General features: G+C 71.6%; 45 protein-coding genes and 1 riboswitch (2 of these 46 cut by a window edge). Of the genes, 27 read left to right on the top strand and 18 right to left on the bottom strand.

Translation table 11 applies throughout. The features are described 5' to 3' along the window. The 3 genes from H295_RS0112790 to groL all read left to right on the top strand — a co-directional run. On the top strand, nt 1-246 hold the final stretch of the coding sequence (locus H295_RS0112790) for a polysaccharide deacetylase family protein (RefSeq protein WP_020135756.1). It extends 549 nt beyond the left edge of the window; 246 of the gene's 795 nt are visible here — the last part of the coding sequence; the start codon falls outside the window, past its left edge; its stop codon occupies nt 244-246. A gap of 302 nt (nt 247-548) precedes the next feature. Then, a complete protein-coding gene (gene groES, locus H295_RS0112785) occupies nt 549-857 on the top strand; it encodes a co-chaperone GroES (protein ID WP_013001368.1) in 309 nt (102 codons plus the stop codon). A gap of 118 nt (nt 858-975) precedes the next feature. After that, nucleotides 976-2,601, top strand: a complete 1,626-nt coding sequence (gene groL, locus H295_RS0112780) for a chaperonin GroEL (protein WP_020135755.1) — start codon at nt 976-978, stop codon at nt 2,599-2,601. A gap of 86 nt (nt 2,602-2,687) precedes the next feature. Here the strand turns inward: groL and H295_RS0112775 are convergent, their stop codons facing one another. After that, a complete protein-coding gene (locus tag H295_RS0112775) occupies nt 2,688-3,377 on the bottom strand; it encodes an ester cyclase (protein WP_020135754.1) in 690 nt (229 codons plus the stop codon). Nucleotides 3,378-3,481: 104 nt separating this feature from the next. Then, nucleotides 3,482-4,255 (bottom strand): SDR family NAD(P)-dependent oxidoreductase, encoded by a 774-nt coding sequence (locus H295_RS0112770; protein ID WP_028809307.1) that lies wholly within the window; start codon nt 4,253-4,255, stop codon nt 3,482-3,484. A gap of 91 nt (nt 4,256-4,346) precedes the next feature. On the opposite strand from H295_RS0112770, the gene H295_RS0112765 reads away from it, so the two are divergent. Continuing rightward, nucleotides 4,347-5,246 carry a LysR family transcriptional regulator gene (locus tag H295_RS0112765; protein ID WP_020135752.1) on the top strand — a complete coding sequence of 300 codons (900 nt, stop codon included), beginning with the start codon at nt 4,347-4,349 and terminating at the stop codon, nt 5,244-5,246. Nucleotides 5,247-5,289: 43 nt separating this feature from the next. Here the strand turns inward: H295_RS0112765 and H295_RS0112760 are convergent, their stop codons facing one another. Beyond that, the gene (locus H295_RS0112760; RefSeq protein ID WP_007384136.1) at nt 5,290-5,616 is read right to left on the bottom strand and encodes a WhiB family transcriptional regulator; all 327 of its coding nucleotides are present in this window, start codon (nt 5,614-5,616) and stop codon (nt 5,290-5,292) included. Nucleotides 5,617-5,997: 381 nt separating this feature from the next. Between H295_RS0112760 and H295_RS0112755 the strand changes: the two genes are divergently transcribed. From H295_RS0112755 to H295_RS0112740, 4 genes are all read left to right on the top strand, one after another. Then, nucleotides 5,998-6,609 carry a response regulator transcription factor gene (locus tag H295_RS0112755; RefSeq protein WP_003948568.1) on the top strand — a complete coding sequence of 204 codons (612 nt, stop codon included), beginning with the start codon at nt 5,998-6,000 and terminating at the stop codon, nt 6,607-6,609. Between the two features lie 285 nt (nt 6,610-6,894). Further along, nucleotides 6,895-7,482: a sigma-70 family RNA polymerase sigma factor gene (locus H295_RS0112750; protein ID WP_007384137.1), complete on the top strand. Its 588-nt coding sequence runs from the start codon at nt 6,895-6,897 to the stop codon at nt 7,480-7,482. Between the two features lie 163 nt (nt 7,483-7,645). Further along, nucleotides 7,646-9,148 (top strand): IMP dehydrogenase, encoded by a 1,503-nt coding sequence (guaB, locus tag H295_RS0112745; RefSeq protein WP_028809306.1) that lies wholly within the window; start codon nt 7,646-7,648, stop codon nt 9,146-9,148. Between the two features lie 118 nt (nt 9,149-9,266). Then, complete coding sequence (locus H295_RS0112740; protein WP_020135750.1) at nt 9,267-10,391, top strand: GuaB3 family IMP dehydrogenase-related protein; 1,125 nt, start codon at nt 9,267-9,269, stop codon at nt 10,389-10,391. Between the two features lie 709 nt (nt 10,392-11,100). On the opposite strand, the gene H295_RS0112735 is transcribed toward H295_RS0112740, so the two are convergent. Next, nucleotides 11,101-11,703 carry a hypothetical protein gene (locus tag H295_RS0112735; RefSeq protein ID WP_028809305.1) on the bottom strand — a complete coding sequence of 201 codons (603 nt, stop codon included), beginning with the start codon at nt 11,701-11,703 and terminating at the stop codon, nt 11,101-11,103. Nucleotides 11,704-11,826: 123 nt separating this feature from the next. Further along, nucleotides 11,827-13,032 carry a nucleotide sugar dehydrogenase gene (locus H295_RS0112730; protein ID WP_020135748.1) on the bottom strand — a complete coding sequence of 402 codons (1,206 nt, stop codon included), beginning with the start codon at nt 13,030-13,032 and terminating at the stop codon, nt 11,827-11,829. A gap of 284 nt (nt 13,033-13,316) precedes the next feature. Between H295_RS0112730 and H295_RS0112725 the strand changes: the two genes are divergently transcribed. Then, nucleotides 13,317-15,023: a glycerol-3-phosphate dehydrogenase/oxidase gene (locus tag H295_RS0112725; RefSeq protein WP_028809304.1), complete on the top strand. Its 1,707-nt coding sequence runs from the start codon at nt 13,317-13,319 to the stop codon at nt 15,021-15,023. 160 nt (nt 15,024-15,183) lie between these two features. Here the strand turns inward: H295_RS0112725 and H295_RS0112720 are convergent, their stop codons facing one another. Further along, nucleotides 15,184-16,230 carry a serine hydrolase domain-containing protein gene (locus H295_RS0112720; protein WP_020135746.1) on the bottom strand — a complete coding sequence of 349 codons (1,047 nt, stop codon included), beginning with the start codon at nt 16,228-16,230 and terminating at the stop codon, nt 15,184-15,186. A 308-nt stretch (nt 16,231-16,538) separates the two neighbouring features. On the opposite strand from H295_RS0112720, the gene H295_RS0112715 reads away from it, so the two are divergent. The 8 genes from H295_RS0112715 (at nt 16,539) to H295_RS0112680 (ending at nt 31,962) form a co-directional block, all read left to right on the top strand. Then, a complete protein-coding gene (locus H295_RS0112715; protein WP_020135745.1) occupies nt 16,539-18,761 on the top strand; it encodes a serine/threonine-protein kinase in 2,223 nt (740 codons plus the stop codon). A gap of 174 nt (nt 18,762-18,935) precedes the next feature. Further along, nucleotides 18,936-21,866 carry a protein kinase gene (locus H295_RS0112710; RefSeq protein WP_028809303.1) on the top strand — a complete coding sequence of 977 codons (2,931 nt, stop codon included), beginning with the start codon at nt 18,936-18,938 and terminating at the stop codon, nt 21,864-21,866. A 183-nt stretch (nt 21,867-22,049) separates the two neighbouring features. Next, on the top strand, nt 22,050-23,795 hold the full coding sequence (locus H295_RS0112705) for a serine/threonine-protein kinase (RefSeq protein WP_020135743.1): 1,746 nt from the start codon (nt 22,050-22,052) through the stop codon (nt 23,793-23,795). A gap of 71 nt (nt 23,796-23,866) precedes the next feature. Beyond that, nucleotides 23,867-25,552 carry a serine/threonine-protein kinase gene (locus H295_RS0112700; protein WP_020135742.1) on the top strand — a complete coding sequence of 562 codons (1,686 nt, stop codon included), beginning with the start codon at nt 23,867-23,869 and terminating at the stop codon, nt 25,550-25,552. Nucleotides 25,553-25,643: 91 nt separating this feature from the next. Beyond that, complete coding sequence (locus H295_RS0112695; RefSeq protein WP_020135741.1) at nt 25,644-27,212, top strand: serine/threonine-protein kinase; 1,569 nt, start codon at nt 25,644-25,646, stop codon at nt 27,210-27,212. 46 nt (nt 27,213-27,258) lie between these two features. After that, nucleotides 27,259-28,389 (top strand): serine/threonine-protein kinase, encoded by a 1,131-nt coding sequence (locus H295_RS43190; RefSeq protein ID WP_020135740.1) that lies wholly within the window; start codon nt 27,259-27,261, stop codon nt 28,387-28,389. A 137-nt stretch (nt 28,390-28,526) separates the two neighbouring features. Then, nucleotides 28,527-30,140: a succinic semialdehyde dehydrogenase gene (locus tag H295_RS0112685; protein WP_020135739.1), complete on the top strand. Its 1,614-nt coding sequence runs from the start codon at nt 28,527-28,529 to the stop codon at nt 30,138-30,140. A gap of 40 nt (nt 30,141-30,180) precedes the next feature. Continuing rightward, nucleotides 30,181-31,962 (top strand): GMC family oxidoreductase N-terminal domain-containing protein, encoded by a 1,782-nt coding sequence (locus H295_RS0112680; protein ID WP_020135738.1) that lies wholly within the window; start codon nt 30,181-30,183, stop codon nt 31,960-31,962. A 123-nt stretch (nt 31,963-32,085) separates the two neighbouring features. Here the strand turns inward: H295_RS0112680 and H295_RS0112675 are convergent, their stop codons facing one another. Then, on the bottom strand, nt 32,086-33,117 hold the full coding sequence (locus tag H295_RS0112675; protein ID WP_020135737.1) for an LPXTG cell wall anchor domain-containing protein: 1,032 nt from the start codon (nt 33,115-33,117) through the stop codon (nt 32,086-32,088). Between the two features lie 211 nt (nt 33,118-33,328). Here H295_RS0112675 and H295_RS0112670 point away from each other — a divergent pair, with 211 nt between their 5' ends. Then, complete coding sequence (locus H295_RS0112670; RefSeq protein ID WP_020135736.1) at nt 33,329-34,432, top strand: hypothetical protein; 1,104 nt, start codon at nt 33,329-33,331, stop codon at nt 34,430-34,432. Nucleotides 34,433-35,028: 596 nt separating this feature from the next. Here the strand turns inward: H295_RS0112670 and H295_RS0112665 are convergent. Next, complete coding sequence (locus H295_RS0112665) at nt 35,029-35,298, bottom strand: chorismate mutase (RefSeq protein WP_020135735.1); 270 nt, start codon at nt 35,296-35,298, stop codon at nt 35,029-35,031. A 329-nt stretch (nt 35,299-35,627) separates the two neighbouring features. On the opposite strand from H295_RS0112665, the gene guaA reads away from it, so the two are divergent. Then, on the top strand, nt 35,628-37,202 hold the full coding sequence (gene guaA, locus H295_RS0112660; RefSeq protein WP_020135734.1) for a glutamine-hydrolyzing GMP synthase: 1,575 nt from the start codon (nt 35,628-35,630) through the stop codon (nt 37,200-37,202). 3 nt (nt 37,203-37,205) lie between these two features. On the opposite strand, the gene H295_RS0112655 is transcribed toward guaA, so the two are convergent. After that, nucleotides 37,206-37,673 (bottom strand): pyridoxamine 5'-phosphate oxidase family protein, encoded by a 468-nt coding sequence (locus H295_RS0112655; protein ID WP_020135733.1) that lies wholly within the window; start codon nt 37,671-37,673, stop codon nt 37,206-37,208. 139 nt (nt 37,674-37,812) lie between these two features. On the opposite strand from H295_RS0112655, the gene H295_RS0112650 reads away from it, so the two are divergent. After that, nucleotides 37,813-38,619: a class II aldolase/adducin family protein gene (locus H295_RS0112650; protein ID WP_020135732.1), complete on the top strand. Its 807-nt coding sequence runs from the start codon at nt 37,813-37,815 to the stop codon at nt 38,617-38,619. A 23-nt stretch (nt 38,620-38,642) separates the two neighbouring features. Here H295_RS0112650 and H295_RS0112645 read toward each other — a convergent pair whose 3' ends face one another. Beyond that, nucleotides 38,643-39,542 carry a DUF4429 domain-containing protein gene (locus H295_RS0112645; protein WP_020135731.1) on the bottom strand — a complete coding sequence of 300 codons (900 nt, stop codon included), beginning with the start codon at nt 39,540-39,542 and terminating at the stop codon, nt 38,643-38,645. A gap of 170 nt (nt 39,543-39,712) precedes the next feature. On the opposite strand from H295_RS0112645, the gene H295_RS0112640 reads away from it, so the two are divergent. Both H295_RS0112640 and H295_RS0112635 read left to right on the top strand, forming a co-directional pair. Beyond that, a complete protein-coding gene (locus H295_RS0112640; RefSeq protein ID WP_028809301.1) occupies nt 39,713-41,020 on the top strand; it encodes a hypothetical protein in 1,308 nt (435 codons plus the stop codon). 159 nt (nt 41,021-41,179) lie between these two features. Further along, nucleotides 41,180-41,710: a DoxX family protein gene (locus tag H295_RS0112635; RefSeq protein ID WP_020135729.1), complete on the top strand. Its 531-nt coding sequence runs from the start codon at nt 41,180-41,182 to the stop codon at nt 41,708-41,710. Between the two features lie 65 nt (nt 41,711-41,775). Here H295_RS0112635 and H295_RS0112630 read toward each other — a convergent pair whose 3' ends face one another. Then, nucleotides 41,776-42,033, bottom strand: coding sequence for a hypothetical protein (locus H295_RS0112630; protein ID WP_020135728.1), 258 nt, complete (start codon nt 42,031-42,033; stop codon nt 41,776-41,778). After that, nucleotides 42,020-43,495 carry a PspC domain-containing protein gene (locus H295_RS0112625; protein ID WP_020135727.1) on the bottom strand — a complete coding sequence of 492 codons (1,476 nt, stop codon included), beginning with the start codon at nt 43,493-43,495 and terminating at the stop codon, nt 42,020-42,022. The genes H295_RS0112630 and H295_RS0112625 overlap by 14 nt, the downstream gene beginning before the upstream one ends. Before the next feature lie 142 nt (nt 43,496-43,637). On the opposite strand from H295_RS0112625, the gene H295_RS0112620 reads away from it, so the two are divergent. Next, a complete protein-coding gene (locus H295_RS0112620; RefSeq protein ID WP_020135726.1) occupies nt 43,638-44,966 on the top strand; it encodes a PspC domain-containing protein in 1,329 nt (442 codons plus the stop codon). Beyond that, nucleotides 44,963-45,673, top strand: a complete 711-nt coding sequence (locus tag H295_RS0112615; protein ID WP_020135725.1) for a LuxR C-terminal-related transcriptional regulator — start codon at nt 44,963-44,965, stop codon at nt 45,671-45,673. The genes H295_RS0112620 and H295_RS0112615 overlap by 4 nt, the downstream gene beginning before the upstream one ends. A 64-nt stretch (nt 45,674-45,737) precedes the next feature. Here the strand turns inward: H295_RS0112615 and H295_RS0112610 are convergent, their stop codons facing one another. Further along, nucleotides 45,738-46,799, bottom strand: a complete 1,062-nt coding sequence (locus H295_RS0112610; protein ID WP_020135724.1) for an NlpC/P60 family protein — start codon at nt 46,797-46,799, stop codon at nt 45,738-45,740. Nucleotides 46,800-47,254: 455 nt separating this feature from the next. Between H295_RS0112610 and H295_RS0112605 the strand changes: the two genes are divergently transcribed. Beyond that, nucleotides 47,255-47,608 (top strand): hypothetical protein, encoded by a 354-nt coding sequence (locus tag H295_RS0112605; protein ID WP_020135723.1) that lies wholly within the window; start codon nt 47,255-47,257, stop codon nt 47,606-47,608. On the opposite strand, the gene H295_RS0112600 is transcribed toward H295_RS0112605, so the two are convergent. Both H295_RS0112600 and H295_RS0112595 read right to left on the bottom strand, forming a co-directional pair. Further along, nucleotides 47,586-48,569: a tellurite resistance/C4-dicarboxylate transporter family protein gene (locus H295_RS0112600; RefSeq protein WP_020135722.1), complete on the bottom strand. Its 984-nt coding sequence runs from the start codon at nt 48,567-48,569 to the stop codon at nt 47,586-47,588. The two genes, H295_RS0112605 and H295_RS0112600, sit on opposite strands and share 23 nt — an antisense overlap. 138 nt (nt 48,570-48,707) lie before the next feature. After that, complete coding sequence (locus H295_RS0112595) at nt 48,708-49,853, bottom strand: C40 family peptidase (protein WP_020135721.1); 1,146 nt, start codon at nt 49,851-49,853, stop codon at nt 48,708-48,710. An 8-nt stretch (nt 49,854-49,861) separates the two neighbouring features. Then, nucleotides 49,862-50,008: riboswitch (cyclic di-AMP (ydaO/yuaA leader) on the bottom strand. Nucleotides 50,009-50,447: 439 nt separating this feature from the next. Between H295_RS0112595 and pcrA the strand changes: the two genes are divergently transcribed. Further along, complete coding sequence (gene pcrA / locus H295_RS0112590; protein WP_020135720.1) at nt 50,448-52,931, top strand: DNA helicase PcrA; 2,484 nt, start codon at nt 50,448-50,450, stop codon at nt 52,929-52,931. Between the two features lie 75 nt (nt 52,932-53,006). Here pcrA and H295_RS0112585 read toward each other — a convergent pair whose 3' ends face one another. Next, the gene (locus H295_RS0112585) at nt 53,007-54,557 is read right to left on the bottom strand and encodes a M23 family metallopeptidase (RefSeq protein ID WP_020135719.1); all 1,551 of its coding nucleotides are present in this window, start codon (nt 54,555-54,557) and stop codon (nt 53,007-53,009) included. Nucleotides 54,558-54,882: 325 nt separating this feature from the next. Next, nucleotides 54,883-55,752: a lipase family alpha/beta hydrolase gene (locus tag H295_RS0112580; RefSeq protein WP_020135718.1), complete on the bottom strand. Its 870-nt coding sequence runs from the start codon at nt 55,750-55,752 to the stop codon at nt 54,883-54,885. 502 nt (nt 55,753-56,254) lie between these two features. Here H295_RS0112580 and H295_RS0112575 point away from each other — a divergent pair. Next, nucleotides 56,255-56,671, top strand: coding sequence for a cobalamin B12-binding domain-containing protein (locus H295_RS0112575; protein WP_020135717.1), 417 nt, complete (start codon nt 56,255-56,257; stop codon nt 56,669-56,671). A gap of 224 nt (nt 56,672-56,895) precedes the next feature. Here the strand turns inward: H295_RS0112575 and H295_RS0112570 are convergent, their stop codons facing one another. Continuing rightward, nucleotides 56,896-57,671 carry the end of a DUF5691 domain-containing protein gene (locus tag H295_RS0112570; protein ID WP_020135716.1) on the bottom strand. 838 nt of this gene lie beyond the right edge of the window, so 776 of the gene's 1,614 nt are visible here — the last part of the coding sequence; the start codon falls outside the window, past its right edge; the stop codon is at nt 56,896-56,898.

The following is a 57,671-nucleotide window of genomic DNA, read 5'->3' as shown; positions in this document are numbered from 1 at the left end:
CCGCCCTACGGCACGTACGACACCACGACCCGCCGTGCGGCGACCGACTGCGGCCTGTCGGCCCTCGTCCTGTGGAGCGTCTCGGTACAGGGCCATGCCCTGGAGTATCCGCTGCGCCCGGGGGACGTCATCGCGGTGGCCTCGGGCGAGGAACAGGGCCCGAGCCTGACGGAACGCACGACGACGGTGCTGAGGGAGATCGAGAGGCGGGGCCTGACGGTCGCCAAGCTGGAGGACTACCTGTAGCGAATCCAGCCCGTCCGGCGTTTGAGGACGAGGCCCTTCGGGGCCGAAGCGGGGGTCTGGGGGCGGCAGCCCCCAGGGACGCCCACCCCCACGCACCCGCACCCGACACGGCACAGCCGGCGCAGCGAATTGGCACTCCGCTTGACCGAGTGCTAATCGCAGTCATAGTCTCGGCTCTGGCACTCCGCAGGTGAGAGTGCCAACACAGCGACGGGCAGGTCCGGCACCCGCGACGACGGATCCACCTGGTCGCCACCTCAGACAGTTAACCCCGTGAGATCTCCGAAGGGGGAGGTCGGATCGTGACGACCACCAGCTCCAAGGTTGCCATCAAGCCGCTCGAGGACCGCATCGTGGTCCAGCCGCTCGACGCCGAGCAGACCACCGCCTCTGGCCTGGTCATTCCGGACACCGCGAAGGAGAAGCCCCAGGAGGGCGTCATCCTCGCCGTGGGTCCGGGCCGCTTCGAGAACGGCGAGCGCCTGCCGCTCGACGTGAAGGTCGGCGACATCGTGCTGTACAGCAAGTACGGCGGCACCGAGGTGAAGTACAACGGCGAGGAGTACCTCGTCCTCTCGTCCCGCGACGTGCTCGCGGTCATCGAGAAGTAAGACACCTCAAGCACATTTGCTTGTGAGCTGCGCCCCGGGCCCCCGCCACCATATGAAGCCGGGCGTCTGGGGCGCAGTTCGTTTCACCCACATTTTCCGAGAGGGCTGAACCGCTCCCATGGCGAAGATCCTGAAGTTCGACGAGGACGCCCGTCGCGCCCTCGAGCGCGGCGTCAACAAGCTTGCCGACACGGTCAAGGTGACGATCGGCCCCAAGGGCCGCAACGTCGTCATCGACAAGAAGTTCGGCGCTCCCACCATCACCAACGACGGTGTCACGATCGCCCGCGAGGTCGAGATCGAGGACCCGTACGAGAACCTCGGCGCCCAGCTGGTGAAGGAGGTGGCGACCAAGACCAACGACATCGCGGGTGACGGCACCACCACCGCCACCGTGCTCGCCCAGGCGCTGGTGCGCGAGGGCCTGAAGAACGTCGCCGCGGGTGCCTCCCCGGCCGCCCTGAAGAAGGGCATCGACGCCGCCGTCGCCGCCATCTCCGAGGACCTCCTCGCGACGGCCCGCCCGATCGACGAGAAGTCAGACATCGCCGCCGTGGCCGCGCTGTCCGCCCAGGACTCGCAGGTCGGCGAGCTCATCGCCGAGGCGATGGACAAGGTCGGCAAGGACGGTGTCATCACCGTCGAGGAGTCCAACACCTTCGGTCTGGAGCTGGACTTCACCGAGGGCATGGCCTTCGACAAGGGCTACCTGTCCCCGTACATGGTCTCCGACCAGGAGCGTATGGAGGCCGTCCTCGACGACCCGTACATCCTGATCAACCAGGGCAAGATCTCCTCCATCCAGGACCTGCTGCCGCTGCTCGAGAAGGTCATCCAGTCGGGTGCCTCCAAGCCGCTGCTGATCATCGCCGAGGACGTCGAGGGCGAGGCCCTGTCGACCCTGGTCGTGAACAAGATCCGCGGCACCTTCAACGCGGTCGCGGTCAAGGCCCCCGGCTTCGGTGACCGCCGCAAGGCGATGCTCCAGGACCTGGCGACCCTCACCGGCGCCGAGGTCATCTCCGAGGAGGTCGGCCTCAAGCTCGACCAGGTCGGCCTGGACGTGCTGGGCACCGCCCGCCGTGTCACGGTCACCAAGGACGACACCACGGTCGTCGACGGCGCCGGCGACTCCGCCGCCGTCGCGGGCCGCGTCGCCCAGATCAAGGCCGAGATCGAGAACACCGACTCCGACTGGGACCGCGAGAAGCTCCAGGAGCGCCTCGCGAAGCTGGCCGGCGGCGTGTGCGTGATCAAGGTCGGCGCCGCCACCGAGGTGGAGCTGAAGGAGAAGAAGCACCGTCTGGAGGACGCCATCTCCGCGACCCGCGCCGCGGTCGAGGAGGGCATCGTCTCCGGTGGTGGCTCCGCTCTGGTCCACGCCGCCAAGGTGCTCGAGGGCGGCCTCGGCAAGACCGGCGACGAGGCCACCGGTGTCGCCGTCGTCCGCAAGGCCGTCGTCGAGCCGCTGCGCTGGATCGCCGAGAACGCGGGCCTCGAGGGCTACGTCATCACCTCCAAGGTCGCCGAGCTCGACAAGGGCCAGGGCTTCAACGCCGCGACCGGCGAGTACGGCGACCTGGTCAAGGCCGGCGTCATCGACCCGGTCAAGGTCACCCGCTCCGCCCTGGAGAACGCCGCCTCCATCGCCTCCCTCCTCCTGACGACCGAGACCCTGGTCGTCGAGAAGAAGGAAGAGGAGGAGCCGGCCGCCGCCGGGCACGGCCACGGCCACTCCCACTGAGCGCACCGCTCGTAAGGAGGCCCCCGTTCCCCGCGTCGTGCGGAGAACGGGGGCTTTCCCCTTCGCGGGTCACCGGCTCCCCGTGCTCAGTCCCCGAGTACCCCCAGCTGCTCCATCAGGCCGGCCCGGTCGTACTCCCACCAGCCCTCGCAGATCCTGCCGTCCCGGAACCGGTGCCAGGTGGTCCCGGTCATGGTCACGTTCTGCCCGGTCGCCGGGATCCCCACGAAGTCGCCGGTGTGCTTCCCGGCCCACGCCCAACGGGTGCACACCCGGTCGTCCTGGGCGATCTGGTCGTCCACCCGGAAACTGAAGACGAAGGCCCGCCGCCACCCTTCGTACTCCTCCCGGGCGCCCGCCAGCCGCAGATCCTCCGCGTTGGCGGGGTCGTGGTCGAGGTAGTCCTCGTCGAACCGCTGGAACAGTTCCGCGGTCCCACTGCGCCCGGCCCGCTCGAAGAACTCCCGTGCGACGACCGCGTTCAGCCGCTCGTCCCGCACCACGTCGAGGTCCATGAAGGTGGGCGGCGCGTCGCACAGCGCGACCATCTCCCGGGCGATCCGTTCGGTCTCCGGCAGCCCGGAGTTGCGCATCGCCTCCTCGTACGACGGGAACTCCACGATCTCCACGAAGTGCGACGCGTCGGCCCGGTCCTTCCCGATGGTGGCGTGCGTCGCCGTCCGCTTTCCGTTGGTCTGCTCGACCCAGCTGTCCAAGAGCCGGTTCATCTCGTCGAACCGGCTGGTCCTGCAGTCGATGAGCTGTACGAAGGTCATGCCACACCACCTCCGGCCCCCCTGGGTCCGGTTGGGACATCACCATTGTCCGCCCGTCGGCCCCGGCGCGCCCGGCCCACCGGGGGCAGCTCTGCCGCAGGGCCCTACTGCGGCCCGTACTTCCGCCCGGTCCTCGACGAGACCCCGCCCAGCAACCCCCGGGGCGTCACCTTCACCAACCCCATGAGGGCCTTGTAGCGGGGGTCGGGGATCGACAGGGTCCTGCCGCGGGCCAGGTCGCCCAGGGCCGTCGCGACCAGTTTGTCCGCGTCGAGCCACATCCAGTTCGGGATGTTGTCCGTGCCCATCCCCGCCCGCTGGTGGAACTCGGTGCGGACGAAGCCGGGGCACAGGGCCATCAGGCGCACGCCGGTGCCCGCCAGGTCCTTCGCCGCGCCCTGGGTGAACTGCACGACCCACGCCTTCGAGGCGCCGTAGGTCCCACGAGGGACGAACGCGGCCACCGAGGCGACGTTCACGACACCCCCGCGCCCCCGCTCCCGCATCGCCTCCGACGCCGCCGACGTCAGTCGCAGCACCGCCTCGCAGTGCACCTTGAGCATCTTCAGCTCGTCGGCCATGGAGACGTCGAGATAGCGGCCCTTGTTGCCGAAGCCGGCGTTGTTGATCAGCAGGTCGACGGGGGACTTGCGGTCGGAGAGGCGGGCGGCGACCGTCTCGATGCCGTCGTCCGTGGCCAGGTCGGCGGTGCGGACCTCCACCTCGACGCCGTGCCGGTCGTGGAGTTCGGTCGCCTGTTCCTGGAGCCGCTTGGTGTCGCGGGCCACCAGCACCAGGTTGTGCCCGTCGGACGCGAGCCGTCGTGCGAACGCGGCACCGATGCCCGCGGTCGATCCCGTAATCAATGCCGTTGTCATGGCGCAAGGTTAATGACGGAAACCACTGGGCGAATCATTAGGACGGCCACCGCTTTCGGCGTCGCGTCAAAGAGCCGCTTATCCTCGGACCGTGATCGAGGCCCGCCATCTCCGAGTCCTGCGCGCCGTCGCCGCCACCGGCTCCTTCTCCGCCGCCGGACGGGAACTGGGGTGCACCCAGCCCGCCGTCAGCCAGCAGATGAAGGCCCTGGAGGCGTCGGTGGGCACGCCCCTGGTCGTCCGCAGCGGGCGCGAGATGCGGCTGACGCAGGCGGGCGAGGCCCTGGTGCGGCACGCCGCCGGGATCCTCGCCGGGCTCACGGCGGCCGAGGAGGAGGTCGCCGCGATCGCCGGGCTGCGGGCCGGACGGGTCCGGCTCGTGTCCTTCCCCAGCGGCAGCTCCACCCTGGTCCCCACCGCCCTCGCCGCTTTGCGCGCCGCCCACCCCGGCACCCGGGTCTCCCTGGAGGAGGCCGAACCCCCGCAGTCCGTCCGCCTGTTGCGGGAGGGCGACTGCGACCTCGCGCTCGCCTTCCGCTACCAGGGGGCGGCCCAGGAAGGAGAGTGGGAGGACCTCGTCGTACGGCCCCTGCTCACCGACCGGCTCGTCGCCCTCGTACCGGAGCGGCACCGGCTCGCGCGCGCGGGGTCCGTGGCCATCGGGGAGCTCGCCGGGGAGTCGTGGATCGCCGGATGCCCGCGCTGCCGGGGCCAGTTGGTCGAGGTCTGCGAGAGCGCCGGCTTCACGCCCCGCATCGACTTCGCGACCGACGACTACCCGGCCGTCGTCGGCCTGGTGGGCGCCGGCCTCGGGGTCGCCGTGCTGCCGCAGCTCGCGATCGAGTCCGTACGGCCACGGGGTGCGCGCACGGTGACGCTGGAACCGGCGGTCCGGCGCGAGATCGTCGCGCTCACCCTGCCCGACCTGGCCAGGGTCCCGGCCGTGGCGGCGACGCTGGAGCAGCTCGCGGTCGCGGCGGGACAGAAGTAAAGAAGGGCACGCGTGCGCGTGCCCTTCTAGAAGAAACGTTCCTTCAATTGTTCGATGCGCCGCTCCCGACGGACGACGCCGACACCAGCCGGTGCCTCGCCCGTCCCATGAGCTCCTCGCGCTCGTCCTCGGTCAGCCCGCCCCACACGCCGTACGGCTCTCTTACCGCCAACGCGTGCGCCGCGCACTGCGCGCGCACCGGGCACCTCATGCAGACCTCCTTGGCCGAGTTCTCGCGAGCGCTCCGAGCCGCACCGCGCTCGCCCTCCGGATGGAAGAAGAGCGAGCTGTCCACCCCGCGGCAGGCAGCCAGGAGCTGCCAGTCCCACAGGTCCGCGTTCGGTCCTGGAAGGCGGGAGAAATCTGCCATTGCGTGACCCCTTGTAGCCGTTCTGGGCGGATACGGTGTCCACGACCGTACATCTACGATCTAAGGAGATGAAAATATGACTCATTGCGAATCTAGCCTCAGACACCAGGAAATGGGAAGAAAAGGGTCTGAATGGGGCATGGGTTGTGATGAAACGTTGTGGGTCCGCCGTGCATGTCTGCACCGTGTCCGCACCCTCACGTAGAGTGCCGAAGACAGTGCACAGCCCCGTAACTCTTTCGGGTGACCGTCGTTGAGAGTGCGGAGGCGGTTGAAGCAAGAAGTGCTCGGGCAGGCGTCCGAGACGGTCGACCGCTCAGGTGACGATTTCGTACCAGCCTGGAGGCTCAAGGTGACGTGCATCAGCTGCGGAGGGCGGCCATGACATCCGTCCTCGTCTGCGACGACTCCCCGCTTGCCCGAGAGGCGCTGCGCCGCGCGGTCGCGACCGTGCCCGGTGTCGAGCGCGTGACGACCGCGGCCAACGGCGAGGAAGTCCTCCGCCGCTGGGGCGCGGACCGTTCGGACCTGATTCTGATGGACGTACGCATGCCCGGTCTGGGCGGCGTCGAGACCGTGCGCCGGCTGCTGTCCGCGGACCCCGGCGCGCGCATCATCATGCTGACCGTCGCGGAGGACCTCGACGGGGTCGCCCTCGCGGTGGCCGCGGGAGCCCGGGGCTACCTCCACAAGGACGCCTCGCGCGCGGAGTTGCGCGCCACGGTCACCCAGGCGCTCGCCGACCCGACCTGGCGGCTCGCCCCGCGCCGGCTGCGGTCCGCCGAGATGGGTGCGGCGCCCACGCTCACGGCGCGTGAGATCCAGGTGCTCGAAGGTATGAGCCACGGTCGGTCCAATGCCGAGATCGGCCGGGAGCTGTTCCTGTCCGAGGACACCGTGAAGACGCATGCGCGGCGGCTGTTCAAGAAGCTCGGTGCGTCGGACCGGGCGCACGCCGTGGCACTCGGGTTCCGGTGGGGTCTGGTTCGCTAAGAGCTCGATCGGATCGGTCGTTCGTATTGGTGCGGGCCCGTCGTGGCTGGTCGCGCAGTTCCCCGCGCCCCTGAAGGGGCGCGGTCGAGCGGCCTCTTCGATGCCCCAGTGCTTGTTTCGCGGCGGATGCCGCATCCTTGAGATGTGGAGTCTCTCGGGGACGAGTCGGTCGAGCGGAAGGGGAGGGCGCAGGGTATGGGTTCCGGCGCACCTGCTCATAACGCTTCGGTGCACAACAACCAGCGCGATGCCACGGATCCAACGACGCCAGGGCACCATGGACCGATGCGCGACGACGAGGCGGCTCATCCCCATGGGGCGATCGGTGCGCTCGTCCACAGCGCCGTCGAAGGGGACGAGCAGGCCACGCACGACCTGCTCGCCCATGTCCACCCCCTGGCCCTGCGGTACTGCCGCACCCGTCTGTCCCGTCTCCCGGGCGACGCCCGGCACTTCGTGGAGGACCTCGCGCAGGAGGTCTGCGTAGCCGTCCTCCTCGCCCTGCCGCGCTACCGGGACACCGGGCGCCCCTTCGAGGCGTTCGTCTTCGCCATCGCCGCCCACAAGGTCGCCGACCTCCAGCGGGCCGCCATGCGGCACCCGGGGTCCACGGCGGTCCCGTCCGACGAGATGCCGGAACGCCCCGACGACTCCCTCGGCCCCGAGGAGCGCGCACTGCTCAGCAGTGACGCCGAGTGGGCCAAGAAGCTCCTGGCCAACCTCCCCGAGAACCAGCGCGAGCTGTTGCTGCTGCGCATCGCGGTGGGGTTGACGGCGGAGGAGACGGGTCAGATGTTGGGAATGTCACCCGGTGCGGTCCGAGTGGCCCAGCACCGGGCACTGAGCAGGCTGCGGGCCCTGGCCGAGCAGTAGGACGCGCTGGACAAGGGCGCGCTCCTGAACGGGCGGCGCGCCGTCTCCGTACGAACATACGAAGCCCGGAGCGGGTCCGAACTGTGGAAACGGTGGAATTTGCCACCCTTGCTTCCCGTTAGCATGGACATCCGCACCGATCAAGGCCATTGGGGAAGGTGTCATGACTGCAAACGTCGACGGAGTGCCTGACAAATTCGCGACGCTCGGGCTGACCTACGACGACGTGCTGCTGCTGCCGGGAGCGTCCGAGGTGCTCCCCAACGCGGTCGACACCTCGTCCCGCATCTCCCGCAATGTCCGGGTGAACATCCCCCTGCTGTCCGCCGCCATGGACAAGGTCACCGAGTCCCGCATGGCGATCGCGATGGCCCGCCTCGGCGGCGTCGGCGTGCTGCACCGCAACCTCTCCGTCGAGGACCAGGTCAACCAGGTCGACCTCGTGAAGCGGTCCGAGTCCGGCATGGTCACCGACCCCATCACCGTGCACCCCGAGGCCACCCTCGCCGAGGCCGACGCGCTGTGCGCCAAGTTCCGCATCAGCGGTGTCCCGGTCACCGACCCCGCCGGCAAGCTCCTCGGCATCGTCACGAACCGCGACATGGCCTTCGAGTCGGACCGCAGCCGCCAGGTGCGCGAGGTCATGACGCCGATGCCGCTGGTCACCGGCCAGGTCGGCATCTCCGGCACCGACGCCATGGACCTGCTGCGCCGCCACAAGATCGAGAAGCTGCCGCTGGTCGACGACGCCGGTGTCCTCAAGGGCCTGATCACCGTCAAGGACTTCGTCAAGGCGGAGAAGTACCCCAACGCCGCCAAGGACGCCGAGGGCCGCCTGCTCGTCGGTGCGGCCGTCGGCGCCAGCCCCGAGGCCCTGGAGCGCGCCCAGGCGCTCGCCGAGGCCGGGGTGGACTTCCTGGTCGTCGACACCTCGCACGGCCACAACAGCAACGCGCTGAGCTGGATGGCGAAGATCAAGTCGAGCGTCGGCGTCGACGTCATCGGCGGCAATGTCGCCACCCGCGACGGCGCCCAGGCGCTCATCGACGCCGGTGTCGACGGCATCAAGGTCGGCGTCGGACCGGGCTCCATCTGTACGACCCGAGTCGTCGCCGGTATCGGCGTCCCGCAGGTCACCGCGATCTACGAGGCATCCCTCGCCGCCCGCCCGGCCGGCATCCCGCTGATCGGCGACGGCGGCCTCCAGTACTCCGGCGACATCGGCAAGGCGCTCGCCGCCGGTGCCGACACCGTGATGCTGGGCTCGCTGCTGGCCGGCTGCGAGGAGTCGCCCGGCGAGCTCCAGTTCATCAACGGCAAGCAGTTCAAGTCGTACCGCGGCATGGGCTCGCTCGGTGCCATGCAGTCGCGCGGCCAGGCGAAGTCGTACTCCAAGGACCGCTACTTCCAGGCCGAGGTCGGCTCCGACGACAAGCTCGTGCCCGAGGGCATCGAGGGCCAGGTGCCCTACCGCGGTCCGCTCTCCAGCGTCCTGCACCAGCTCGTCGGCGGTCTGCGCCAGACCATGGGCTACGTGGGCGCGGCCACCATCGACGAGATGGAGTCCAAGGGCCGCTTCGTGCGGATCACCTCGGCGGGCCTCAAGGAGTCGCACCCGCACGACATCCAGATGACGGTCGAGGCGCCGAACTACAGCCGTAAGTAAGTCCTTCCTGAAGGCCACGCGCGCGTGAGGGCGGTTCCGGGAGCATCCGGGGCCGCCCTTGTCGTACCCGTCGGGGATACTGGAAGGCGCTGCAACGCATCAGGGAAAGGCCACACACGTGACTGAGATCGAGATCGGGCGCGGCAAGCGCGGCCGCCGGGCGTACGCCTTCGACGACATCGCCGTCGTCCCCAGCCGTCGTACGCGCGACCCGAAGGAGGTCTCGATCGCCTGGCAGATCGACGCCTACCGCTTCGAGCTGCCCTTCCTGGCGGCCCCGATGGACTCGGTCGTCTCCCCGGCCACCGCGATCCGCATCGGCGAGCTCGGCGGCCTCGGCGTGCTGAACCTCGAAGGCCTGTGGACGCGGCACGAGGACCCGCAGCCGCTGCTCGACGAGATCGTCGGCCTCGACTCCGAGACGGCGACCCGGCGCCTTCAGGAGATCTACTCCGCCCCCATCAAGGAGGAGCTGATCGGCGCGCGCATCAAGGAGGTGCGCGACTCCGGCGTGGTCACCGCCGCCGCGCTCTCCCCGCAGCGCACGGCGCAGTTCTCCAAGGCCGTCGTGGACGCGGGCGTGGACATCTTCGTCATCCGCGGTACGACGGTCTCGGCGGAGCACGTCTCCGGTTCGCACGAGCCGCTGAACCTGAAGCAGTTCATCTACGAGCTCGACGTCCCGGTGATCGTCGGCGGCTGCGCGACCTACACGGCCGCCCTGCACCTGATGCGCACCGGCGCGGCGGGTGTCCTGGTCGGCTTCGGCGGCGGTGCGGCCCACACGACCCGCAACGTGCTGGGCATCCAGGTGCCCATGGCGACCGCCGTGGCCGATGTCGCCGCGGCCCGCCGCGACTACATGGACGAGTCCGGCGGCCGGTACGTGCACGTGATCGCCGACGGCGGTGTCGGCTGGTCCGGCGACCTCCCCAAGGCGATCGCCTGCGGCGCGGACGCCGTGATGATGGGCTCCCCGCTGGCCCGCGCCACCGACGGTCCCGGCCGCGGCCACCACTGGGGCATGGAGGCCGTCAACGAGGAGCTGCCGCGCGGCAAGAAGGTCGACCTCGGCACGGTCGGCACCATCGAGGAGGTCCTCACCGGCCCGTCGCACATCCCGGACGGCTCGATGAACTTCTTCGGTGCGCTGAAGCGGGCGATGGCGACCACCGGGTACAGCGAGCTGAAGGAGTTCCAGCGCGTCGAGGTGACGGTGGCGGACTCGCAGCACAAGCGGTAGGCAGGGCTTACGCAGGCAGGGCTTACGGCGGCTTGAGGGCCGGTCGTCCCGGGTGGGGCGGCCGGCCTTTTGCGTGCCCGAAAGGGCTGGTGGGGGCGCGTTCGGCGGGGTGGGGGCGTGCGGTTGCGTTCGGGGCGAATGTGGGCCGAACGGGCGTAAGCGGGCGGTAGTGTCCTTGATCGGCGACCCAAGCTCTTCGGGCCGCCCCCTTCCAAGGACACCTGTTCCGGACCCCGCCGTCGGGGCCCGGCCCGAGTTCCGACGTGCTGCCTACCGGGTCAATGGGTGGCGTCGTGGAAGGGGGCGTGCCGATGGGCCGTCACCGCAAGCCCACCCGCTGGGATCGCATTCGGCTTCGGCTGGTGAAGTTCCGGAGGAGGTGTGTCTTGTGGATCCACAGCTGGTGAGCGGCCGCCCCCATGAAGGCTAGGGGCGGACACCCGTGAACCAGCTCGGAGCCCGCTGCAGTACCCCCTGCGGTGGGCTCCACCTTGTTGGCGTGATGGTGAGCGGCTGTCCCCAGAGAGCCTAGGGGCAGACACTCCCTGATCCATCCATGGGCCCGCCGTAGTGACCGCTACGACCGACCCCACCTGTCTCCGTAAGGTACCTGCGCCGCGCCCCGCATGCCACCAGCCCCGGAGCCCGCCGCATCCGCGCGCCCCCCTTCACTACCGATGCGCCGCCCCTTTGCCGGGCGCCGGCAGCGTCAGTGCGCCGCCTTCTTGGCGCCGGTGAAGGCGACGTACGCGGCGATCGCGAAGAACACGAACGTCAGCGGGTCGGCGTCCGCCTTCCAGGCCTCCTGGAGGACGTCGAAGTGCTGGAAGAAGAGTTCGCTGAAGCTCAGCGGGGTCTCCTTGGCGCCGATCATGGCCTCGCCCACCAGCTGGCCGATGTAGACGGAGCCCAGCGACAGGACCGCGCTCGCGACCGGCAGCACGGGGTTGCGGCCACCGAGACGCCCTGCGGCAAGGCCGACCAGGAAGCCGACGCCGACCGCCGCCCAGCCGATCTCGTGCTTGGTCAGGCCGATGATCGCGCCGTAGACGCCGGCGGCGACCACGGCGGCGACGAACGCGGCCACCAGGCCGAGGCCGAGGTTGTTCCGCACCGGAGCGGGGGCGGGGGCAGCCCCGTACGGGGCCCCCGGTGCCGGAGGCGGAGGTACGGCGCCCGGGTGCGGGGCGTACGGGGCGGCGTCGACCTTCTGAGGCTGCGGCTGAGGTTGCTGCTCGGCGGGCTGCTGGGCAGACGGCTGGGCAGGCGGCTGGGCTGGCGGCTGGGCTGGCGGTGGAGCTGACTGGCTCATGACAGAAATCCCCCCACGGGACAGAACGAACGGAATGGTGAAGCAGAGATGTGTGCGCACAACTGTGCGACGAGTGAGGGGAGGTTAACAGGTGGGTCCGACAGCGCCACCGGGGTTTTGACGTCAGAGCCGGTGCGCCGCCCCCGTGGGCGTGGCCCCGCGCGTGTCCAGCAGGAGCTGGGCCTTCACCGACAGGCCCTGGAGGTCGTACGTCCGGTGCTGCTGGAGCAGGATCGTCAGGTCCGCGTCGGCCGCCGCCTCGTAGAGGGAGTCCGCGCGCGGGACCGGGCGGTCCAGGACGCTCCAGGACGGGACATGGGGGTCGTGGTAGCTGACGGACGCGCCGAGCTCCATCAGGCGCACGGCGACCTCCTGGGCCGGGGTGGCCTGCTGGTCGGCGAGGTCGGGCTTGTAGGTGACGCCCAGGAGGAGGATGCGGGCGGCCCGGGCCGACTTGCCGTGCTCGTTGAGGAGGGCCGCGGCGCGCTGGACGACGTACCGCGGCATCTGGTCGTTGACCTGCCGGGCGAGTTCGACCATGCGCAGGGAGCGGCCCGCCCTGCTCAGGTCGCGGGGGATCGCGTGGCCGCCGACGCCGGGGCCCGGGCGGAACGCCTGGAAGCCGAACGGCTTGGTCTCGGCGCAGCGGATGACGTCCCAGAGGTCGACGCCGAGGTCGTGGCAGAGGACGGCCATCTCGTTGACGAGGGCGATGTTGACGTGGCGGTAGTTGGTCTCCAGGAGCTGGACCGTCTCCGCCTCGCGCGGGCCACGCGCGCGTACCACCTTGTCGGTGAGGCGCGAGTAGAAGGCGGCCGCCGACTCGGTGCACGCCGGGGTGAGGCCGCCGATCACCTTGGGGGTGTTGGCGGGCGTGAAGTCGCGGTTGCCGGGGTCCACGCGGGTGGGCGAGTAGGCCAGGTGGAAATCGCGGCCCGCGCGCAGGCGTGAGCCCTCTTCGAGGATCGGGCGCAGGAAGTCCTCCGTGGTGCCGGGGGGCGCCGGGGACTCCAGGATCACCGTGGTGTGCGGGCGCAGGTGCGCGGCCAGGGTGCGGGCGGCCGTCTCGACCTGGCTCAGGTCCAGGCCGCCGTCCGGCCCCGCAGGGGTGGGCGCGCAGATGACCGCCGTACGGACGCGGCCGAGTTCGGCGGGGCCCGCGGCCGTCCGGAAGCCCCCCGAGAGCATCCGGCGCAGTTCGGCGGGGCTGAGGGAGCCGGGTTCGGGGCCCGTGCGGTAGCCGACCGTGGCGATGCCGGCGGCGACGGCGGCCTGGGCCAGGGGCAGTCCGTAGGGGCCGAGGCCGATCACGGCGAGATCTGCGGGCATGGCGGGGGCCGTCCTTCCCAGTAACCGAAGCGGGACAGGTGCGCAAGCCCGGTGGACTGGATGAGCAAGCGCAATGTCAGACTAGGAGTAAATATGACCGAAATACGGGATTGGTTCCGTGTGTCTTCCCGGTCGGCGGTGAGTGCGGGTGGCCTTCGGGGTACGCGCCAGTGAAAGTTGTCCACAGGCTGGGGGCGACTGGTGGCTGAAGTCCGGCGGGCCGGTCAGACTCGACAGGGGTGGGACACGTGTGAGACCGGCGTGACCGACAGCGGGAGGCAGTGGTGAGGACAGCGACACTGGGACCGGCGCAGCGCGCCGAGTCACTCGCATCGATGGCCGAGCGCGAACTGGACGTGCTGGTGGTGGGTGGTGGGGTGGTCGGAGCGGGCACCGCGCTCGACGCGGTGACCCGGGGCCTGTCCGTGGGCCTGGTCGAGGCGCGTGACTGGGCGTCCGGCACCTCCAGCCGCTCCAGCAAGCTGATCCACGGCGGCCTGCGCTACCTGGAGATGCTCGACTTCGCCCTCGTGCGCGAGGCGCTGAAGGAGCGCGGACTGCTCCTGGAGCGGCTCGCCCCGCATCTCGTGAAACCGGTGCCCTTCCTGTACCCCTTGCAGCACAAGGGCTGGGAGCGGTGGTACGCCGGGTCCGGCGTCGCGCTCTACGACGCGATGTCGATGGCCCGCGGACACGGACGGGGCCTGCCCGCGCACCGGCACCTGAGCCACCGTCACGCCCTGCGCGTGGCACCCGCCTTGCGGAAGGACGCACTGGTCGGGGCGCTTCAGTACTACGACGCCCAGATGGACGACGCCCGCTTCGTGGCCACCCTCGTGCGCACCGCGACCGCCTACGGCGCCAAGACCGCCAACCGCGCGCGCGTGACCGGGTTCCTGCGCGAGGGCGAGCGGGTGGTCGGGGCCCGGGTGCAGGACGTCGAGGCGGGCGGGGAGTACGAGATCCGCGCCAAGCAGGTCGTCAACGCGACCGGGGTGTGGACCGACGACACCCAGGCGATGGTCGGCGAGCGCGGGCAGTTCCACGTGCGAGCCTCCAAGGGCATCCACCTCGTCGTGCCCAAGGACCGCATCCACTCCTCGACCGGCCTGATCCTGCGCACCGAGAAGTCCGTGCTGTTCGTCATCCCCTGGGGACGGCACTGGATCGTCGGCACCACCGACACCGACTGGGACCTCGACAAGGCCCACCCGGCGGCCTCCAGCGCGGACATCGACTACCTGCTGGAGCATGTGAACTCGGTGCTCGCGGTGCCGCTGACCCGGGACGACGTCCAGGGCGTCTACGCGGGTCTGCGCCCGCTGCTCGCCGGGGAGTCGGACGCCACCAGCAAGCTCTCCCGCGAGCACACCGTGGCCCATCCGGTGCCGGGGCTCGTCGTGGTGGCGGGCGGCAAGTACACGACCTACCGGGTGATGGCCAAGGACGCCGTCGACGAGGCCGTGCACGGGCTGGACGCGCGGGTCGCCGAGTGCGTCACGGAGGACGTGCCGCTGCTGGGCGCGGAGGGGTACCGGGCGCTGTGGAACGCGCGGGCACGGATCGCGGCCCGGACCGGACTCCATGTGGTCCGCGTGGAGCATCTGCTGAATCGGTACGGCTCCCTCGCGGAGGAACTTCTCGAACTCATTGCCGCGGACGCCTCGCTGGGCGAGCCGCTGCACGCGGCCGACGACTACCTGCGTGCCGAGATCGTGTACGCCGCCTCCCACGAGGGCGCGCGGCACCTGGACGACGTGCTGACCCGGCGCACCCGCATCTCCATCGAGACCTTCGACCGGGGTGTGCGCTCCGCCCGTGAGGCCGCCGAGCTGATGGCGCCGGTGCTGGGCTGGGACAAGGACCAGATCGAGCGCGAGGTCGAGCACTACGAGAAGCGGGTGGAGGCCGAGCGGGAGTCGCAGCGGCAGCCGGACGACCTGACCGCGGACGCGGCGCGGTTGGGGGCGCCGGACATTGTGCCGTTGTAGTCCGGCGGATGTGCCTTAGCCGTCGGGCGGACGTGCCGTAGCCGTTCGGCGGATGTGCCGTAGCCGGTCGGCAGAGGAGGGTCGGCCCGGCAGAAGGGGTCGGCTTTCTTCACTCGAACGAGTGTCGTGAGCCGGGATCTTCGTTCGGAACCCGGTCGTTCTACGAGGTGCGGGGGCAGAACTCGGCGGCGAGCAGGGCCGGTTCGAGGTCGGGGTCTGCCATCGACGTCGTGTTCACGCGGAAGGTGAGGACGCGACGGCCGCCGACCGTGGCTGCGGTGCGCACGTAGCTGCCGGTGATGCGGCCGTTGTGCCCCCACACCGTCGTGCCGCACGGCAGCTTCACCGGGAACAGCCCCATGCCGTACAGGCCGTGTGCGGCGCGGGTGTCGGTCATCTCGTGCAGCCAGTACGGGGACAGCAGCCGGCCGCCGAGCAGGGCCGCGTAGAAGCGGTCCAGGTCGGCGAGCGTGGTCACCAGCTCGCCCGCGGCCCCGGCCACCCGCGGGTCGAGCGAGGTGACGTCGGTTCCGTCGGTGGCGTAGGCGCGGCCGTGCGGGGAGGGGAGGGAGGTGCGTGAGCCAGGGAAGGAGGTGCCCGCCAGACGCAGCGGAGCGAGGATGCGCCGCTCGGCCTCGGCGGCGTAGGAGCGGCCGGTGACCTGCTCGATCACCAGGCCCAGGACGACGTAGTTGGTGTTGGAGTAGGAATAGTGGCCCGGTCCGGGCGAGGGGTGGGTGAGGGCGAGGCGGACGGCCTGACGAGGGGTGAGGGGCACCAGGCCCCCGGTGTCCGAGGTGAAGTCGTGCAGACCGCTGGTGTGGGTGAGCAGGTGGCGCAGGGTCAGGGTGCGGCCCTCGTTGCCCTGCGCTCCGCGCAGCAGCCCCGGCAGGTGCTGCTCCACGGTGTCGGACAGCTTCAGCCGGTGTTCGGCGGCGAGTTGGAGGACGAGCACCGCGAGGAAGGTCTTGGTGATGCTGCCGGCGCGGAAGTGGTCGGCGCGGTTGATGCCGGTACCGGCGGACGCGTAGCGGGTACGGGTGCCCTCCTCGGCGAGCAGGGCAGCGGCCGGGGCGCGGCCCTGGGTGACCAGCAGCGGGAGCACGGTCTCCGCGGAGGGGCCCAATGGTGCCGACAGAGCGGTCGGCGCGAGGAGGAACAGCACCAGGCACACCAGGGTGGCCGTCGTCGCCCGCAGCGGTGCCATCGGTGATCCCTCCTTGTCGCGGCCCATCATGCAGGCCGCCGAGGGAGGACTCGCGGAGGGAAAAGGGGGGACCTGGGAAGAGCGGGCGGGTTCGGGTGGTGGGCTGTGTTCGTCTCCGTCGGGCGGGGCGCCGGGCCACCTGAACAGAGCGCGTGCGCCCGGCATATGCGCCGAGGTGGGGAATGGTGTCGGTGGGACGCCGGTCGACGGGGGGCCGCCCCGCGTGGCCCAGTCACCCCCACGGCATCGGGCACTTGTCGGGTGAGGGACAATGGAGGCTCTGTCAGGGCGGGTTCATGAGGGGACGCATGTCGGACGCGGAGCGGGCGGGAACATCCCGGCAGAACGAGAGCGAGCGTCTCCTCGCCGGGCGGTACCGGCTGGGGGGAGTGCTCGGCCGCGGAGGCATGGGCACGGTGTGGCGTGCCGAGGACGAGACCCTGGGCAGGACGGTGGCCGTCAAGGAACTGCGGTTCCCGGCCAGCATCGACGAGGACGAGAAGCGCCGGCTGATCACCCGCACCCTGCGGGAGGCCAAGGCGATCGCGCGGATCCGCAACACCAGCGCGGTGACCGTCTACGACGTGGTCGACGAGGACGACCGGCCCTGGATCGTGATGGAGCTCGTCGAGGGCAAGTCGCTCGCCGAGGTCATCCGGGAGGACGGCCTCCTGGAGCCGAAGCGCGCGGCGGAGGTGGGCCTCGCGATCCTCGACGTGCTCAGGTCCGCGCACCGCGAGGGCATCCTGCACCGTGACGTGAAGCCGTCCAACGTGCTGATCTCCGAGGACGGCCGGGTCGTGCTCACCGACTTCGGCATCGCGCAGGTCGAGGGCGACCCGTCCATCACCTCCACCGGCATGCTCGTCGGCGCCCCCTCCTACATCTCCCCGGAGCGGGCCCGCGGGCACAAGCCGGGCCCCGCGGCCGACCTGTGGTCGCTCGGCGGGCTGCTGTACGCGGCGGTCGAGGGCGCCCCGCCGTACGACAAGGGCTCCGCGATCGCCACGCTCACGGCGGTGATGACCGAGCCGCTGGAGGAGCCGAAGAACGCGGGCCCGCTCAAGGACGTCATCTACGGCCTGCTCAGCAAGGATCCCGCCCAGCGCCTCGACGACAGCCGTGCCCGGGCCATGCTCACCGCGGTGATCCACGCGCCCGAGCCGCGGGAGGCCGAGCCGGAGCCGCCGTCGGACGCGACCCGGGTGGTGCCGCTGCCGGCCCAGCCGGAGGAGCGCGCGGGCGGGGAGCGGCTGCGCGGGGCGTTGCGGTCCATGCGGAAGGCCGCCGGGGCGGCGGCGACGTCTGCGGTCGTGTCGCGGACCAAGTCCGGTGGCGGTACGGCTGGTTCGGACACGGCGGGCTCCGGTGCCGCCGCGCCCGCTTCGGCTGCGTCGGCATCGGGTACGCCCGCTTCGGGTACGTCCGCGTCGGGTACGTCTGCTTCGGGCGGCGGGAAGGTGCCCGCTCAGGCTTCCGAGTCCGCTGCGGCGGCTCCTGCGGCTCCTGCGGCCTCTGCGGCGGCCGCGCCGGCCAAGCCCTCCACGTCGGCCAAGCCCTCCACGCCGGCCAAGGACGTTCCGGCCTCCGCCGGCTCGGCTGCGTCCTCCGCGTCCTCCACGACCTCGGCGTCCACGGCGGGTGGCGCCGTCGGCGGGGCGCGGGACGGTCAGACGCAGCAGGCCAACGCCGTGTCGGACGGGCGTAGTTCGGGGTGGCCCGTGATGACGCCGCCGGACGGCCTGGCTCCGAGGCCGGTGCCCAGGGCGCCGCTGACCGACGTGGTGCCGCGGCGCACGCTGGTGATCATCGCGGTGGTCGTGGCGCTCGCGATCCTCGGTATCGTGCTGGCCCTCACGCTCGGCGGCGGGGACGAAGGCACCGACGGGGCCAAGGGCGGCGGCACCAAGGCGACGGCGAGCGCGGGCGGGAGCGCCGACACCAAGGAGGACAAGAGCGGGGGCACCAGGACCGACGGTGCCACCACCGGGTCCCCCTCGTCGGACACCGGTGCGGGCGCCGCGAACACGCCCAGCACCGAGGAGAGTGGCAGGAGTTCGGACGGCGCCTCGGGTTCCGGCGACTCCTCCGGGGACAGCGCGGTCGCCAAGACGTACAAGGGGAGCCAGGGTTACTCCATAGGGCTGCCGGAGGGGTGGAGCTTCCAGACCTCCGGCTCCGCGGGAGACCGCTTCACCGGGCCCGACGGGCAGAAGCTGCTCGTCGCCTGGACCAGCACGCCGAAGGGGGACCCGGTGGCGGACTGGGAGAACCAGGAGCGGAGCATGGTCCGCGCGCAGTACTCGAAGATCCGTATAGCGAAGGTGAGCTACCGCGGCTGGAACGCGGCCGACTGGGAGTTCACCTATGTGGAGAACGGGACGAAGTACCGGACCATCGACCGTGGGTTCGTCGTCAACGGCCATCTCGGATATGCCTTGATGTACACCGCGAAAGCCGCGAACTGGGGCACTGAGCTGCGCGAGGACACATGGCAGACGCTCGCTCGCACCTTCGAACCGAAGTCGTGAGGCGCTGTCCGCCGAGTGGTCCCGTGTTTGGGCCCTGAGATCTGGAATCCCCTCTTGGCGGGTTGCCTCCGGCACGTATCGTGAGTGTTTGCGAACCGTCCGCATCCAGGTCCGGGCACGGAACGGGCCGTAACGCGAACGGAATTGACCAACCGGGCGGCCGGGGGAGGCAACGTGGAGGACTATGCGGGTCGGGTGCTCGCCGACCGCTACCGCCTGCCGCTGCCCCCGTCCGACGAGTACGAACTCACCGAGACGCGCGCCTTCGACACCTACAGCGGGCAGGAAGTCCTGGTCAGGCAGGTTCCGTTGCCCGAGGTCGTCGAGGCGGAGGTGCTCGACGCGGAGGGCCTCCCCGACGGGTTCACGGCCCGGGATCCCCGGGGCTCGCGGCGGAGCCCGGGGCGCGGCGTCACGCGCCGGCCCACGGAGCCCGCGGTGCGCAGGGCCGTCGATGCGGCGCAGGCCGCCGCGCGGATACCCGACCATCCGCGGCTCGACCAGGTCTTCGACGTGTTCGCCGAGGGCGGTTCGCTGTGGATCGTCAGCGAGTCGGTGGCCGCGCGGCCGCTGGCGGCGCTGCTCGCCGAGAAGCCGTTGACGCCGTACCGGGCTGCCGAGGTCGCCTCCGACGTGCTGATGGCGCTGAGGGTGCTGCACGCGCACGGCTGGGTGCACCGCAACATCACCGCCCGCACGGTACTGGTCTGCGACGACGGCCGCGTGATGCTGACCGGCCTCGCGGTGGGCGCGGCCGAGGAGGCGCTGTGCGGCTATGACCCGGTGCCGGTCGAGGCGGGTGAATGGGGCTCCGGGGACGAGGAGTTCGGGGCCGGCCACCAGGACGCCGGGCCACAGGATGCCGGGCCGCAGGCCGCCGGGTCACGGAACGCCGGGCCGCAGGACGCCGGGACCGGTGGGCACGGGGTGCCGGACGGGTACCGGGTTCCCGGGCAGGCCGTCGGCGAGGGATCGGTCGGCGGGCACACGGCGCTCGGCGGAGCGGGCGGATCCGGAGCGGCCTTCGGAATCGGCGCTGTCACGCAGGGAGTCGGGCCGGGCCCGGTCGGCGCGAGCGGGTTCGGCGGGAACGACCCCGACCCCGAGGCGGCTCGGCGGGCGGCGATCGAGGCGCGGGAGTCGCGGGGGCTCCCGAGTGCCGGGGTGGAGTCGGTGAACGACGGTGGTTCCACCGGTGCGTTGGTCCGACGGGAGCCTGACGGCGGCACGGACATCAGGGCGGCGCGGGCGGGGGCGATCGCCGCGTACCGCGCGGGGGCGCGCGCGGCGGCCCGGGTCCAGGAGGCACAGAACAGCCGAGCGGCCCTCCCGGGAGCGCGCCCGGCACCGGACACCGACTTCTCGCCGACGCGGGGCACCCCTCAGGAACTGACGTATCCGGCTGCCGGTGGCCCGGGACAGGCGTATCCGGCGACGGGCGGTCCCGGGCAGTCGCCGTACCCCACGGGGAGCGGCGTCGGGCAGCCCGCGCAGGATGCCGGGAGCGGTGTCGAGCATGTGCCCGGGAGTGTGGCCCCGGGGCAGACAGCCGATCCCTACGGTGTGCGGCCCGCCTCCTGGCACGGGGCCGTGCCGCGCGGTGGGGTCGGCGGGACGATGGGGGGCGGCGCGCCGGGCGCGGTCGAGGGGCAGGCGCCCGGTCTCGGTGCCGTGCCGACGGGCGGGCCCGTGCCCGGAGGTGTCGTCGGCGCCGGAGGGCCACGGGCCGGAAGCGGTACGGACGTAGGCGACATGGGCGTAGGTGGGGCCGGGGCCGGGGGTGGCGTGGGTGCCGCTCCCGCGCGGTGGGAGGAACTCGCCCACGCGGCGCCCGCCGCCCGCCGTGGTCCCGCCACCGCGCTCGCCGCGGAGCGGGCCCGGCAGGCGCGGATGGCCGTGGTGGGGCCCGTCACCGAACGGTGGGCGCCCGAGCAGGCCGGGCCGGTGCACGAGAACTGGCAGCTCGCCGCGCCGATCGGGCCCGCGACCGACCTGTGGGCGCTCGGGGCGCTGCTGTTCCGGGCCGTGCAGGGACACGCGCCCTACCCCGAGGAGTCGACGGCCGAGCTGGTGCAGCTGGTGTGCGCCGAGCCGCCCGCCTTCGCCGAGGAGTGCGGGCCGCTGCGGCCGGTCGTGGAGTCGCTGCTGCGGCAGGACCCCACCGAGCGCCTGGACTTCGAGGAACTGCGCGGCTGGCTGCGGTCCCTGGTGCGCTCCGCGCCGGAACCGGAGGCCGGCGTCCATGTCGTGGCCGCGCCGCCCGTGGACAAGAGCCGGTTGCCGATCGTGCGCCGCCGCGGCGAGTTGGTGCGCAGGCGGCGGGCCGGCCTGCCCGCGACCAGCGCGCACGGCCGGCACAAGCGGGCCCGGGAGCAGGCCGGGGCTTCGCCGCGCCGCCTCGGCCGCAATCTGCTGCTGCTGATCCTGCTGGTGATGGCCGCGGCGATCGCGTACGCCATGTACTTCATGCCCAAGGCGGGTCCCGACGACCAGGGCGCCGAGAAGACCGGTTCCACGAGTCAGGCCGGGCCCGCCCAGCCGTCGGACGCGAGCAGCGAGCCCTCGTCGGAGCGGACCACGCCCGCGCCGACCACTCCCGAGCCCTCGCGGTCCAGCGGAGCCGCCGAGACCCAGACCGCCGGGCCCGAGGTCGCCGACGGCTTCACCGTGCGCACGGACCCGGAGGGCTTCAAGGTCGCCGTGGCCAACGGCTGGAACCGCACCCCGAGGAACGGGCGCGGTCAGGTGGTCTACTCCCAGGGCAACTTCGAGCTGATCGTCGTACCCGGGCGGGACACCGCGGCGGCGAACGGCGACGATCCGATGGTCTATCAGCGCGAGAAGGAGCCCGAACTCCAGCCCTACCGCGACTCCAGCTGGGCCACCGCCACCGGGCTGAAGTCGATCCAGGTGGGCACCAGGAGCATGGCCGAGGGACAGTTCACCTGGACCGGCGACGACGGGCGCGAGCTGTACGTGCGCAACCTCGCGATGCTGGTCGGCGGGAAGTACCACGTGGTGCAGGTGCGCGGCCCGGAGGCGGAGCGGGACGAGGTGACCCGGCTGTACGAGCAGGCGTCGGCCACCTATCAGGTGACCGGCTGACGGACGCCGTTCCGGTGCCGCGGGGCGGCCGACGACGCCGTACCGACGCCCCGGGTTCACTGGTGCTTCGCGGAAGCGACAACCGTCACAGTGAGGTCTCCTTGACGCCCCCCTGGTTCCCCTGGCCGCAGGCCGGTCCTTAGTCTGACTGCGTCAAGAGCATTGCGGGGCAACGTGAATCAGATGCAGGGCCTGCTCCTCGCGGGGCGTTACCGGCTTGCCGACCCGATAGGCAAGGGCGGCATGGGCCGGGTTTGGCGTGCCCACGATGAGGTGCTGCACCGGGCCGTGGCGATCAAGGAGTTGACCGCCGCGCTCTACGTTTCCGAGAGCGACCAGGCCGTCCTGCTCGCCCGCACCCGTGCCGAGGCCCGCGCGGCCGCCCGGATCAACCACTCGGCCGTCGTCACCGTGCACGACGTGCTGGACCACGACGGCCGGCCCTGGATCGTGATGGAGCTGGTCGAGGGCCGCTCGCTGGCCGACGCCGTCAAGGAGAACGGCCGGGTGGAGCCGCGCGAGGCCGCCCGGATCGGGCTGTGGGTGCTGCGGGCTCTGCGTGCCGCGCACTCCGCCGGTGTCCTGCACAGGGATGTGAAACCCGGCAACGTCCTTCTCGCCCAGGACGGCCGCGTCCTGCTCACCGACTTCGGGATCGCCCAGATCGAGGGCGACACCACCATCACCCGCACCGGAGAGGTCGTCGGCTCGGTCGACTACCTCGCCCCCGAGCGGGTCCGCGGCGCCGACCCCGGTCCGTCCGCCGACCTGTGGGCGCTGGGCGCCACGCTGTACACGGCCGTGGAGGGACGTTCGCCGTTCCGCCGTACGACCCCGCTGGCCACCATGCAGGCCGTCGTCGACGAGCAACCCGCCGAGCCGCGCAACGCCGGTCCGCTCGGGCCCGTCATCGCCGCCCTGCTGCACAAGGAGCCCTCCGTGCGGCCCGACGCGGCCGAGGCCGAGCGGATGCTCGCCGAGGCGGCGGAAGGCCGGCGGCCGGGCGCGGCGCAGGCGTATGTGCCGACGCAACATGTGCCCTCGCCCCAGGAGCAGGGGCGGCACAGCGGCTCGCACAGTGCGCTCGGCACACCGGTGCCGGGCACGCCGACCGGGGGGACGCCGTACCCCTCGGCAACAGGCCCGTCGTACTCCTCGGGCTCGGGCCCGTCGTACCCCTCGAACCCGTCGTACCCCTCGGCCGGGGGCCCGGCGTACCCCTCCGGCAGCGGCACGTCGTACCCGCACGGGACGACCGCCCCCACGACCATCGGACCGCCCCCCGTCGGCCCGGGTGCCCCACGCGGGCGCCGACGGCTGCGTTCCTTCGCGCTGGTCGTCGCGCTCGCCGCGATCGTCGGTGCGGGGACCGCGGTCGGTCTGCAGATGTGGGACCGCGGACGGGACACGGGCGCCACGCCGGGCGCCTCGGTCAGTCCCTCGCCCAGCCCGAAGGGGGACGGCTGGCAGCGCTACAACGACCCCGTGGGCTTCAGCGTCTACCTTCCCGAGGGCTGGCAGCGCTCGGTCTTCGGGACCCCCGCCGACGGCCTGACCCAGATCGACTACTCGCCGGACCAGGGCAAGCACTTCATCCGGATCGCCGTCGACACCTCACCGGACTTCAGCGATCCCTTCGAGCACCAGGTCGACCTGGAACAGCAGATCGACGGGCTGAAGGACTACCACCAGGTCAGCATGGTCAGGAACACCTACCGGGACCGGCCCGGCGCCCGCTGGGAGTACACCTGGACCGCGCTGGCGAAGGACATCGCCTTCCCCGGGCCGCGCCGGGCCGTGGAGGAGACCTACATGTCCCGGGACGGCGCCGAGTACGCGATCTACATGTCGTCGCCCGCGAAGAGCTGGCCGACCACCAGCAAGCAGTTCACCAAGGTGCTCCAGAACTGGAGCGAGACGCACGGCTGACCGGGCCGCCGTGCGGAGTTGGCCGGTCACCGCCCCGGAGTGGAATCGTCCGCTGCGGCATGATGGGGCTCATGGGGACCGAGGGGGACACCTTCCGTGTGATCGCGAGCCGTTATCGCCTGGAGGCGAGGATCGGCCGTGGCGGCATGGGTGTGGTGTGGCGGGCGACGGACCAACTGCTCGGCCGGCAGGTCGCCGTCAAGGAGATCCCGCTCGACGAGAGCCTCTCCGCCGAGGACGCGAGGCTCCAGCGGGACCGCACGCTGCGCGAGGCGGGTGCGGTCGCCCGGCTGCGCCACCCGCACATCATCGTGGTGCACGACGTCGTCGAGCAGGACGAACGGCCCTACATCGTCATGGAGTTGATCGACGGCGGCTCCCTCGCCGAGCGGATCTCCGCCGACGGCCCGGTCGACGCCCGCGAGGCCGCCCGGATCGGCGCCGACCTGCTGAGCGCGCTGCGCGCCGCGCACACGGCCGGGGTGCTCCACCGGGACATCAAGCCCGCCAACGTCCTCGTCGAGTCCGACACCGGCCGGGTCGTCCTCACCGACTTCGGCATCGCCCAGGTCGCCGGCGCCACCACGCTCACCGAGACCGGTTCCTTCGTCGGCTCGCCCGAGTACACCGCGCCGGAGCGGATGTCCGGGGTCAGGACCGGTCCGGAGGCCGACCTGTGGTCGCTGGGCGCACTGCTGTGCACGGCCCTCAGCGGTGAATCGCCGTTCCGCCGCGACTCGTTGGGCGGCATCCTGCACGCCGTCGTCATCGACGAGATCCGGCCGCCCGCGCAGGCCGCGCCGCTCCTGCCCGTCGTGCGGGGGCTGCTGGAGCGCGATCCCGAGCTGCGCCTGGACGCGGTGGAGGCGGAGCGGATGCTGCGGGCGTTCCTGGAGACCGGCCGCACCCCCACGCGCCGGACCCCCGACCACCCGTACACACCGACCGAGCGCGACCTGCCGCTGCGGCGGTCCCGGGAACACCAGGATTCCCAGCACCGGCAAGGCTCCACCGTACGGCCGTCCCCCGTGCCCTCGGCGAGTCGTGGGCCCCGGGTGGTGCGGACCCGGTCGAGGCGGGCCGTGCTCATGGCGGCGCTGCTGGTCGCCGCGCTGGCGGGGGCCGGGGTGTCGGCGGCGGTCCTGCTGACGCACCGGGGCGGGGAAGGCCGTACGACGACAAGCAGTCCGGCGCCCGGGACAGCGGCCGGGACCACGCCTCGCACATCCGCCACCCCGTCACGCACCCCGGGCGGCAGCTCGCCGAAGACGCCGACGGGCCCGTCCTCCAGGCCGCCCACGGTGACGCTCCCGTCCGCCCCCTCCGGCTACCGGGTCGCCGACGACCCCGCCGGGTTCGCGCTCGCCGTGCCGGACGGGTTCACCCGCGCGCCGCAGGGGCAGAGGGTCTTCTACATGTCGCCGGGGGAGACCTTCCACCTCGGCATCAAGGTCGCCGATCCCCAACCCGGCGGCCCCCTGGGCGTGATGCGCCGCGCGGCCGCCAAGGGGCCGGACACCAACCCCGGTTACCGGGACGGCCGGGTCACCTCGGTCACGCACCGCGGACACCCCGCCGCCCTCTGGGAGTTCACCTGGGACGGCTTCAGCGCGACCGAGGGCGCCCGGCACACCTACGACCTGTGCTGGGAGGAGAACGGACGGCTGTACGACGTGTGGGTCTCGGCACCGGTCGGGAAGGTGCGGGAGGCGAAGGAGTACTTCGACGTCGCGCTGGACACCTTCACCCGGACATAGCCGCCGATAAGCCGCGCCACGGGTCACGGGTCTGTGACCGGATCGCGTTCCCTGTGGAAGCGGAGGCACCGGGCGCGATAGGGATGAACCCATGAGCAGCAGCGGGGGAGTCGGCCACGAGTCCGACGAGACGACGAGTTATGTTCTGCAACCGCCCAGGCCCGCCCCCTCCGAGCCGGGCGTGGGTCGGCTCATAGCCGGCCGCTACCGACTGCTCGCCAAGCTCGGGCACGGTGGCATGGGCACGGTGTGGCGGGCCCAGGACGAGACCGTGGACCGCGAGGTGGCCGTCAAGGAACCCCGCGTCCCGGACCATCTTCCCGAGCGCGAACAGGGGAACGCCTTCGAGCGGATGCGTCGCGAGGCACGGGCCGCTGCCCGGCTCGACCACCCGTCCGTCGTGAACGTGCACGACGTGGCGGTCGTGGACGGCCGGCCGTGGATCGTGATGGAGCTGGTGCGGGGCCGCTCGCTGGGCGATGTGTTGCAGGAAGGCACTGTCGGGGCGCGGGAAGCGGCGAGAATCGGCCTCGAGGTGCTCGGCGCGCTGGAGGCCGCGCACGCGGCGGGCGTCCTGCACAGGGATGTGAAACCGGACAACGTCCTCCTCGGCCGTCACGACCGGGTCGTGCTCACCGACTTCGGCATCGCGCAGATCGAGGGCGAGACCAGCCTCACCGACACCGGCGGCTTCGTCGGCTCGCCCGAGTTCATCGCCCCGGAGCGGGTGCTGGGCCAGCGCCCCGGGCCCGCCTCCGACCTCTGGTCCCTCGGTGTGGTCCTGTACGCGGCGACGGAGGGCGTCTCGCCGTTCCGCCGCAGCAACACCCCGGCCACCCTCCAGTCCGTCCTCAACGCCGTGCCCGCGCCGCCCGCCGCCGCACCCGGTCCGCTCGCCGAGGCCATCAACGGCCTCCTCCAGAAGGACCCGGCGCGCCGGCCCACCGCCGTACAGGTCAGGGCGCTCCTGGAGGCCACCGCCAACCCACCGGCCCCGGAGCCCGAGCCGATCGTGCGGACCGTGGAGGTACCGGCGGGCGGCATCCGGCTGGGCCGCACAACGCTGCTCGGGCTCGGCGCGGTGGTGATCGCGGCCGCGGCGGTGGCCTGCCTGGTGATCGCGGATCCCTTCGCGGGACCGCTCCCGGACGGCTGGACCAAGCGGCACACCAAGGACGTCGCCGCGACGCTGGCGGTCCCCGCGGGCTACCGGCCCACCACGCCCGACCGCAGGACGGACAAGGACCACTGGATCAGGTACGCCGACGAGAGCGGCGCCATCTGGATCGGCCTGCGCCTGGACCGGAAGGCCGAGGACACCGCACATGACATCGCGGGGTCCGCGGCGGCCGAGATGTACGACGACGACAGCCGGTTCAAGGAGAGCGGGGACTACGACCTCGGCATGTCCAAGACGTCGCGGACCCGGCCCGAGGACAGGACCTACCAGGGCGCCAAGGCCGCCGGGAACACCGTCAGGTACGACACCACCGACAGCCAGAACCCCCGCCCCCGCGAAGTACAGATCTTCTACTACCGGACCACCGCAGGCGACATGTACAAGCTCACCGTCGGCTATCCGGGCCGGGGCGACTTCACCGCGCGGGGGCGTGAGGTGGCGAGGGCGGCGATCGCGAACCTGAGCGTGGACCGGCCCTGAGCCCGCCGCTTAGACAAGGGCGGGACGCGCAAGGTACTCATGTGCCATGAGTGAAGACGGCGAACTCCCGTCCGGTGGACGTCTGATCGGTGCGCGGTACCGGCTCGTCGAGCGGATCGGGGCCGGCCCGAGCGGCACGGTGTGGCGGGCTCACGACGAGCAGGACGCGCGGTACGTCGCCGTCAAGGAGCCCCGGCTGACCGGGGATCCGCGGGACGAGGAGCGGCGGCGGGCCGTGCAGCGGCTGCCGCACGAGGCGCGGGCCGCGGCCCGGGTCGACCATCCGTCGGCCGTCACCATTCACGACGTACTCCTCGAGGACGAACTGCCGTGGATCGTCATGGAGTTGGTGGAGGGAGAGTCGCTGGAGGCCGCTCTGGCGGCGCGGGGACCGCTGTCGGACACCGAGGCCGCCCGGATCGGGCTCGCCGTCCTCGGCGCGCTCCACGCCGCGCACGGGGTCGGCATCGTCCACCGGGACCTCAAGCCCGCCAACGTCCTCCTCGAAGCGAGGAGCGGACGGGTCGTCGTCACCGACTTCGGGATCGGCGCAGCCGCGCACGCCGACGGCCGGGAGACCTCCGCCGGATTCGTCGCCCCGGAGTGCGCGTCGGGACCCGGGGCGGGGCCCGCTTCGGACCTGTGGTCATTGGGGGCGGTGCTCCGGGCAGCCGTGGCGGAGGTCCGGCCCGGCCCGCTGGGCGGCCTGCTGGAGCGACTCCTCGTCGCCGAGCCCGGGCAGCGGCCCCTGGCGGAGGAAGTCGCCCGGGTCCTGGCAGACGTTGCCGGGGCGCCCGTACCGGAGTGGGCCGCGGAAGCGAAGACCCCGGACTCCGGGGAGCGGGCCGCCGTTCCCTACGCCGTCCCGGACGCCGGTGCGCACCCCGTGGCGGCCGCGACGGCGGATCCCGCGCTCCAGGGCGCCGACGGGACCGTCACGTCGCAGAGCACCGGTGCGACCCGCACGGCGGCCGGTGTGCGCGCCTCGGCACCGGACCCGGCATTCCCCGCCCCCGGTCCGGACGCCATGACAGCGCCCGCCGCGTCCCCCGGAGCCGACGGCCACGACCCGTCCGCCCCACCGGCGGCCACCCCCGCCCCCGACCCCCAGCCGCGCCGGCTGACCGCTCTCTCCGCCTTCGGTCTGCTCCTCCAGAAAAAACCGGAGCGCGGTTGATCGCCGCCGCGGGACCCCCGCCCAACGCCCTGATCAGCGCATTCCCTGCCAGTCATCACTGGCGGCATGTGCGCAGTCGGTGAACGCCTGTTACCGACGGGTACCCAAAGCGCCCCGTCCCGCATACCCTGCGGCTCATGACGGACGCGCAGGCCCCGGCCAAGACCGGCACGAACCCCCTCGCCCCCGCCCCTGAGGGCGCCCGGACCGCGGCCGACGTGGTCACCCCGGAGCTGGTCGCCCAGCTCACCAAGGGTGTCGTCGGTTCCCGCCGTACCGCGAACCACACGCCGTTCACCGGCGAGAAGCTGGCCGACCTGCCCGAGTCCACCCCCGAGGACGTACGGAAGGCCTACGAGGCGGCCCGCGCGGCGCAGCCGGTGTGGGAGCGGACCCCGGTGCGGCAGCGCGCCGCCGTCCTGCTCCGCTTCCACGACCTGGTCCTGGAGCGCCAGGCCGAGGTCCTCGACCTCATCCAGCTGGAGACCGGCAAGGCCCGTCTGCACGCCCACGAGGAGGTGCAGGCCGTCGCGGTCGCGGCCCGGCACTACGGCCGCAAGGCGCCCGCCTACCTGAGGCCCAAGCGGCACGCGGGAGCCGTGCCCACCCTCACCAAGGTCACCGAACTGCGCCACGCGCGCGGGGTCGTCGGCCAGATCGCCCCCTGGAACTACCCGCTCGAACTGTCCGTCGGCGACGCGCTCCCCGCCTTCGTCGCGGGCAACGCGGTCGTGATGAAGCCGGACACCGAGACCTGCCTGACCGCCCTGTGGGCACGGGATCTGCTGATCGAGGCCGGGCTGCCCGCCGACGTCTTCCAGGTCGTCCTCGGCGAGGGTCCCGTGGTCGGCCCCGAGGTGGTCCGGCACGCCGACTACGTCTCCTTCACCGGCTCCACCCGCACCGGCCGCGAGGTCGCCCAGGGCGCCGCCGCCCGGCTGGTCGGCGTCTCCCTCGAACTCGGCGGCAAGAACGCCATGCTGGTCCTCGAGGACGCCGACATCGAGAAGGCCGCCGCCGGTGCCGTCCGCGCCTGCTTCTCCTCCGCGGGCCAACTCTGCATCTCCATCGAGCGGTTGTACGTCCACGAGTCGATCGCCGACGCGTTCGTCGAGCGCTTCGCCGCCCGCACCAGGGCCATGCGCCTCGGCACGTCCCTCGCCTACGGCGCCGACATGGGCTCCCTGGTGGGGGAGCGGCAGCTGGAGACCGTCACCCGGCACGTGGACGAGGCCGTCGAGAAGGGCGCCAAGCTCGTCGCCGGTGGCGTCGCCCGCCCGGACATCGGCCCGTACTTCTACGAGCCGACCATCCTCGACGGCGTCACCGAGCCGATGGCCGTGTGCGCCGAGGAGACCTTCGGCCCGGTCGTCTCCATCTACCGTTTCAAGAGCGAGGACGAGGCGGTCGAGCTCGCCAACTCCACGCCGTACGGCCTGAATTCCTCGGTGTGGACGAAGGACGGCAAGCGGGGCCGCGAGGTCGCCTCCCGGGTGCGCGCCGGCACGGTCAACGTCAACGAGGGCTACGCCTCCGCCTACGGCAGCGTCCAGTCCCCGATGGGCGGCATGAAGGACTCCGGCCTCGGCCGCCGGCACGGCTCCGAGGGCATCCTCAAGTACACCGAGGCCCAGACGATCGCCCAGCAGCGGCTCCTGCCGATGGCGCCCTCGCTGGGCATGGACGACGAGAAGTACGCCCAGTTCATGAGCCGCAGCCTGCGACTGATGAAGGCGTTCCGGTTCAAGTAGGAACACCCGTTCCAGACGACGTTCTCAACGAGGAGAGCACGTGCCCCAGGACACCTACGACTACGACGTCATCGTCGTCGGCTCGGGCTTCGGCGGCAGCGTCACCGCGCTGCGTCTCACCGAGAAGGGCTACCGCGTAGGGGTCCTGGAAGCCGGCCGCCGCTTCACCCGCGACACCCTCCCCAAGAACTCCTGGGACCTGAAGAACTACCTCTGGGCCCCGAAGCTCGGCCTGTACGGCATCCAGCGCATCCACCTGCTCGGCAACGTGATGGTCCTCGCGGGCGCCGGCGTCGGAGGCGGCTCGCTGAACTACGCCAACACCCTCTACGTCCCCCCGAAGCCCTTCTTCGAGGACCCTCAGTGGCGTGACATCACCGACTGGCAGGAGGAGTTGAAGCCGTACTACGACCAGGCCCGCCGCATGCTCGGCGTCCGGCTCAACCCGACGATGACCCCCTCCGACGTCCACCTCAAGGCGGCCGCCGAGCGGATGGGCGTCGGCGACACCTTCCACATGGCCCCGGTCGGCGTCTTCTTCGGCGACGGCGAGGACGCGGAGGGCAGGAGCAAGGCGGCTCCCGGCGAGCAGGTCGCGGACCCCTACTTCGGCGGGGCAGGGCCCGCCCGCAGGGCCTGCACCGAGTGCGGCGAGTGCATGACCGGCTGCCGGCACGGCGCGAAGAACACCCTGAACGAGAACTACCTCCACCTCGCCGAGAAGGCCGGCGCGGTCGTCCACCCCCTCACCACCGTCGTCTCGGTCACCGACGACTCGCAGGGCGGCTACGCGGTCGCGACCCTGCCCACCGACGACCGCCGCAAGTCCTCGCGGGGCCGCACCTTCAAGGCCCGCCAGGTCGTCATCGCCGCCGGCACCTACGGCACCCAGACCCTGTTGCACCGCATGAAGGCCGGCGGGCAACTGCCGTACATCTCGGAGAAGTTGGGCGAGCTCACCCGGACCAACTCCGAGGCCCTGGTCGGCGCCCAGACCGACAACCGGCGCTACCGCAAGGCCACCGGCGCCGCCAAGGTCGACTTCACCCAGGGCGTCGCCATCACGTCCTCCATCCACCCGGACGAGAACACCCACATCGAGCCGGTCCGCTACGGCAAGGGCTCCAACTCGATGGGCGGCCTGTCGATCCTCCAAGTGCCGTACGCGGAGGGCGCGTCGAGGGTGGCGGCCTGGCTCGCGAACGCCGCCCGGCACCCCCTCCTGGTCCTGCGCTCCCTCTCCAACCGCCGCTGGTCGGAGCGGACCATCATCGGCCTGGTCATGCAGTCGCTGGACAACTCCCTGACGACGTACCTGAAACCGGACGGCGTCGGCAAGGGCCTGCTCACCGCCCGCCAGGGCCACGGGGCCCCCAACCCCAAGCAGATCAGGGCCGCTTCACAGGCCGCGTCCGCCGTCGCCGCCGACATCAACGGCTTCGCCGGCTCCAACGTCGGCGAGCTCATGGGCACCCCGCTCACCGCCCACTTCCTCGGCGGCTGCCCCATCGGCTCCTCCCGCGAGACCGGTGTCATCGACCCGTACCACCGGCTCTACGGCCACCCCGGGATCTCGGTCGTCGACGGCGCCGCGGTCTCCGCGAACCTCGGCGTGAACCCCTCGCTGACGATCACCGCACAGGCCGAGCGGGCGATGTCGTACTGGCCCAACAAGGGCGAGCAGGACCCCCGTCCGGCCCAGGGCGAGGCGTACGAGCGCCTCCATCCCGTCGAGCCCGCGTCACCGGCGGTCCCGGCGGAGGCCTTCGGCGCGCTGAGGCTGCCGTTCCTGGGGATACCGGCGGTGCCGAAGAAGTCGTAGAGCCGGACGAGAAGTCGTAGAGCCGGACAACACAAAAGAGAAGGACCTGCGCCCCCCTCCGAGCGCAGGTCCTTCTCTTTTTCTTGCGTCAAGCTGTATTTACGGCGTTTGCGGCCCTACGACTCAGGCGTGGGCGCCGTTCACGCCCTTGCGCCGCTTCATCGCGAAGACGACACCGGTACCGGCGACGACGGCGAACCCGCCGACGAGGCCGATGACCGGAAGGGCCGAACTCGAACCGGTCTCGGCGAGCTGACCGTCCACGTCGACGTCGTTGACGTCCTTGATGGCGCTCTTGCCGCCGGTCTGCGGCTTGGCGTCGCCCGGCTTGCCCGCGTCGGAGCCGGCCGCGAGCACCTCGAAGTAGTAGATGCCGTAGTTGTCGTCCTGGGAGACCCAGCAGCCCTGGTCGTCGGAGTACTCGGCCAGGCCGATGGCGATGCCGATCGCGCTCGGGACCTGACGGTCGACCTTCACCCGCAGCTGGTAGCTGACGGAGTCGCCGCCGTCCAGGCTGAAGGAGTTGAAGGAGCCGCCCTCGCCGAACTGCGTGGCCACGTCGACCCAGGAGCCGCCCTGCTTCACCTGGACGGTGATCAGGTCGCTGTAGTCCTCGTCGAAGTTCCAGTCGACCGCGCCGACGGCGACGATCGGCTGGATGTCCTTGACGGTGTCGTCGCCGGAGTTGCTGACGTTGAACTTGAAGTTCGTCCAGCCGCTGCCCGCCACGATGGACTCGGGCAGACCGGTCAGCGAGCTGTGCAGCACGTCGCTGTCCTCGAAGACCGGGCCGCTGTCCTCGTCGATCTCGCACGCGTCGCCGGGCTTGCCGCTCTCGCTCGCGGAGGGGCTGCCGGTGGCGGACGCCGAGCCGGTCGGGCTCGTCGACGGGCTGCTGCTCGCGGAGGCCGAGCCGGACGCGCCCGTGGTCGGGGTTCCGGTGGCGGTGGTGGTGGTCGTCGGGTCCGCCGGGGTCGTGGCCGGGGCCGCCGGGGTGCTCGTGGCGTCGGCCGGGGTGGAGTCGGCGGCGGGCGTGCTCTCGGTCGCGGTCGGCGTGGGGGTCTCGTCCGCGAACGCGCTCGGCGCGGCGAACAGCGCCAGCGGCGCTATCGCGGCGGTCGCGGCCGCGGCGGCAAGTGCACGACGAAGCTTCATGAAGACCTCGGGAGTCGGGTGTGCCGCGCTGCGCGCATCACACGTCAGGAGGCCTCCGCGTGTGGGGCGCGGGTGGGGCCCGTGGTTCGTGAGGTTTGATCCCTGTCGGCCGTGAATGGTTGTGCGGCCATTGACAGAAAACTTATGTGGCCTGAGTCACATACCAGTTCACCTTGTGAACACGCTTTCCAAGGCCCTAGAACTGACCCACGTGGCAGAAGACCCCAAGATTCCGGACGACGTCTGGGAACGATTCGTTCGTGACACCGAACGGGACATCCGAGACACCGCCCCCAAGGAACCCTCCGCGCGGGCCCGTGAGGTGGCCGAGCGGCTGCGGCGACAGGAAGCGCGCGGAGAACTGCCGGAGGGCTGGCGCACCGGACCCGCCTGGCAGCAGAAGAAGAGCCGGCGGGGCCTGTGGGGCGTCCTCGGGATCGCCGTCGCGGTCGTGGTGGCCGTCGTCGCGGTGAAGCCGTCGCTGGTGCCGGGCGACCCCTTCGGCGCCGGGAACTCCGCGGAGTCCGCCGCCGCCCCGCTGCCCGAGGAGACGGCGGCCCCGACCACGGCCCCCGCTGCCGTGGACCCCGAGATCCCCACCCTCGACGACCCGTTCGCCGGTTCGCCGGCCAAGCAGTGGGCCGACGGCGAGTCCGGGATCGTCGTACCGAAGGCGAAGGCCGTCACCGGCCAGTCCGCGGCCGAGGTCGGCCAGGCCCTGGAGCTGACCAAGAAGCTGCTGGTCGAGTCCAACCTCGCTCCGGGCACCCTGCGCGGTGAACGGCCCGCCGCGGCGCTCGCCCTGCTGGACCCCAGGCAGGGCGACGTCCTCAAGCGCCTGAACACCGGCCTGAGCAAGCCGGACAAGGACCACGACCCGCTGTCGATGTTCAGCCGCTTCGACCCCGCCGAGGTCCGGCTGGTCGGTGACGTGGTCAAGCTGCGGGGCCGGATGACGTTCAAGGCCGGTGAGCACGCCTCGGTGGCCGTGCACGCCGACTACACCTTCGTCTACCCGGTCGTGCGCACCGACGGCACCACCGAGGTGACCCGCACCATCGTCCGCCGCGTCCTCGACGTCGAAATGCCCGATCCGGCGAAGTACCAGGTCACCCCGGGCAAGCTCAACGTCCTGCGGTACGACGAGAGCGCCGGCAACACGACCTGCGACGTCCACGACGGCTTCCTGCACCCGGAGTTCCCCACCACGGCGGAGCCCACGGAACCGGCCCCCACGGGTCCGACGCGGGATCCCTACGACCGCAGCGAGGACATCGGCCGGATCAAGGACTGCGGGACGGTGTCCCGGGTCTAGCCGCCTCCGGCTGCCTTCCGGTCGCCGCTTTCATGAGTGAAGGGCCCCGCGGGGCGGAACCGCGGGGCCCTTCTTTCGTCAGCACCGACGTCAGGGCAGCGCCGGTGCCGGGGAGCGGCGCCGGGGGGTTGCGCCGCTTGCTCTTCGAGCCGTCGTACTCGCCGCCCATTGGTCCGGACCTCTGGCAATGACCTCTGGGACCTCTGGGATCTTTGGCAATTGACCCTCGGGCAATGCGGCGAGACAAGACGAATACCGTTGTCTGCGGAGGTACTTGGGGGCTTTCTAGGCATCGTGCTGGATGGGCGCGGCCTCCGCAACCGTTTGACCCAGCCTGGTGCCGGTACTTGTCCCGCCGGCCGGCCCCGGGCGTCCCCGGAGCCGGCCGTTCTCTTGGGTGACCGGGCTGCTGTCCCCTGCCGTCCGGTCACTACTGGAGCGAGGTCCCACGACGCACGGCACGTTCCGTACGTCTCATCGCTCCAGCGAGCCACGCGTGGTTCTGTCGGGCCCGCCCCTGGCTGGCACGGACACCACCACCAACGAGGCCGTGGGGGCGGCGGTCACGCGCCGTACGGGTGAGGCGGTGCCCGAACTCAGATGCGACCCCTGCACAGTTCGAGGAGCGTCATCGCGAGGTTGGTGCCGGGCTTGCCCAGGGCGTCCCGGTAGCGGCCGAGGATCTCCATCTCGCGGGCGAGGTGGACCCGCCGGCCGCCGGAGGCGATCCGGGTCTGCTGGACGACGGCCGAGACGGCCATCCGCTCCTGGATCAGACCGAGGATCCGGTCGTCGATCGCGTCGATCCGTTCTCGGGCGTCCGCGATGGTGGCTTCGGGGGTGCTGGTGTCCGGGGTGGTGGTCATGTAGAGCTCCTGGGCGGTGTCGGTGGGGTGGCCGGGTGCCCCGGAGCGACAGGATCCGGAAAACACCAGGCGCCCCGGACCTTGTCGGCCCGGGGCGCCTGGGAAGTCGCTTGTCAGTTGCTCAAGCAGCACGACCACGGCAGCCGGCGGGCCGGGTGCCATAGGTAAACAGGTAGGTCGTCTGCGTGAGCATGGGAGCAGTATGCAGGGCCCCGCGGCGGTGTCCAACCCGGTTCGCATCCTGAGACCGGGCTCGGCCCCGGTCGGGGCCCGCGGGTCCCGGTAGACTCGGCCGCACACACACCTCGCTCACCGCCGGAAGGCAACCCGTGTCATCAGCGACCCCAGCCGCCCCCGACACCGTCCTGGTCGTCGACTTCGGCGCGCAGTACGCCCAGCTCATCGCCCGTCGTGTCCGCGAGGCGCGGGTCTACAGCGAGATCGTGCCGAGCACCATGCCGGTCGCGGAGATGCTCGCCAAGAACCCGGCGGCCATCATCCTCTCCGGCGGCCCCTCCTCGGTGTACGCGGAGGGCGCCCCGCGCCTGGACCGCGAGCTGTTCGAGTCCGGCGTCCCGGTCTTCGGCATGTGCTACGGCTTCCAGCTGATGGCGACCACCCTCGGCGGCACCGTCGACAACACCGGCGCGCGTGAGTACGGCCGTACGCCGCTGCACGTCTCGAAGTCCGGATCCACCCTCTTCGAGGGCACCCCGGACGAGCAGTCGGTGTGGATGTCCCACGGTGACGCCTGCTCGGCCGCCCCCGAGGGCTTCACCGTGACCGCGTCCACCGACGTCGTCCCGGTCGCCGCCTTCGAGAACGACGAGAAGAAGCTCTACGGCGTCCAGTACCACCCCGAGGTCATGCACTCCACGCACGGCCAGCAGGTCCTGGAGCACTTCCTGTACCGGGGTGCCGGTCTCAAGCCCGACTGGACCACCGGCAACGTGATCGAGGAGCAGGTCGCCGAGATCCGCTCACGCGTCGGCGACAAGCGCGCCATCTGCGGTCTGTCCGGCGGCGTGGACTCCGCGGTGGCCGCGGCCCTGGTCGCGCGTGCCATCGGCGACCAGCTGACCTGCGTGTACGTCGACCACGGCCTGATGCGCAAGGGCGAGACCGAGCAGGTCGAGAAGGACTTCGTGGCCGCGACCGGCGTCAAGCTGGTCGTCGTCGACGCGGAGGAGCGCTTCCTGACCGCGCTCAAGGGTGTCTCGGACCCCGAGGAGAAGCGGAAGATCATCGGCCGGGAGTTCATCCGGGTCTTCGAGCAGGCCCAGGCCGAGATCATCGCGGACGAGGGCCCGGCGGTGGAGTTCCTCGTCCAGGGCACGCTCTACCCGGACGTGGTCGAGTCCGGCGGCGGCACCGGCACGGCGAACATCAAGTCCCACCACAACGTCGGCGGCCTGCCCGAGGACCTCGAGTTCCAGCTGATCGAGCCGCTGCGCAAGCTGTTCAAGGACGAGGTCCGGATGGTCGGCCAGGAGCTGGGTCTGCCGGAGGAGATCGTCCAGCGCCAGCCCTTCCCGGGCCCCGGCCTCGGCATCCGGATCGTCGGCGAGGTCACCAAGGAGCGCCTGGACCTGCTGCGCGACGCCGACGCCATCGCCCGCGAGGAGCTGACCGCGGCCGGCCTGGACCGGGACATCTGGCAGTGCCCGGTCGTCCTGCTCGCGGACGTCCGCTCGGTCGGCGTCCAGGGCGACGGCCGCACCTACGGCCACCCGATCGTCCTGCGCCCGGTGTCGAGCGAGGACGCCATGACGGCCGACTGGTCGCGACTGCCGTACGACGTCCTCGCGAAGATCTCGACGCGGATCACCAACGAGGTGGCCGACGTCAACCGCGTGGTGCTGGACGTGACGTCGAAGCCGCCGGGCACGATCGAGTGGGAGTAGGCCCTAGGTGCGCTTGAGGGTGCGCAAGGGCTGACCGGGCTTCCAGACCTGGACGACCAGGTAGGTGTCGTCCTCGACGTAGGTCCGCACGACCTCCGTCAGCTCGGTGCGGAAGAGGTGGAACGGCTCCGGCGGTTCCACCTCTTCGCCGTACCGGGCCTTGGTCTGCGGATCGGTGACCTCGTGCGCCCGGCCGCTGATCCGGACGTCTCCGCCGCCCATGGTCTGGCCCTCGCCGGGGTTGGCCTGGAGGGAGAAACGCGGGTCGCGCAGCAGGTCACGCGCCTTGAGCGAGTCCGGCATCATGCCGAGCCAGAGTTCGCCGTTCAGGAAGCGGACCTCCAGGCCCGTGGTGCGCGGAGAGCCGTCCTTGCGGAGAGTGGCGAGGGTGTGGTGCGTGAAGGCGCCGAAGCGCCGCTCCACGGTCCTGGCGAGGTCGGGTTCCGCGGAGGAGAAGTCTGCCCAGTTCATACCGTGCAGTCTTCCGCCCATACCCGACATCTTCTGTCCGGTATCCGCTGTGTGCGCCATCTTTACAAACCACCCCTGTTCTCCTGCGCCGGCCGACGGTAACTTCCGCCCCGTAAGCAACCCAGTGCTGGAGGAACAGATGCACGGGACACCCCTCGGGCCGACTCCGCCGATGCCCGTGCCCACCGAGAAGCTCCAGTTCGCGATGCCGCCGATGCACGACTCCGTCGAGGAGGAACGCCGGCACCGCAAGGAGCGGCTCGCCGGCGCGCTGCGCACCTTCGGACGGCTCGGCTTCGAGGACGGCGTCTCCGGACACATCACCGCCCGCGACCCCGAGTTCACCGACTGCTTCTGGGTCAACCCCTTCGGCATGCCCTTCAAGCACGTCACCGTGAGCGACCTGGTGCTCGCCAACTCCGACGGCCAGGTGATCGACGGCCGCCATCACGTCAACCAGGCCGCGTTCACCGTGCACTCCCAGGTGCACGCCGCCCGCCCCGACGTCGTGGCCGTCGCCCACTGCCACTCCGTGCACGGCCGCGCCTTGGCCGCCCTCGGTGAACTCCTCGACCCGATCACCCAGGAGAGCTGCGCCTTCTACGAGGACCACGCGCTGTACGACACCTACACCGGGGTCGTCGTGGACGCCGAGGAGGGCCGCCGGATCGCCACCGCGCTCGGCTCCCGCAAGGCCCTGGTCCTGCGCAACCACGGCCTGCTGACCGTCGGGGACTCGGTGGACGCGGCGGCCTGGTGGTTCATCTCCATGGAACGCTCCAGCCAGGTCCAGCTGACGGCCCGGGCGGCGGGCCGCCCCGTGCTCATCGACCACCGGGCGGCGGTGGCGACGCGGGAACAGCTGGGCGGGGACCTGGTCGCGTGGATCAACTACCAGCCGATGTGGCAGGACATCAGCCGCAGCGAGCCGGATCTGCTGAGCTGAGGGCCCGGGGTGTCTCCGCCGAGCTAGAAGCCCCGCAGTACGGCTGCCTTCGTCGCGGCGAACTCCTCGTCCGTGAGCACCCCTTCGCGGTGCAGCTCGCCCAGCTCCCGCAGCCTGCGCAGCAGTACGTCGTGGTGGTCGGCCGACGGCGGCACGGCTGACGCCGCCGGCCGGGGCCGCAGGGCCCGCTCGTCGTCGTACTCGGGGCCGCCCCGGGTGGAGGGGTGCGGCAGCCGGGCCGTGACCGCCGTCGCGACCAACGCCGTGAGCAGGTCGCGGCGGGTGCTGCCCCACAGGTCGAGGGCGTACGGGTCCTTCTCCGGCGGCAGCTTCGAGAACGACGTCTCACGGGTCACGAACCGCATGAACCCGTCCTCGTAACCGGAGTTGGGCAGCCACTCCACCTGGACGAGGTCGCCCACGTCGACGATCCGCGGGCCGGTCGCGCGCTTGACGCGGTCGGAGGTGTCGGCCCAGTCGATACGCACCTGGATGCCGTCGAAGGAGACCGTGCCGTCGGAGGAGCGCACCGAGACCGGGACCGGCGGGCCGGGGAGCAGGTACGTCTTCGTCGGCTCCTTGGGGATCTGGTCGAGGAGAAGGGACCGGCGGATCTCCTCGGCCACGTACTCGGCGACCCCGGCGCGGTCGACATCCACGACCAGCCGGTACGGATCGGCCGAGTCCGGCAGCCGTCCGCCGGTCGCGTGCAGGAGCGGGTCCGCGCCCTCGCGCAGCCGCATCCTGAGCCGGCCGCGCTTGCGTTCCGGCTCGAACGCCACGCCCGCGATGGCCTCCAGGGGCACGGCGATCTCGCCGTACGTCTGCCGGAACAACGGCACGGAACGGTGGAGTCCCGGCGTGATCCTGACCGTTGTGCCGTCGAAGACCCAGGTCCCGTCACGCTGGATGATCTCGGCCATACGCAAATTCTCGCAGCCGGGTCAACACGGCGGGGCCCGCTTCACCCGTCGCTTCACTTGCGCGGACCGGACCTGCCGGGTCCGGGCGGTGTGCCGTAGGGCACAATTCGCTGTCATCGCCGGGGAGTTGTTCGGGGTTTCTCGGGGGTCTGGGAAGGCGGGCGTCGGGCGTGGCGGTGCAGGAAGCGAGACAGGGCGTGGACGGGGGTGCGTTCGGTGCCTCCAGAGGGCCCGGGGGTGCGCATGACGGGGGCTGCACCTGCGGGGACTGTCCGCACGGCGCACGGACCGGGCATCGGCGCGCGGTGGCGGAATTCCTGTTGAAGCGGGACGAGTTCGCCGCCGGGCAGGGGCTGCCCGCCGCCGTGGCGCACTCCGCGTCGGCCTCCCGGCAGTGGATCTCGGAGGAACTCACCCAGTCCGCGGAGCTCGTGGCCGAGCGCGGACGGGCCGAGGGCGCGGCCTGGCTCGCCCGGCTGTGGCGCCGTACGGCGGGTGCGGTGTGGGCCGCGGTCGTGGTGCTGGTGCTCGTCCAGGCGCTCACGGCGATCGGCGCCGGGTGGACCGCGGCGCGGACGGCGGGGCTGCTGGCCGCACTGGTGGTGGCCGGTTCGCTGACCGCCGCGTCCTGGTTCCACCGGGCCCGGGGCGGGGTGCTCGCGCCGGTGATCGGCGAGGACAACCGGCTCTCCACGTCACGGGCGGTCGCCGTGGCGTGGGTGCTGTTCGTCGCGTACGCGGTGCTGGTCCTGGTGGGACGGCTCGCCGCGGCCTCCTCCGGTGCGGAACGGGACACGCTGATCTCCGGGCTCGAACTGGCCCGGGGCGCGGGTGTCGTGACCGTGCTCGCCGTGGTGTGCGGGATCGCCGTGCTGGTGCGGCGGGTGGTCGGGCTGCGGGTGCTGGGGCAGCGGCTCCAGAAGGTACGGGCGGACCGGCCGCGGGCGGCGGACCTGCTGACCGACGACTCCGGTCGGGGCAGCTTCGCCGACATCCAGTACGTCGTGATCGGCGGGGTCGCGCTGCTGTTCGCGGCCGTACGACTGGCCCGGCGGCCGGACCAGTTGCCGGATCTGCCGTGGGGGCTCGCGGTGGTGGTGCTGGTGTCGGCGGCGACGTATGTGGCGGGGAAGTACGCGGAGGGCGGGCGGCCGGTGATCCTCTCCGTGGTGCGGTCGCGCGAGGCGGGCGACCTGGACGGACCCATCCGCACCGGCGACGACATCGAGATCCGCGGCGCCGGGTTCGTGCCGCCGGGGGCGCAGCGGGCGGACCGGCTGGCGCGGATGGTGGTGCGGATCGGTCCGGTGAACGTGCAGGTGCCGCTGGTGCCGGTGGCCGGAGGCTTCAGCAACCCGGCGGACGACGTACTGACCGTGCCGGTGCCGGCGGATGTGGAGGCGGGACGGGTGGAGGTGCAGGTGGTCACCGCGGCGGGGGTGGAGACGAACCGGTACGCGATCGATGTGACGGACTGATCGCTGCTTGTGTTCGGTCCGCGTCCCCGGCGACCCCGAGGTCGGGAACGTCGGCGTGGCCCTCGAAAACTTCTCCGAACCGGATTGAGCCGCGCCGCCCCTCCGTGCGTATCGTCTTGTGAGGGGTCTCGGCTTGCTGGTGAGAGGCGGCTCGGAGCGATGACTCATGGTTTTCGTACGGACACGCACGCCCCCTATTACGACGAGGCACGGTCCTGGCGGGACAACATCAGCCAGTACGCCCTGCTTCCTCTGCGCATCTTCCTGGGCGTCACCTTCATTTACGCCGGCTTGGACAAGCTGACCGACAGTGCCTTCATGAAGGACTCCGGCTCGGGTTCCATCGGCGACATGATGCGCGGTGTGCGGGATTCCTCCGCGATTCCCGCACTGGTCGACCTGTCCCTGAAGAACCCCGTCGGGTTCGGGTACGCCATCGCCTTCGGTGAACTCGCCGTCGGCATCGGCACCTTGCTCGGCATCCTGGCACGCCTGGCCGCACTGGGCGGTGCGCTGATCTCGCTCAGTCTGTGGCTGACGGTGAGTTGGGCCTCCGATCCCTACTACTACGGCAACGACCTCGCCTACCTGATGGCCTGGCTGCCGCTCGTGCTCGCGGGAGCCTCCGTGTTCTCCGTGGACGCCGCCTTGCGGTCCCGACGACGGCAGCGGGCGGGAGGCTACCGGTAGCTCCGGTCGGCGGAGCCGCGGTGGGAGCCACCGGTGGCTGGGGGACTGGCCGTTTCCCCGTGACGTCAGTGTGGTGAGGGCGGTGGTGCCGTGTCCGCCACCTCCGGGGGTGTCTCTGTGCGGTGGCGGGCGCGGCGGCCGCGTATCGCGCGGGTCAGCAGCCCGACCACGCCTGCCAGGCAGAGGCCGCCCACGACCATCGGGATCACCGCGAACCAGGGTGTGTCCCAGGCACCGCCCGCATCCCCGACGTAGGTGATGCCCGCGAGGGTGAGGAAGGCGCCGGCGACCAGTCTTCCCGGCTGGAACTCATGACGCAGCACGGCTCACCTCCGCCTGTCCGATGCCGACCCGCAGATCCAGGTCGAGGGTGCCGCCGTTCTTGGTGTCCGAGGCCGGTGGCAGGGTGACCTCCTTGCGTTTGCCGGGCTGCACGTCCACGTCCTGCTGGTTGTCGCCCGGCAGCTGGATGTCGCCCACTCCCACGTCGATGCTCGCCTTCACGGTCACGTCCGGCGGCACGATCACCACCAGCCGGCCGACACCCACGTCGGCCCGGGTCTTCAGGGTCCGCCCCTTGGCCACGTCCAGCTTGGTCAGGTCCAAGGTCCCCACTCCGGTGCCGAGTTCGTAGTCCGGGCGGACTTCCGTCGCCGCCGCCGGTTTCCAGGTGGTGCGGACCCAGTGCGTGGTGATGTCCTTCGGCAGGGCCGCGGAGGTGGCCAGCAGTCCTGCCGTGATGACGGCGAGGAAGAGCGAGCCCGCTCCTGTGCGGCCCAGGAAGGAGCTGATGGCCACGCCGACGCCGAAGACGATCAGCGCGCAGGCCAGGCCGGTCTGAAGACTCGTGCCGAGCGGGTGCTGCTCCCAGGTCGCTCCGGTGGCGAGACCACCCGCCAGCAGGGCGAACAGGAAGATCCAGCCCCCGATCCAGCGCGGGCCGCGGGGCTTGGCGGGCCGGGTGTAGGCCGCGCGGAGGTTCTCGCGCCGGTTCCACGGGGTGCCGAGGCCGATGTTGACGGCCGCCGCGATGTCACGGTCACGGGAGTCCAGGGGTCCCCACAGATAGCCCGTGCCGCCGACATGGGTGCCGTCCTTGACGATGGGGTCGCGCCACCAGGAAGGGGAGCCGGCCGGTACCGGCGGAGCCTGGGCCTCGGGCGGGGCGTCGGCGACGGCCTGCGCGGAGAGCGGGTCCGGGTCGGGGGTGCCGCGGTTGCGCGACCAGTAGCCGGCGCCCGCGAGGAGCAGGGAGACCACCAGAGCGAACGTCAGCACGCCGGTGTTGCTCAGCATGGTGAGGAAGACCCCGCAGCCGACCAGGGCGAACAGCACTCCGGTCAGTGCCTGGCCGTCCACCCGGCCGGTGAGGAGCTTGCGCACCTCGTTCTCGTCCTCGTCCTCGTACGGGACCACGAGCCAGGCGAAGCCGTAGAAGATGAGGCCGATGCCGCCCGTCGCCGAGAGCACGGCGAGGGTGATCCGGAAGATCACTGGGTCCATGTCGCACTGCCGCCCGAGCCCGGCACACACCCCGGCGAGCTGCTTGTGCCGCCGGTCGCGTCGGAAGGAGAGGGGGGCGGGGGCCGGGCCGGGCTCCGTGGTGGGGTCCGGGGCAGGCTCCGCGGCGGGCTCCCGGGCGGGGCCTTCGGTGTCGTGTGCGGCCGTGGATGGTGCCGTGCCTCCTCCTTTTTCCTCGTGCGCGCCCGCGCCCGTGCCGGTGCCGGTGCTCCGGTCCGGGCCTCCGCCGGATCCGGCGGCCGCGGCGTGCTGGTGATCTGTCATGTGTCCATGGTGACGGGCGGGAGGGCCCGGCGGGAGTCGGAACGACCCTGGCCGGACCCTGATATCGGCCCTGAGAGGGGGGAGGGAGGTGTTCGGAGGGCACGCCGTTCGAAGATCAGGGGAGTCTCGGGGGCCAACCCTGATGCCCCGGCACCCCGGCCGTGTGACGATCGATGGCATGCCGGAAGCCGCAGCAGCGCCCCTCGTCGAACCGCGGCCGCCGCGCAAGCTCTACCGCAGCAGTGACGGACGCTGGCTGGGTGGTGTGGCGCGGGGGCTCGCCGGGCATCTCGGGCTGCCCGTCATCTGGGTGCGGCTCGTCTTCGTCGGCCTGTTCATGGCGGACGGCCTCGGTGCCCTGCTGTATGCCGCGTTCTGGTTCTTCGTGCCGCTCGGCGTCGGCGGGGTCGGTGGACAGCGGCCCCCGTCCCTGGTCACCACGGAGACCTCGCCGGACGGCCGCCGCAGACTGGTCGCCCGCCGCCCCGACAGGGGCCAGATCGTGGCCCTGCTCCTCATGGTCGTCGTGGCCATGGTCTTCGTCGGCAATGTCAATGTGGGCAACGGGGCCAAGGCGTACCTCTGGCCGGCCGTCCTCGTCGGCGCCGGCGTCGCCCTCGTCTGGCGCCAGGCGGACAATGCCCGCCGGGCCCGCTGGATGGAGGTCGGCCGCCGTCGGCGCACCCTCAGCCTGCTGCGTGCCGCGGGCGGTGTCCTCCTCGTCACCGCGGGTGTCTCCGGGGTCTTCGTCCTCCAGGGGTCCGCGGCCCACCTCGGCTCCGTCCTCCAGGCGGCACTCGCGGTCCTCGTGGGGATAACGCTGCTCGCGGGGCCGTATCTCGTCCGGATGACCCAGGACCTCTCCGAGGAGCGTCTGATGCGCATCCGTGCCCAGGAGCGCGCCGAGGTCGCCGCCCATGTCCACGACTCCGTGCTGCACACCCTCACCCTGATCCAGCGCAACGCGGAGAACCCCGGCGAGGTCCGCCGCCTCGCCCGCGCCCAGGAGCGCGACCTGCGCACCTGGCTCTACAAGCCCGAGGGCACCGGCAAGGACGAGGCCGACGAACCCACCGACCTCGCCGACGCGGTGCGGCGCAACGCCGCCGAGGTGGAGGACAAGCACGGCGTCCCCATCGAGGTCGTGGTCGTCGGGGACTGCCCGCTCGACGAGCGGACCAGCGCGCAGATGCAGGCCGCGCGCGAGGCGATGGTCAACGCCGCCAAGTACGGTGGCGAGGGCGGCGCCGTACAGGTCTACGCCGAAGTCGAGGGCAGGACGGTCTTCGTGTCCGTCCGGGACCGCGGTCCCGGCTTCGACCTCGACTCGATACCCGCCGACCGGATGGGTGTCAGACAATCGATCATCGGCCGCATGGAGCGCCACGGCGGCACGGCCCGGCTGCGCGCGGTGCCGGGCGGCGGCACGGAGGTCGAGCTGGAGATGGAGAGGGCGGAGAAGACGTCATGAGCGACGAGGCGAACGACACGGCTGAGGTCACCGGGGGCGCGGGCGAGCGCCGGGTGCGCGTGGTCCTCGTCGACGACCACCGCATGTTCCGCACCGGCGTCCAGGCCGAGATCGGCCGGACCGAGGAGACCGGTGTCGAGGTCGTCGGGGAGGCCGCGGACGTCGAGCAGGCCGTCACCGTCATCACCGCGACCCGCCCCGAGGTCGTCCTCCTCGACGTCCACCTCCCGGGCGGCGGCGGGGTCGAAGTGCTGCGCCGCTGCGCCCCGTTGATGGCCGACCCCGAGCAGCCCGTCCGTTTCCTCGCCCTGTCCGTCTCGGACGCGGCCGAGGACGTGATCGGGGTGATCCGGGGCGGGGCGCGCGGCTATGTGACGAAGACGATCACGGGCACGGACCTCGTCGACTCCGTCTTCCGCGTCCAGGAGGGTGACGCGGTGTTCTCCCCGCGGCTCGCGGGCTTCGTCCTGGACGCCTTCGCCTCCACCGACGCACCGCCGGTCGACGAGGACCTCGACCGGCTGACCCAGCGCGAGCGCGAGGTGCTGCGGCTCATCGCGCGGGGCTACGCCTACAAGGAGATCGCCAAGCAGCTGTTCATCTCGGTGAAGACGGTCGAGTCCCATGTCTCGGCGGTGCTGCGGAAGTTGCAGCTGTCCAACCGTCATGAGCTGACGCGATGGGCGACCGCACGGCGACTGGTCTGACCCGCGCACGTCCGGGGCGCACTCGTCGGGGGCACTCGTCCGGGCCTCGCCCGTCCGGGCCCGCTCACACCACCCGGGTGGCTCCCGCGAAGGGCATCTCGTCGATCGGCGCTTCCCGTACCGGTGCCGACGGGTTCGGGGCGTGGATCATCATGCCGTTGCCGATGTAGAGGCCGACATGGGTGATGCCGGAGTAGAAGAACACCAGGTCGCCGGGGAGGAGTTCGGAGCGGGAGACGCGTTGGCCGGCGTCGATCTGGGCGTAGGTCGTGCGGGGCAGGGAGATGCCGGCGGAGCGGTACGCGGCCTGGACGAGGCCCGAGCAGTCGAAGGCGTCCGGGCCGGTGGCGCCCCAGACATAGGGGCTGCCGAGCTTGGAGTAGGCGTAGGAGACGGCCGCCGCGGCACGGGAGTTGGGGGCCTGCGCGGTGGCCGCGGCGGGTGTCGTCAGGCCCTGGCGCGCGCCCGACGCGTCACGTGAGGCGCGAGCCCCGGCCTCACCCACTCCCGCGCGTTCCCCGGCCGGCAGCTGAGCGAGCAGGCGGCGGGCCGCGTCCAGCTTCCCGGTGATCGTCTTCTTGTGGCGCCTCAGCTCCGCCTGACGGGACTTCAGCGCTTCCAGCTCGATGTGTGCGGCACCGCGCAGTTGCTCGATCTCGCGCAGCTGCCGGCGGACGTTCGCCACCGAGGTCGCCTGTCTGCTGCCGGCCCGTTCGACGAACTCGGCGCCGTCCAGGTAGTGGCCGGGGTCGTCGGAGAGGGCGAGCTGCATCGCGGGGTCGAGTCCGCCGCCCCGGTACTGCGCGGCGGCGATCGCGCCCAGCCCGTCCCGGGCCTCGTTGAGCTGCGCGGTCCTGCGGGCCGCCTGGTCGCGCAGGGAGTCGAGCCGGGTCTCGGCGGCCTCCGCCTTCTCCTTCGCGCCGTTGTACTTCTCGGTGGCGGTCTCCGCCTCCTGGTAGAGCTGGTCCACCTTCGCCTTGACCTGCGCGGGCGTGAGCTGCGGCTCGGCGTGTCCGGTCCCGTCGAAGCCCGCCGCGGTCGCCGCTCCGGCGAGGGCGATCGTCGCCGCCGTACGGACCGTATGGCCGCCGGCCGAGCGTTGACGGGGCTTGCGGTGCGCTGCCACGTGGACTGCACGTCCTTTCGTCCGACCGCCGCCCCGGGACCCAGGGACGTACGGACGCCAGGAGGGAGCGGCCGTACGACCGCCTGGGGCGGTGTGCGCGTCCGGCGACGGCCCGCACAGGGGGAGCGGACCGCCGCCGGACCTTCTCGGCGGTGGTGGCCGACTGCCGCCCCTGGCCCGGGCGGCGGTGGGGAGCCGGTCACCTGGTGGAGGACGCTAAACCTGGGTGTGTCCGGGAGGTAACGCGTTGTGCGGAAGTGCCGTCAGGTAATCGACTGGTGACCGAAGGTGATCGTGATCCCGGGGTGCCGCCGTCGACTTCGCGTGGCGCGCTGACCGAAGTCGGGATTTCCTGCCGCTCGGGAGGTTTGGAGTGCTAGGAGCCGCATATATGCAAGATCTCCCGACGGGGGCGGTGTGTGCGCTCCTGAGGGACCGCAATAGGCTCCGGCCCCATGGACGTACTCATCCATCTCTTCGTCGGCCTGCACATCATCGGCATCGCCTCGCTGCTCGGCGGTTTCCTCACCCAGATGAAGGCGATGGGCCAGGGCGCCGCCCGGTTCGTCCCCGCGATGCTGCACGGCGCCGCGACCATGCTGGTCACCGGGGTGATCCTGGTCGGCCTCAACCAGGCCGACGACCAGCACGTCAACAACATCAAGATCGGCGTGAAGCTGGCCCTGCTGATCGTGATCCTCGGACTCGTCTATGTGAAGCGCGACGACGAGAAGGTCGACAAGAGGCTGTTCGGCCTGGTCGGCGCGCTGACCACGGCCAACGTCTTCATCGCGGTCCTGTGGACCTGAGAGCGGCACGCGCCTCGGCGACCGCTCCCACGGCGACGGCCAGCCAGGCCGCCACCGCGATCCACAGCAGCACCTCACCCGGCACCTTCAGCCAGGAGACGTCCACGGCGGCAGCGACCGACAGGGTCGCCGCAGCGGACATGCCCATGGGGAAGACGGTGGCCCAGCGCCGCACGTCGTAGCGCGGCCGCGGCCGCAGGCACTCGGCCACCAGCAGGACGGCGTACCAGACCAGGTCCAGCACCAGCAGCGTGACGGTCACCGCGTGCAGTACGCCCAGGTCGTCGTCGTTCCACAGGTACAGGCGCGCGCTGTCCGCGGCGATCAGCTGCGCGCCGGCCAGCGCCGAGACGGCGAGCGCGCCGCCCGCGATCCAGTGGTCACCGTGGCCCTCGAGCACCTGGCGCGGGTCGAAGCGGAAGAGCGCGACGCCGTAGAGGACCAGACCGAGCCAGAACAGCACGAGCGCGGTGTGCGCGAGCCAGGCCGCCGACTCGGCCGCCGCGAGGGTGGCGCCGAGGACCGCGAGGCCTTCCGTCGCCACGCAGCCCAGGAACACCCCGCCGGGCATCCGCCGCCTCCAGTGGCTCACGACGAACACGATCAGCACCGGCCACAGCAGTGCGGCCAGCGCGAGCAGCGCCTCGGCCAGGGGCTGCCGGCCGAGCGCGGAGAAGCCGGTGCCGAGGACGGTGGTCGCCGCCACCGCCGTCAGGGCGCCCGGCGTCCCGGCCTCGGCGGCCCATCGCGCGCGCTCCCGCAGCAGTCGTACGGCGAATTCGGCGGCCAGTCCCAGCCAGGCCGCGCAGCCGATCACCAGGGCGATCCGGGACAGCGTCGCGTAGCCGGTCAGATGCAGCCCGACCGACAGGATGCCGGTCGCCAGCACGGCGGCCCCGGCGGCGGGCGGGCGCTGCGTCCACCAGACGCGCAGGGGGGAGTACGGGGAGGTACCGGCCATGGACCGATGCTAGGAAGCTCCGCGCAGCCCGCGAGCGGGGCGCGCACGCGCGCGTGGGGGAAATCGCCCGGGCGGGGCGGGCACACGCGCGTGGGGGACATCGCGCGGGCGCAGGCGCCCCGCCCGCGCCACGGGACCTCAGGCCGGTCGCACCACGCTGTGGATCGCCGACTCGCCGTCGTAGTAGATCGACTCCTCGCGGACGTACGCGCCCGGCTTGGGGGCGTGGATCATCATGCCGTTGCCGATGTAGAGGCCGACATGGGTGATGTCGTCGTAGAAGAAGACCAGGTCACCCGGCTGGGCGTCGGCCAGGGAGACCGTGGTGCCGGCGTTGACCTGGTCGTAGGTGACGCGGGGGAGGGTGACGCCGGCGGCCTTCCAGGCGGCCTGGGTGAGGCCTGAGCAGTCGTAGGAGCCGGGGCCGGTGGCGCCCCACACATAGGGCTTGCCGATCTGTGCGCGGGCGAAGGCGAGCGCCTTGGCGGCCCTGGTGGCGTACGAGGAGTCGGTCGCGGTCGAGGTGCCGGTGCCCGGCGTGCTCTCCTGCCGGCCCGCCTCCTGCGCGGCCTTCTCCGCGGCCGCCTGCTGCCGGGCCAGCTCCGCCGCCTTGCGGGCCGCGGCCTCCTGCTTCGCCTTCTCGATCGCCGCGAGGCGGGCCTTCTCCTGAGCCGTCAGCTCCGAGAGCAGCTCGCGCGCGTCGGCGAGCTTCTTCTGGACGGTCGCCTTCGCGGTCTTCAGGTCGCTCTGCGTCTCGGTGAGCGACTGGAGGCTCTGGGAGGCCTCCTGACGCTTCTTCATCGTCGCCGACTGCTCGGAGACGTAGTCGTCGACCGCGCCCTTCTGGCGGCTCGTGAGGCGGCCCATCAGCTGCGTCTGGTCGAAGTAGTCCTGCGGGGTGTCGGCGAGCAGGAAGGTCGCTGTGCCGGGCGCGGCGGCCCCGGTGCGGTACTGCTCGGCGGCGAAGGAACCGAGCTCCTCCCGGGCCTGGTTGAGCTTCTCGGTGCGCCGCGCGACGTCGTCGAGGAGCGTGTCGACCTGCTTGCGCTGCTTGGTCGTCCGCTCCTTGGCCGCGTTGTAGGTGTCGGTCGCCGACTCCGCCTGGCGGTAGAGGTCGTCGACCTTCTTCTCGACCTCTTCGAGACTGGGTTTGTCATCGGCCGGCGCGGCGTTCGCCGACTGGGACAGCAGGGCCACGGAGGTGAGCGCGGCCGTCGCGAGGGCCGGGGTCCGTATGCCTGCTACGCGCGTACCAGCGGGACGCGACTTGCGGTGCGACGCCAAGGGAGGCGACTCCTTCCGTGCTCCGCCTACCGGGTTAGCTGTCGGGTTCGGGCGGGAAGGGTTGCCCTACGGCGCTCCCGTGGGCGGGAGTCGGCCGATTCACCCCGGGGTTCGGTGGGTCCCCGGCTCCGGGCGCGCGGCGGCGCTGCCGGACTCGGCGGAGGCCGCGCGGCCCGGCGACGTTCGCCGGAGGGGGTCGTACGGCCTACCGGGAACGGTAGCCAACTGCTGTGGCCCCTGTGAAGGTTGATGTTCGATATGCCCGATACATTTTCGTGACCTTCGGTCAGGGGTGCGTGGCTGACGGTCGGCGCCGAGTGGTCTGTCGCGGCTCGAGTGCTTTTCCTGAGTGTGACCGCGAGGCGGAGGAAGGGCGGTTCCGGCGGGGCGCGGCGCCTGCCAGCCGGCCGCGGACCGTGACGACACGGCTCCGGAGGGTCGTGGGCCGGCGCCGGACGGGCGGGGTGCGACAGCTGTCGCGGCCTGCGCCCGGGCGCTGAGCGGGCCTGCGCCCGGGCGCTGGGCGTGCCGATTCCGGCGATGTTCTCAGGGCGGCGGCGGGCTGTCAGTGGGGCCCCCTAGACTCGGAGAGCGATGAGCAGCCTCTTTGACGACAGCTTCCTGGCGGACCTCCAGGCCCCTCGCGGGCACGCGGAGGAACCCCCGCCGCCGCCCGAGGACGACCACGTGCCGGAACCCGTTCCGGACGATCTGTTCGGCGGGAAGTTCGACGTGCCCCCGGACCGGGACGCCTACTACCGCGATGGCGCCCCCCGCCCGGTGCTGGACGCGGCCGCGCTCCTGGACGGGCTGAACGAGAACCAGCGCGCCGCCGTCGTGCACTCCGGCACCCCGCTGCTCATCGTGGCCGGCGCCGGCTCCGGCAAGACCCGGGTGCTCACCCACCGCATCGCCCACCTCCTCGGCGAGCGCCGTGTCCACCCCGGCCAGATCCTCGCGATCACCTTCACCAACAAGGCCGCGGGCGAGATGAAGGAGCGCGTCGAGCAGCTCGTCGGCCCGCGGGCCAACGCGATGTGGGTGATGACCTTCCACAGCGCGTGCGTGCGGATCCTGCGCAGGGAGTCGAAGAAGCTCGGGTTCACCTCCTCCTTCTCGATCTACGACGCCGCCGACTCGAAGCGTCTGATGGCCCTGGTCTGCCGCGACCTCGACCTCGACCCCAAGAAGTTCCCGCCGAAGTCCTTCAGCGCCAAGATCAGCAACCTGAAGAACGAGCTGATCGACGAGGAGGACTTCGCCGCCCAGGCCGCCGACGGCTTCGAGAAGACCCTCGCCCAGGCCTACGCCATGTACCAGTCGCGGCTGCGCGAGGCCAACGCCCTCGACTTCGACGACCTGATCATGACGACGGTCAACCTGCTGCGCGCCTTCCCGGACGTCGCCGAGCACTACCGCCGCCGCTTCCGGCACGTCCTCGTCGACGAGTACCAGGACACCAACCACGCCCAGTACGCGCTGGTCAGGGAGCTGGTCGGCACCTCCGAGCACCCCGTCGACGTACCGCCGAGCGAACACGACCTGCCGCCCGCCGAGCTCTGTGTCGTCGGTGACGCCGACCAGTCGATCTACGCCTTCCGCGGCGCGACCATCCGCAACATCCTCCAGTTCGAGGAGGACTACCCGGACGCGGTGACGATCCTCCTGGAGCAGAACTACCGCTCCACCCAGACGATCCTCACCGCCGCCAATGCCGTCATCGAGCGCAACGAGTCCCGCCGCCCCAAGAACCTGTGGACCAACGCGGGCGCGGGTGCGCGCATCACCGGCTATGTCGCCGACACCGAGCACGACGAGGCGCAGTTCGTCGCCGACGAGATAGACCGTCTCACCGACGCGGGCGACGCGAAGGCCGGCGATGTCGCGGTCTTCTACCGCACCAACGCGCAGTCCCGTGTCTTCGAAGAGGTCTTCATCCGCGTCGGCCTGCCCTACAAGGTCGTCGGCGGCGTCCGCTTCTACGAGCGCAAGGAGGTCCGGGACGTCCTGGCCTACCTGCGCGTCCTCGCCAACCCGGAGGACTCGGTGCCGCTGCGCCGGATCCTCAACGTGCCCAAGCGGGGCATCGGCGACCGCGCGGAGGCGATGATCGACGCGCTTTCCCAGCGCGAGAAGATCAGCTTCCCGCAGGCGCTCAAGCGCGTCGACGAGGCGTACGGCATGGCGGCGCGCTCCACCAACGCCGTGAAGCGGTTCAACGTGCTGATGGAGGAGCTCCGGACCGTCGTCGAGTCCGGCGCGGGCCCGGCGACCGTCCTGGAAGCCGTTCTCGAACGCACCGGTTACCTCGCCGAGTTGCAGGCCTCCACCGACCCGCAGGACGAGACACGGATCGAGAACCTCCAGGAACTCGCCGCCGTGGCGCTGGAGTTCGAGCAGGAGTCCGGCGAGGGCGAGGAGACCGGGTCGCTCTCCGACTTCCTGGAGCGGGTCGCCCTCGTCGCCGACTCCGACCAGATCCCCGACGAGGACGAGGACGGCTCCGGCGTCATCACCCTGATGACCCTGCACACCGCCAAGGGCCTGGAGTTCCCGGTCGTCTTCCTCACCGGCATGGAGGACGGCGTGTTCCCGCACATGCGCGCCCTCGGCCAGACCAAGGAGCTGGAGGAGGAGCGGCGGCTTGCGTACGTCGGCATCACGCGCGCGCGTGAGCGGCTGTACCTCACCCGGTCCTCCCTTCGCAGCGCGTGGGGGCAGCCGTCGTACAACCCGCCGTCCCGCTTCCTGGAGGAGATCCCGGCGCAGCACGTCGACTGGAAGCGCACGGGGGCGACCGCCGCCCCCGCGGGGCCGGTCTCGGGCGTCGCCGCCTCGCTGTCCTCGTCCCGGTCGCGATCCTCGGCGTCGGGTGCGTCCGGCTTCGCGACCCGCAGGACCTCGGAGAAGCCGGTGGTCGCGCTCGCCGTCGGCGACCGGGTCACCCACGACCAGTTCGGACTCGGCACCGTGGTCGGGGTCAAGGGCACCGGCGCCAACGCCGAGGCGACGATCGACTTCGGGGAAGCGAAGCCGAAGCGACTGCTGCTGCGGTACGCGCCGGTGGAGAAGCTGTAGCTCCGCGCAAGCGAAAGGGCCGGTCCGGGGGTTCTGCTCCGGGTCCGGCCCTTCGGCGTCGGCGTGCGGCTCGGGTTACGTCGGGTCCAGCCCGTGGCTGCGCAGCCACGGCAGGGGGTCTATGGCCGAACCGCCCGCCGGGTGCACCTCGAAGTGCAGGTGGGGGCCGGTCGAGTTGCCGGAGTTGCCGGAGTACGCGATCGGATCGCCGGCCTTGACCGTCGTACCGGAGGAGACGCGGTAGCTGGAGAGGTGGCAGTACCACGTCTCCGTGCCGTCCTTCGCGGTCACGACCATCATGTTGCCGTACGCGCTGTTCCACTGCGTGCGCACGGTGCCGTCGGTCGCGGCCATCACCGTCGTGCCGTACGACACCGGGAAGTCGATGCCGGTGTGGACGGACATCCAGTTGACGCCGGCCTGGCCGAAGTAGGCACTGAGACCCCGCTGTGCGACCGGGAGCGCGAACTTCGGGCGCAGCCGCTCCTTGCGGGCCGCCTCCTCCGCCGCCTTCTTCTTCTCGGCCACCTGCTGGGCCTTGAGGTCGATGCGCTCCTGGGTACGGCTGGCCCGGTCGGCGAAGTCGTCGGCGCCGGCCGAGAGGCTCTCGAGCTGGGTGTCCAGCTTGTCGTTCGCGACGGACGGCTTGACCGCGGTCGGGTCCGCCAGCGTCTTCGCGGTGCTCTGCTCGCCGCCGGTCAGCGTGCCGACCGAGGCGGCGGCGATCCCGGCGACCCCCATGACACACGCCGAGGGAACGGCGATCGTCAGCAGCGCGGAGCGCTTCGCGGGCATACGGCGGCGGGAGCGGTTGGCGTTGCGGGCGGCGACGCGGGAGCCCGGGGCGGGCGTCGCCGCGGCCGAGGGAGCCTCCTCCTGGTCGTCCAGGAGCCGGCCGTCGATGTCGTGCACGGCGGGCATCTCGCCGGTGCCGGTGAGGGCGGCGTCGATGGACTCGCCCTCGTGCGAGGTGTGTTCGGCGTAGCCGTCGCCGTCGCCGTAAGGATTCGCCTCGTCGTACGCGTGGCCTTCGGCGTAGGCGTGGGTCTCGTCGTACGGGTGGCTCTCGTCGTACCCGGCCTGCTCGAAAGCGGTCGTCGCGTGCGGGTCGGCCGCCGGGCCGTCGGAGTTCCACTGCGTGGCGTCGTACGCACCGGTGTCGAAGGCCTGCGTGCCCCATTCCCACTGCTGGGTCCGGTCGGCCTGGTGCGCGGCGGGGTCGAGCTGCTGCCAGGCGCCGGCGTCCCACTCGCCGCTGTGGTCGGGGCCACCCGACTGCGGGGGGATCGCGCCGAGGTGCTGCTGGTCGCCGCCCCACTGCGTGGCGTCGTACGCGCCGGTGTCGTAGGCGGCGTGGTGCTGGGCCGCGTACATGTCGTAGTTCAGGGTCTGGTGGCCGCCGGTGTTCCACCGCGTGGCGTCGTACGAACCGGTGCCGTCGCCCGGCATGTTGCCGAAGAGCGGGTCCGCCTCGAAGGTGCCGGTGGCGTTTGAGGCGTCCGGGCCAGGGAAACCAGTGGCGTCATAACCGCCGTACGTGGTGAAGTCGCCGTACTGGGCCTCCTGGGAGCCGTACGACGCATAGGGCGACGAGTCGGCGTCGGAAGCCGGAGCCGGGGTGGTCATTGTCCCCGACGGGTGACGGTCGTTCACCAACTTCTCTTTCGCCTCGACAACAGGGGCTGCCAGAGCAGTGCGGCGACTGTACCCGGCGGTACGCGGGCGCGACAATCTTCAACTGGTTTCGGGCGCGCAGGAAACGGGCATTCGGCCGTGTTTCGGGGGAGTGCGGGCGGGAGTTTGGCCCTGTGTTCGAGAGTTGTTCGATGTCGGTCGGTGACCTGAAGGCTGTCTGCGGGCTGTTGACGCCCTGTCGAAGCCCTGCGCCAGCCGCCCGTTATGGCTCTTACAGCCGTTACAGCCGTTACAGCCCTAACGGTGCTTACGGCCGTTACGCCACGGTCAGTCCGCCGGTGCGGCCCGCCGTCTCCTCTCCGGGGTGTGCGGTGTCGAGCACCTGCCGTATGCCGCTCGCCACGGCGGGGTGCACGGGCAGGGCGAGATGGCCGATCCCGCTCACCCGGACGTTCTCCGCCATCAGATCGGCGTGGTCGATGCACGCGGCATCCAGCGGGTCCATCAGGTGGTCCAGGTCGCTCCAGAAGCTGACGAAGTGCGTACGGCACCCCGGCGCCGGCTGGGTGAGCTCCTCCAGCAGCTCCGAGCCGGGGCGCATCTGGCGCACGATCGGGTGCGCGTTCGCCAGCGGCGCCACCCGGGTGCCGGAGTGCGGGGTGCCGAGGGTGACCAGCGTGCGGACCCGGACGTCGCCGCCCAGGCGCTGCACGTAGTACCGGGCGATGAGGCCCCCGAGGCTGTGCCCGACGACATCGACCTGCCGGCTGCCCGTGCGCTCACAGATTCCCTCGATGTGCCGGCCCAGCAGCTCCGCCGCGACACGGATGTCGCAGGTCAGCGGGGAGTAGTTCAGGGATTCGATCTGCTGCCTGCCGTGCTGGGCGAGGCTGCGGCGTAGAAGTACGAACACGGAGCGGTTGTCGATGAAGCCGTGCAGCAGCACGACCGGCGGCTTGGCCTCGGTCGGCAGCTGGGCGGCGCCGTCCTCCGGGGAGGGGAGTGAGGGGAGCGAGGAGCGGCGCTCCTGGACGATGCCCGAGGGGTAGAGGAGGAGGTGGCCCGCGAGGATCGCCATCTCCAGCGCGGTCGCTTTCAGGAGGGCCATGGAGAGTCCCGCCAGTCTGCCGGGCAGCAGGCGCTGGCAGAGGGGGAGAAAGGGCAGCGCCGCCTTGGTGACCTTCATGGCCGACCTCCTGTCGGCACACGGGAGGACAGCTCCGTCCCCCGTGTGCGCTCGTGGGGAGCCGCGGCGAAGGTCGTCATCGGCGTCGACGGAGCGCGAGTGGGGCGCGCGAGGCGGGTGCGGCGTGCGGCGCGGGTTCCGGGGCGCCGGACGGTCCGGCGGTGCCGAGGAGGTGTGCGGTGCTGTTGTTGCTGTTTGTACCTGTGTTTGTCCTTGTCGGGCGGACGGTGTCCGTGGTGCTGGTGGTGCGCCGGTGACGTGCCTTACCTGTCCTGCGTGCCCTTCGTGCCGTCGCCGGTGCGCCGCACCGCCGTGGCGCGCAGACTGCGGCGCGGCGGTGCGACGACCTCGTTGCGGCTCCCGAACGTGTCCCATCATCTGATTTCCCCCTCGATGACCATCGGAAACAGCCGGTCGCGGTACGGCGGCGACAACGTCCGTTCACATTCACGGTCTGTGCGGTACTAGTCGGTAGGAACGCAGTCGCTTCATGGAGGCAGTGATGGGTGTGGCAGCCGGTCCGATCCGCGTGGTGGTGGCCAAGCCGGGGCTCGACGGCCACGACCGTGGAGCCAAGGTGATCGCGAGGGCCCTGCGCGACGCGGGCATGGAGGTCATCTACACCGGGCTCCATCAGACTCCCGAGCAGATCGTCGCCACCGCGATCCAGGAGGACGCCGACGCGATCGGCCTCTCCATCCTCTCCGGGGCCCACAACACGCTCTTCGCGGCGGTGATCGACCTGCTGAAGGAGCGGGAAGCGGAGGACATCCTCGTCTTCGGCGGCGGGATCATCCCGGAGGCGGACATCCCGGCGCTGAAGCAGAAGGGCGTCGCGGAGATCTTCACGCCGGGGGCGACTACGCAGGCGATCGTGGACTGGGTGCGGGACAATGTGCGGCGGCCGGCAGAGGCGTAGGAAGCCTTGCGGTGGGTTTCGGGGTGCAGGCCGGTGGGGGCTGGTCGCGCCCACGCGGCGGCGGTAGCCGCAGATGCATCACAGCCCCGCGCCCCTGAGGTGGCTGTCCGGCAGGTCGGCCAGGCCGCCAGGCGGGTCGGCCAGGCGGGTCGGCCAGGCGGGTCGGCCAGGCTGCCAGGCGGGTCTGCTGAGGCAACCGCCCCCAGCAGCACGCCGGACGGCCATTACGCTTCCGACTCCCCCTCCAGTTCCTCCGCCATCGCACCCCGCAACCGCAAGGTCGTCACCAGGCGCTGGAAGGCCTCCGCCCAGTAACCCCCCGCGCCGGGACTCGCGTCCTCTCCCTCGTCCGGGACCGCCATCAGGCCCTCCAGACGCGCAGCCTCCCCCGGATCGAGACACCGCTCCGCCAGCCCCATCACCCCACTGAAACTCCACGGATAACTGCCTGCGTCCCGGGCGATGTTGAGCGCGTCCACCACCGCGCGTCCCAGCGGCCCAGCCCACGGCACGGTGCAGACTCCGAGCAGTTGGAACGCCTCGGACAGGCCGTGCGTCGCGATGAACCCCGCTACCCACTCGGCCCGCTCCTCCGCCCCCAGGGTGCCGAGCAGCTTGGCCCGCTCGGCCAACGACACCGCCCCCGGCCCCCCGGCTTCCGGCGCCGCCGGCACCCCGAGCAGGGCGCGGGCCCACCGGGCGTCCCGTTGCCGCACGGCGGCCCGGCACCACGCCGCGTGCAGCTCGTCGCGCCAGTCGTCCGCCACCGGCAGCGACACGATCTCCTCGGGGGTCCGTCCGCCCAGCCGATCAGGCCACCCGCTCAGCGGCGCCGCCTCCACCAACTGCCCGAACCACCAGGACCGTTCACCCCGGCCCGAGGGCGCCTTCGCCACGACGCCGTCGCGCTCCATGCCCGGGTCGCACTCGTGCGGTGCCTCGACGACGAGCGTCGGCATGGCAGGGGTACGGTCGACGGCCACGCACGCCCCGGCCCTGA

Origin of the sequence: Streptomyces sp. 351MFTsu5.1 (assembly GCF_000383655.1) — a bacterium.
GTDB classification, from domain to species: Bacteria; Actinomycetota; Actinomycetes; order Streptomycetales; family Streptomycetaceae; genus Streptomyces; species Streptomyces griseorubiginosus.
Note: the sequence above shows the minus strand (reverse complement) of the source record. Positions and strands in the feature narration are given on the sequence as shown.

Excerpts from the sequence above, each read along its gene's own strand:
- groL (WP_020135755.1), top strand. The coding sequence starts at position 976 with ATGGCGAAGATCCTGAAGTTCGACGAGGACGCCCGTCGCGCCCTCGAG.
- H295_RS0112775 (WP_020135754.1), bottom strand. The coding sequence starts at position 3,377 with ATGACCTTCGTACAGCTCATCGACTGCAGGACCAGCCGGTTCGACGAG.
- H295_RS0112770 (WP_028809307.1), bottom strand. The coding sequence starts at position 4,255 with ATGACAACGGCATTGATTACGGGATCGACCGCGGGCATCGGTGCCGCG.
- H295_RS0112760 (WP_007384136.1), bottom strand. The coding sequence starts at position 5,616 with ATGGCAGATTTCTCCCGCCTTCCAGGACCGAACGCGGACCTGTGGGAC.
- H295_RS0112755 (WP_003948568.1), top strand. The coding sequence starts at position 5,998 with ATGACATCCGTCCTCGTCTGCGACGACTCCCCGCTTGCCCGAGAGGCG.
- H295_RS0112750 (WP_007384137.1), top strand. The coding sequence starts at position 6,895 with ATGCGCGACGACGAGGCGGCTCATCCCCATGGGGCGATCGGTGCGCTC.
- guaB (WP_028809306.1), top strand. The coding sequence starts at position 7,646 with ATGACTGCAAACGTCGACGGAGTGCCTGACAAATTCGCGACGCTCGGG.
- H295_RS0112735 (WP_028809305.1), bottom strand. The coding sequence starts at position 11,703 with ATGAGCCAGTCAGCTCCACCGCCAGCCCAGCCGCCAGCCCAGCCGCCT.
- H295_RS0112730 (WP_020135748.1), bottom strand. The coding sequence starts at position 13,032 with ATGCCCGCAGATCTCGCCGTGATCGGCCTCGGCCCCTACGGACTGCCC.
- H295_RS0112720 (WP_020135746.1), bottom strand. The coding sequence starts at position 16,230 with ATGGCACCGCTGCGGGCGACGACGGCCACCCTGGTGTGCCTGGTGCTG.
- H295_RS0112715 (WP_020135745.1), top strand. The coding sequence starts at position 16,539 with ATGTCGGACGCGGAGCGGGCGGGAACATCCCGGCAGAACGAGAGCGAG.
- H295_RS0112705 (WP_020135743.1), top strand. The coding sequence starts at position 22,050 with ATGCAGGGCCTGCTCCTCGCGGGGCGTTACCGGCTTGCCGACCCGATA.
- H295_RS0112700 (WP_020135742.1), top strand. The coding sequence starts at position 23,867 with ATGGGGACCGAGGGGGACACCTTCCGTGTGATCGCGAGCCGTTATCGC.
- H295_RS0112695 (WP_020135741.1), top strand. The coding sequence starts at position 25,644 with ATGAGCAGCAGCGGGGGAGTCGGCCACGAGTCCGACGAGACGACGAGT.
- H295_RS43190 (WP_020135740.1), top strand. The coding sequence starts at position 27,259 with ATGAGTGAAGACGGCGAACTCCCGTCCGGTGGACGTCTGATCGGTGCG.
- H295_RS0112685 (WP_020135739.1), top strand. The coding sequence starts at position 28,527 with ATGACGGACGCGCAGGCCCCGGCCAAGACCGGCACGAACCCCCTCGCC.
- H295_RS0112675 (WP_020135737.1), bottom strand. The coding sequence starts at position 33,117 with ATGAAGCTTCGTCGTGCACTTGCCGCCGCGGCCGCGACCGCCGCGATA.
- H295_RS0112665 (WP_020135735.1), bottom strand. The coding sequence starts at position 35,298 with ATGACCACCACCCCGGACACCAGCACCCCCGAAGCCACCATCGCGGAC.
- H295_RS0112655 (WP_020135733.1), bottom strand. The coding sequence starts at position 37,673 with ATGAACTGGGCAGACTTCTCCTCCGCGGAACCCGACCTCGCCAGGACC.
- H295_RS0112650 (WP_020135732.1), top strand. The coding sequence starts at position 37,813 with ATGCACGGGACACCCCTCGGGCCGACTCCGCCGATGCCCGTGCCCACC.
- H295_RS0112645 (WP_020135731.1), bottom strand. The coding sequence starts at position 39,542 with ATGGCCGAGATCATCCAGCGTGACGGGACCTGGGTCTTCGACGGCACA.
- H295_RS0112635 (WP_020135729.1), top strand. The coding sequence starts at position 41,180 with ATGACTCATGGTTTTCGTACGGACACGCACGCCCCCTATTACGACGAG.
- H295_RS0112625 (WP_020135727.1), bottom strand. The coding sequence starts at position 43,495 with ATGACAGATCACCAGCACGCCGCGGCCGCCGGATCCGGCGGAGGCCCG.
- H295_RS0112620 (WP_020135726.1), top strand. The coding sequence starts at position 43,638 with ATGCCCCGGCACCCCGGCCGTGTGACGATCGATGGCATGCCGGAAGCC.
- H295_RS0112615 (WP_020135725.1), top strand. The coding sequence starts at position 44,963 with ATGAGCGACGAGGCGAACGACACGGCTGAGGTCACCGGGGGCGCGGGC.
- H295_RS0112605 (WP_020135723.1), top strand. The coding sequence starts at position 47,255 with ATGGACGTACTCATCCATCTCTTCGTCGGCCTGCACATCATCGGCATC.
- H295_RS0112600 (WP_020135722.1), bottom strand. The coding sequence starts at position 48,569 with ATGGCCGGTACCTCCCCGTACTCCCCCCTGCGCGTCTGGTGGACGCAG.
- pcrA (WP_020135720.1), top strand. The coding sequence starts at position 50,448 with ATGAGCAGCCTCTTTGACGACAGCTTCCTGGCGGACCTCCAGGCCCCT.
- H295_RS0112585 (WP_020135719.1), bottom strand. The coding sequence starts at position 54,557 with ATGACCACCCCGGCTCCGGCTTCCGACGCCGACTCGTCGCCCTATGCG.
- H295_RS0112580 (WP_020135718.1), bottom strand. The coding sequence starts at position 55,752 with ATGAAGGTCACCAAGGCGGCGCTGCCCTTTCTCCCCCTCTGCCAGCGC.
- H295_RS0112575 (WP_020135717.1), top strand. The coding sequence starts at position 56,255 with ATGGGTGTGGCAGCCGGTCCGATCCGCGTGGTGGTGGCCAAGCCGGGG.